Raw genomic sequence first — 57,671 nt, forward strand, 5'->3', positions numbered from 1 at the left:
CCCCTCGACCACAGGAATAGCGAACTGGACGCCCTTGATACCATCTATGCGCTGGATGAGGCTCGCATAATCATCAAGCGGCCGATCCATCGGCTGCATGATGAGGTGGCCATTGATACCCAGAATGCGGGTCAAAAGCTCGGCACGAAACCCGTTCATCACCGCCATAACGATGATGAGCGTGGCAACACCAAGCATGATGCCGGTGAAAGAAAAACCGGCAATGACCGAAATAAACGTCTCGCGGCGGCGCGCTCGCAAATAGCGCCATGCGATCATCCGCTCAAAGGCTGAGAACGGACCGGAAGAAGGCGCCTTGCTCGATGCCTTCTGCTTGCCATCAGATTTTGCTGCCGCCGCATTGCTCATATTTAAGCCGTCAACAGGTTGATTGCCGCTTCAACAGTGAGGTTCTGACGCTCACCCGTCTTGCGATCCTTAACTTCGACTTCACCCGCGGCAACGCTGCGTGGACCGACGATCACCTGATAAGGCAGACCAATCAGATCAAGGGTTGCGAATTTGGAGCCCGGACGGTTGTCCGTGTCGTCCAGCAGCGGATCGAGGCCAGCATTAGTGAAGGCTTCGTAGAGCTTTTCGCTCACGCCATCACAACCTTCGTCACCTGGCTTCATATTGACAATGCCAACGCCGAACGGTGCGATTGCCTTTGGCCAGATGATGCCTGCTTCATCATGCGAAGCTTCAATCGCGGCAGCAACCAGACGCGATGGGCCAATACCATAAGAACCCATTGATACAAGGTGGTCCTTGCCATCAGGCCCCTGCACTTTCGCACCCATTGGTTCGGAATACTTGGTGCCGAAATGGAAGATATGACCAACTTCGATACCCCGAGCCGAAACCTGATCGTCGGCTTTCACCGCAGACCATTCTGCTTCGTCGTGCATTTCATCAGTTGCCGCATAAGGCGTTGTCCAGCGTGTAACGATATCCGTTAGCTGCGCATCATTACGGAAATCCGTATCAGCACCTGGAACCGCCAGATCGAGATAAGCCTTGTCGCAATAAACCTGACTTTCGCCTGTTTCCGCGAGAATGATAAACTCATGAGAAAAATCGCCACCGATCGGGCCGGTATCGGCACGCATCGGGATCGCCTGCAGGCCTACGCGGGCGAAAGTGCGCAGATAGGAAACGAACATACGATAATAAGCCATTTTCGCGCCCTCATAATCGAGGTCGAACGAATAGGCGTCTTTCATCAGGAATTCGCGCGAGCGCATTACGCCGAAACGTGGACGTACTTCATCGCGGAACTTCCACTGAATATGATAGAGGTTGAGCGGTAGATCCTTATAGGAGTGCACATAGGAACGGAAAATATCCGTGACCATCTCCTCATTGGTCGGACCGAAGAGCATATCGCGCTCCTGACGGTCCTGAATGCGCAGCATTTCCTTGCCGTATGCATCGTAGCGACCACTTTCGCGCCAAAGATCGGCGGATTGGATCGTCGGCATGAGAATTTCGTTGGCCCCTGCACGGTTCTGCTCTTCACGAATGATGTTGCAGACCTTGTTGAGGACCTTAAGACCAAGCGGGAGCCATGAATAGATGCCTGCCGACTGCTGCCGGATCATACCGGCGCGCAGCATCAACCTGTGAGAGACAATTTCTGCCTCCTTTGGGTTTTCTTTCAGAATGGGCAAAAAATACTGCGACAGACGCATCGTGACCACCGATCAAGAGAGAGATTGCCTGAGTATCAACTGAGTGTGTGTAGAATCAGGCAAAAATTAAGCAAACTTGGCGGTTTCATATCGGGTTATGCCGCTGTTGAAAACCCGCCTCTCCGCGCTTTACTGAGGAGCCTTTTTGCCGTCCACAACCATCATCGGCGACTTGTTAAATACAGATAAGGAAAGACTGCTGAAGGATTCACTTTAATTTTCAATGTATTATGTATCTGAGATATTAAAACAGAAAAAAATACGAAGGAAATATGACGACTCGAAAGATTTTTGGTGACAAAAGGTGTGCAGTCCGCTATTTTTTTCATCAACAAGCCTAACAACGGAATAGAACCGTTGTATCACGCGGTCAAAGTCTTGGGAGGATGGATCCAGGCGCGAAATTCCGCCGCCGCCAGTAAAATGGAAACGGGTCGAACGCGTATTCGACTAGCAAGGCGTGAGCCTTGCTTTTTTTTTGGCTTTATCGCGACTGCAATCTGCGAAACCGCAACGCTCAGCACAAGCCTTTAATATTCTTTTTACTTTTCTTATTTTCATCATGCTGAACGGCTGGCGTTAAAGCATTTGCAGCAAAAGTGGAAACCAGTTTTGCGTTCGGAAATGCGTAAAAAGAAATAGTTACAGCGGTTCCAACGATTAAACATCAACTGGAGCCGCCGTAAGCTTAGTTTAGATGCGCATCCATCTCGAAAAACTTCATTAAAATAAAGCATGTCGCTTCGCTAATTGTCTATCTATTCAAACAGTTATGCAGAAACAATAAGTTTTAGATTCACGGCATATTCTCAATAAAATGCGCCCACTGCCCAACGCAAAACGACGCCTAAATTTTAGGCGCCGCTCCGTCAAATCAGAAAAATAAGCACTATAGAACGACCGCTTTTACTTCAGATCAGGGAAGAAGTGCGGGATATCGTCAAGGCCGAAACCTTTGATCTGCGTCATGTAATAGTAAAGGCAGAAGATAGCCGTAGCCACCAAGGTTGTTCGCAGAAATGCAAGCCCGATGCGCGGCTTGGCAGGAGCGCTTGCAACCGTACCCAGTGTGACATCGTTTTCTTCTGCTTGCGTCCGCAGGCCGACAGGCAAAAGCGCAAACAGCGTCGTCCACCAGATGACAAAATAAATCGCGATGCCTGAAACCCAGGACATTATTATACCTCCTCCAGTTCGATCAGTGTCCCATTGAAGTCCTTGGGATGCAAAAACAGAACGGGTTTGCCGTGTGCGCCGATCTTTGGCTCACCATCACCGAGAATGCGCGCGCCTTCGGTCTTGAGACGATCGCGGGCAGCAATAATATCGGCGACCTCATAGCAAAGGTGATGCATGCCGCCAGATGGATTCTTTTCGAGGAAGGAGGCAATGGGTGATCCCTCACCCAATGGCTCAAGCAATTCGATCTTGGTATTGCCAACATCGATGAAGACCACCGTAACACCATGTTCTGGCAAGGCTTGTGGCGCTGTTACTTTCGCGCCCAATTGGCTGCTGTAAAGCGCGGAAGCAGCCTTTATATCTGGCACCGCGATTGCGACATGGTTCAGGCGTTCAAGCATCAGTGTCCTCCTCCCGAAAACAGAGCTACTTTATCCGGTTGATAAACACCGTCACTACCGGCTTTTTGCCCCATGCCTCATTTGTCGCAGAGCGAACAGCTCGGCGGACCGATTCACGAACCACTTCGAGATCTTTACGGCGCGCGCGTGGAATGCTGTCGATGGCCTCGATTGCCGCATCGAGCAGAATGTCTTCCATCAGATCGCCCTGCCCGTCTTCTTCCGGCAATCCGAAAGCCACGAGATCGGGTTCATCCATAATCTTGAAATCACGATCGAGCAGTACTGAAACAGCGACATGACCGACAAAAGCGAGCTTACGACGCTCTACCATGCCTATCTCGTCTTCGTCACCGATCAGCTTGCCGTCCTTGTAGATGCGACCAACCGGTGCTTCATCGATGATTTCGGCTTTGCCGGGTGCAAGACGCAGCATATCGCCGTCACGAACCTGAGCAATTTCTTCGATGCCTTCCATTGCACCAAGCGACCCTTGGGCAACCAGATGTGCTGCCTCTCCGTGTACCGGAACAAGAATTTTCGGGCGCACCCAAGAATACATGCGCTTGAGTTCATTGCGACGCGGGTGGCCGGAAACATGCACGAGCGCATCATCATCGCTGATTAGCTTGATACCCTGATCGATGAGCTTGTTCTTGATATCCAGAATAGCCTTCTCATTACCGGGAATAGGACGCGATGAGAAAATCACCGTATCGCCCGCCGACAGGGCGATGCTGCGCATTTCGTCTCGAGCAAGTTTTGCAAGCGCTGCGCGTGGCTCGCCCTGACTACCCGTCAGAATAACAACGACATTTTCACGCGGAATATAGCCGTAATCGTCTTCACTGAGGAACTCCGGCAGGCCTTCCATATAGCCAAGCTCGGTTGCCACAGCGATCGTGCGCTTCATCGAGCGACCGACCACCAACACTTGACGTCCGGCATCGCGTGCTGCTTCGGTAATGGAGCGGATACGACCGACATTAGACGAGAAGGTTGTAACAGCCACGCGACCGCGTGCATTTTCGATCAGCTCACGCAGGCTATCGCCGACTTGACGCTCGGAAGGAGATTCACCTTCGCGCATCGCATTGGTGGAATCGCAGATGAGTGCCAGAACACCCTGATCGCCAAGCACGCGAAACCGTGCTTCATCAATGAGCGGCCCCATCGAAGGATCGGGGTCCATCTTCCAGTCGCCCGTATGAACAACCGTGCCAAGTGGCGTGGTAATAGCTAGCGAAACGGGTTCAGGGATCGAGTGCGTAACGGCAATTGCTTCGAGCTTGAATGGACCGACTTCGAAAGTTTCGCCAGCCTTGAAGATCGTGACCGGGATTTCCGGTGCACCAAATTCAGACTGACGTTTTGCTTCAAGCAAGCCTGCCGTGAATGGTGTCGCGTAGACCGGCGCTTTCAAGCGTGGCCAAAGATCGAGCAGCGCGCCGTAATGGTCTTCATGCGCATGCGTAATGATGATGCCGCGCAGATTGTTCTTCTCGGCTTCAAGGAAGCGAATATCCGGCAGGATCAGATCCGCGCCGGGATGTTCTGGACCGGCAAAGCTTACGCCCATGTCGACCACGATCCATTCACGATTGTCTTCTGGACCAAAGCCATACATAGCCAGGTTCATGCCGATTTCGCCGACACCGCCAAGGGGCAGGAAGACAAATTGGGTCGATGGTGAGCGGGGCATAATGCCTCCCTGTTCTAACTCATGGTTTAGAGCGACGACTTGCCGAGTTGATTCAGCTTTACGCTCTAACTTTTTGATTCAACGCATAACCTTTAGCAAAAGTGTCTAACACCTTTTGAGCTATGCGCCGTAAGTTTTCGTTCTTTCGCCTGTCATCATGGGAAAACCTGTTCCCATCATTCAACGACACGCCCTAATTATGACCCTGTTGAACCGGCTGCCGATAGTTTGCAAGCCCGGAACAACGCGCACAGCGATCAATTGTGCACAATATTCACTCAGGAAACGGGTTTAACAGAGGCCGCTGTTCCAAAGTAAACGTCCCCAGCTGTCACCGGAACACGTGTACCGTCATCCTCGCGAATGACAAGCCGGCAATCCGAATCGATAGTTTCAAAAACGCCTTCGACAATGCGACCATTCAATTGCATCACAACAGGCTGACCAAGTCCGTGTGCCCGCTTGAGCCACAGCTCACGGATCGTGTTGAGGCCACGGCCATCATCCCAAATGCGATAATAATGGCACCATGCATCAGACAACGCCAAAAACAAGATAGTAGCATCGGCGTTACCGCCCAATCCGTTGATGGACGTCGCAGCGTAAGGCAAGCCATCCGGAGCGGCCACGACATTCGTGCCCATACCCACAGCAAGACCAAACAGGCCTTCGGCAAGCAACGTCGATTCCAGGAGAATACCGGACAGTTTTGCACCGTCAACGAGAACGTCGTTCGGCCATTTAAGCGCAACGTTCACGCGGGCCGCAACAGTCGATGGCAGAACCGCATCGACAGCATCGGCCAAAGCCAAACCAGCCACGAAACCTAAAGTGGCGGCAATCTTGGGATCAAAACGATCAACCAGAAGCAATGTTGCTGCAAGATTGCCTTCAGGAGCAGTCCATGTACGGCCGCGTCGGCCGCGTCCGCTCTCCTGCTTGGGAGAAACGAACCAGAGGCGTCCTGCATCGCCGGCATTCGCCCGCTCCAGCGCCTCTGCATTGGTAGAACCAACGACTGGAAAAAACTCCAGTCTGTATCCGTCTGCTAAAGCCGCAGGTGCCAGCGTGAAACCCATGCCATCACCTGCGGCTTTATTTATTGTCATGCTCAGAAGAACGTCTTGGCTGCAGTTTCAGCCAAACCGCCAAGCCAGCCGCCAATCAATCCATAGAACAGAACGAATGCACCCGAAGCGAGCAGTACCAGACGAAGCTCGATTGCTGGTGTAACGAAGGTCGTTACCGGCTCATCGAACCACATGATCTTGATCATGCGCAGGTAGTAGAACGCGCCGACAACGGAAGCGACAATACCGATGATTGCGAGCGGATACAGACCCACTTCAACGGCTGCGACGAAGGTGTACCACTTACCGAAGAAGCCAGCGAGCGGCGGAATACCTGCAAGCGAGAACAGCATCATGGTCATGATTGTTGCCATAACCGGATTGGTCCGCGACAGGCCTGCCAGATCTTCAATCTGCTCGACATTGCCTTCCTTTGTCCGCATGGACAGGATGAAAGCAAAGCTACCAAGCGTCATGACGAGATAGATCAGCATGTAAAGCGCAACGCCGCGAACACCAACAACCGTACCAGCTGCCAGACCAACGAGCGCATAGCCCATGTGGCTGATCGATGAGTAAGCCATCAGGCGTTTAATGTTACGCTGGCCGATAGCAGCAAAGGCACCCAGCACCATCGAAGCGATTGCGACGAAAGTAATGACCTGCTGCCAGTCGTGGGTGACAGGAGCGAAAGCGCCTTCCACAACACGAACGATCAGAGCCATTGCAGCCATCTTAGGGGCAGCAGCAAAAAACGCGGTTACAGGTGTTGGCGAACCTTCATAAACGTCCGGCGTCCACATATGGAACGGAACGGCAGAAATCTTGAAGCAAAGGCCTGCCAGAATGAACACCAGACCGAAGACCAGACCGAGCTGACGCTCGCCACCGGAAATGGAACTGGCGATTTCCGCAAAGCCGATATGACCAGTGTAGCCGTAAACAAGGCTGATACCGTAAAGCAGCATGCCCGAAGAGAGAGCGCCCAGAACAAAGTATTTCAGTCCGGCTTCTGTCGAACGAACGCTGTCACGATTGAAAGCTGCGAGCACATAGAGTGCGAGCGACTGCAGCTCGAGGCCCATATAAAGCGTCAGCATGTTGGATGCTGATACCATGATGAGCATGCCAAGCGTCGCAAGAACGATCAGCACTGGGAACTCGAACTTGTCGAACTTCTCTTCACGCGCAAAACCAACGGACATGACGAGCGTCACTATAGAGCCGATCAATGTCAGCACTTTCATGAAGCGTGCGAAACCATCGTTCACAAAGCTGCCGCCAAAGGCGATACCGTTGTGCGGGAAGATAACGACAAGAGCCAGTGCAGCAATCAAAACGGCGACAGCGAGCCCATTGACGAGTGTGGAGGCGCGCTCTCCGGAGAACACGCCGATCATAAGCAATGCCAGCCCGCTCAGCGCGAGGAGAACCTCGGGTGCTGCGAGAGACAGGGAAGCAATCAGGTCGGTTTGCATCGGGCCTTTGCCTTTACTACTGCGCCAGCGTAGCGCTAGCGGCATTCGCCAGCGCTGCGTCGTAATTATTAACCAGTGCATGCACAGCGCTTGCGGTCGCATCGAAGACCGGCACTGGATACACACCGAAGAAAATGGTGAGGATCACAAGCGGATACAGGATCAGCTTTTCACGCGGGCTGAGATCGAGAAGGCCTTTGAGGCTTTCCTTGGTCAGCGCACCGAAAACCACGTTGCGATAAAGCCACAGCGCATAGGCTGCCGACAGAATCACACCAGAGGTTGCGAACAGAGCCACCCACGTATTGACGCGGAAGACACCGAACAGCGTGAGGAATTCACCGATAAAGCCTGACGTACCCGGAAGACCGACATTCGCCATCGTCAAGATGAGGAATGCAACGGCATATTTCGGCATGTTGTTGACGAGACCGCCAAAGGCCGAAATCTCACGGGTATGCATACGATCATAGATCACGCCGACACAAAGGAAGAGTGCGCCTGAAACGATACCGTGCGAGAGCATCTGGAAGATTGCACCCTGCACACCCTGCTCATTGGCTGCGAAAATACCCATGGTGACGTAACCCATGTGCGCAACCGAGGAGTAAGCAATCAGCTTCTTGATATCTTCCTGCACCAAAGCAACGAGCGAGGTGTAGACGATAGCAATTGCGGAAAGTGCAAAGACGAATGGAGCGAAATCGGCAGATGCCAGCGGGAACATCGGCAGCGAGAAGCGCAGGAAGCCATAGCCACCCAGCTTCAGAAGGATACCGGCCAGAATAACCGAGCCTGCCGTTGGTGCTTCAACGTGCGCGTCCGGCAACCAGGTGTGAACCGGCCACATCGGCATCTTTACAGCGAACGATGCGAAGAATGCCAGCCATAGCCACGTTTGCATGCCTGCAGGGAAATCGTACTTGAGCAGCTCCACGATATTCAATGTACCGGCCTGCCAGTACATTGCCATGATCGCGATCAGCATCAGTACCGAGCCGAGCAGCGTGTAGAGGAAGAACTTGAAGCTTGCATAAACGCGGCGCTTGCCACCCCAGACACCGATGATGATGAACATCGGGATAAGGCTTGCTTCAAAGAAGACGTAGAACAGGAACAGATCCAGCGCGCAGAACACGCCGATCATGAGCGTTTCCAGAATAAGGAACGCGATCATGTATTCCTTGACGCGCTTGTCGATAGCGATCCAGCTTGCCAGCACGCAGAAAGGCATGAGGAAAGCAGAAAGCACGACGAAGAGCATCGAAATGCCGTCAACGCCCATGTGGTAGGAAATCCCACCACCGAGCCAGTCGACCTGTTCGACCATCTGGAAGCCTGGATTTGAATTATCAAACCCAGCCCAGATAACCAAAGACAGAATGAACACGAAAACCGTAGTCAGCAGCGCAACATTCTTAATGTTACGACGCGAGGCTTCGCTGTCATCCTTGATGAGAAGGATCAACAAGGCGCCGACGAGCGGCAGAAATGTGACCGTAGAAAGAATTGGCCAATCGGTCATCAGAGAGAGCTCCCGAGCATCATCCAGGTGACGAGCGCGGCGACGCCGATAAGCATCGCGAATGCGTAGTGATAAAGGTAACCAGACTGCATCTTCACAACGCGACCTGTAACATCAAGAACGCGTGCAGCGACACCGTTTGGACCGTATCCGTCGATAATCTTGCCGTCGCCGACCTTCCAGAAGAAGCGGCCGAGCCAACGTGCAGGACGAACGAAGATGCGGTCATACAGTTCGTCGAAGTACCACTTGTTGAGAAGGAACTGGTACAGACCGCGATGACGTTCTGCGAGTGCCTTCGGAATGTGTGGTGCTCGGATATAGAACACCCAGGCCGTAACCAGACCGATCACCATCGCGATGAAAGGTGACAGCTTAACCCACAATGGAACGTGGTGATAATGATCCAGGATTTCATTGCCTGGAGCGGTGTAGAGCGCGCCCTTCCAGAACTCTGCATATTCGTGTCCGAAGAAGTATTCCTTGAAGACGAAACCAGCAAACAGAGCACCAACAGCAAGCAGCAACAACGGAACGAGCATCACTGGCGGCGATTCATGCACATGATGCATGACTTCAGCGGAAGCGCGTGGCTTGCCATAGAAAGTCATGAAAATCAGACGCCATGAATAGAAGCTCGTGAACATCGCTGCGATAACCAGAAGCGTGAAGGCGTAACCTGACGCAAGGCTGTGCGATGCGAAGACCGACTCGATAATAGCATCCTTCGAGAAGAAGCCAGCCGTACCGATGATCGTTCCTGGAACGCCCAGACCCGTAATCGCAACAGTACCGATCATCATCATCCAGTAGGTGATTGGGATCAGCTTGCGCAGACCACCCATGCGACGCATGTCCTGCTCGTCCGAAACGGCATGGATAACCGAACCGGCGCAAAGGAACAGAAGTGCCTTGAAGAATGCATGCGTGAAGAGGTGAAATACAGCCGCGCCATAAGCGCCGACACCCAGAGCCGCAAACATATAACCAAGCTGCGAACAGGTCGAGTAAGCGATAACGCGCTTGATGTCGTTCTGCACAAGCGCAACTGTTGCAGCAAAGAATGCTGTCGTTGCGCCGATAATCGTCACGATCAACAATGCGGTGTGCGAATGTTCAAAGATCGGCGACAAACGTGCAACCATGAACACACCCGCGGTCACCATCGTTGCCGCGTGAATAAGTGCGGAAACAGGTGTCGGGCCTTCCATCGCGTCAGGAAGCCATGTGTGCAGCAGGAACTGCGCGGACTTACCCATCGCACCCATGAAAAGCAGCAGGCAAACAACAGTAAGGGCTGTTTCCTTGTGCAGTTCATAGCCGAGGAAGTTGAGAACAACCGCACCGGTATCGGCAGCACCTTCAGCAGGCAAATAATTCGCAGCAGCAGCAAAGATCGTGTTGTAATCGACCGACTGGAACAGTGCGAACAGGCCGAAGATACCGAGCAGGAAGCCGAAGTCACCAACGCGGTTGACAACGAAGGCTTTCATTGCGGCGGCATTTGCCGATGGCTTCTGGAACCAGAAACCGATCAGAAGATAGGATGCCAGACCCACACCTTCCCAGCCGAAGAACATCTGAATCAGATTGTCCGACGTTACCAACATAAGCATGGCAAAGGTAAAGAGCGACAGATAGGCGAAGAAGCGCGGACGATGCGGATCGTGGTGCATATATCCAATCGAATAGATATGCACGAGTGCCGACACCGAGTTGATCACGACAAGCATGACGCCGGTCAACGTATCGACGCGCAGCGCCCAATCAAAGGACAGCGAACCGGACGTAACCCAATGAAGCACGGGGATACGAACCGTTTCGGCATCGTGGCCGAGCGGGATTTGAAAGAACACGACCCATGACAGGATCGCAACGATCACCATCAGGCCGGAAGTAAGATATTCACTCGCTTTGGCACCAATCTTGTTGCCGAAAAGACCGGCAACAAGAAAGCCAATAAGCGGAAGGAAGACGATCGCGTTATAGAGCATTTGCCCGTCAACCTTTCATAACATTGACGTCTTCCACCGCGATAGAACCGCGATTACGGAAGAAAACAACGAGGATTGCCAGACCGATAGCCGCTTCTGCAGCTGCAACAGTCAGAACGAAGAGCGCGAAAACCTGCCCGACCATATCGCCAAGCACAGAAGAAAACGCCACGAAGTTGAGATTGACCGAGAGGAGGATCAATTCGACAGACATCAGGATGACGATGACGTTCTTGCGGTTTAAGAAAATACCGAAAACGCCAAGTGTGAACAGGATGGCTGAAACGGTCAGATAATGAGAAATACCGATTTCCATATTCTTATCCTCAGATGCCTTTGCCCGTTTCGACCTTCTTGATCTCGATCGCCGTTTCAGGCGTACGAGCAACCTGATCCGGGATCGACTGGCGCTTTACATTTGGCTTGTGCCGCAGCGTCAGAACGATCGCACCGATCATGGCAACGAGAAGAACCAATCCGGCAATCTGGAAGTTGAAAACGTAGTCGGTGTAAAGAATGTCACCGAGGGCTGCAGTGTTGGTGCGTTCTGCGAGATCAGGGATAGGAACCGAGCCCTGCCCCAGCTTAGGAGTGAACATCGAACCTGCGAACACAACGATCAGCTCGCCAAGCAGGATCAGACCAACAAGAGCACCAACCGGCGCATATTGCAGCGCACCACGCTTGAGCTCAGAGAAATCGACATCCAACATCATGACGACGAAGAGGAAGAGAACCGCCACAGCGCCGACATAAACGACAAGCAGGATCATGGCGAGGAACTCGGCCCCCGTTAGCAAGAACAGTGCCGCCGCATTGAAGAAAGCGAGGATCAGAAACAGCACCGAATGCACGGGGTTGCGCGCCGCAATCACCATGAACGCGCTGGCGATCATGATAAAGGCGAACAGATAAAAGAACGCTGCCGCAATACCTGTCAGCATGGGGATCCCCCAACACCTTTCCGTGGACAAAGCCCTATTGCTTTGCCCGCTTTAGTCTTTGTTTGTCGCGAAAAATCGCGAAACTTAAATTCAGACAACAAGCGAGGCTGCCCCCTCTTATTGCCGCTTTTCAAACCAGATGCCGAAACAGAGGTTTCAGCAAAACCAATCAGCGATATGGCGCATCTATAGCGATGTTGCGCGCAATTTCGCGTTCCCAGCGATCGCCATTGGCAAGGAGCTTGTCCTTGTCATAGTAGAGCTCTTCGCGGGTTTCGGTCGCAAACTCGAAGTTCGGACCTTCAACGATCGCATCTACAGGGCAAGCTTCCTGACAGAAGCCGCAATAGATGCACTTCACCATATCGATGTCGTAACGCACCGTGCGGCGCGTGCCATCATTGCGGCGGGGACCCGCTTCAATGGTGATAGCCTGCGCCGGGCAGATCGCTTCGCAAAGCTTGCAGGCAATGCAGCGTTCTTCGCCGTTGGGATAACGACGCAGCGCGTGTTCGCCACGAAAACGTGGAGAAATCGGACCCTTTTCATGCGGGTAGTTCAACGTCGCTTTTGGCGCGAAAAACTGGCGCATGGAGAGGAAGAAAGCGCCGACGAATTCCTTGAGAAGGAGTGATTTCGCGGCCTGTGCGAAAGAAGCCATTTTTCTTTCTCCTTACACCAGATCGAAGACTTTGATGACGGTCGCGGTAAGAACAACCATGAAGAGCGAGATCGGCAGGAACACTTTCCAGCCCAGACGCATCAACTGGTCGTAGCGGTAACGCGGTACGAAAGCCTTCACCATAGCGAACATGAAGAAGCAGAAGCAAAGCTTGAGCATGAACCAGATGATGCCCGGAACCCAATTGAGGAACCATACGTCAACCGGAGGCAACCAGCCGCCAAGGAAGAGCGTCGTCATCAGGGCGCACATCAGCGTGATCGCCACATACTCGCCGAGGAAGAACAGAAGGAACGGTGTGGACGAATACTCGATCATATGACCGGCCACGAGTTCCGATTCAGCTTCGACAAGGTCGAATGGCGGGCGGTTCGTTTCAGCAAGTGCCGAAATGAAGAAGATCACAAACATCGGGAACAGAACCAGCCAGTTCCAGTCGAGGAACGAAGCCGGCAGTCCGAGTGATGTACCGATACCCGTATTCTGCGACAACACGATATCTGTCAGGTTAAGCGAGCCAACCGTCAGAAGAACCGTAACGATCACAAAACCGATCGAAACTTCATAGGAGACCATCTGCGCTGCCGAACGAAGTGCACCCAGAAACGGATACTTCGAGTTCGAGGCCCAGCCGCCCATGATAACGCCATAAACTTCAAGCGAAGAAATAGCGAAGATGTAAAGCAAACCGACATTGATGTTGGCGATTGCCCAACCTTCATTGACGGGAATGACCGCCCAGGTTGCCATTGCCAGCACAGCGGAAATGAAAGGTGCAAGAAGAAACACACCCTTATTCGCGCCGGATGGAATGATCGGCTCTTTGAAGACGAACTTCAAAAGATCGGCAAAAGCCTGAAACAGACCCCATGGGCCAACGACGTTCGGTCCACGGCGAAGCTGCACGGCTGCCCAGATCTTACGATCCGCATAAAGCAGGTAAGCCACGACGATCAGCAATACGACAAGCAGAACGACCGACTTCAGCGCTATAATCAGCGCGGGCAAGACGTAAGCTGCAAAAATTCCGTCCATTATTCCGTCTCTCTCTCGCTTACTCAGCTGCCTGTTGGAAGCTGCCGGCCGCAAGCGCCGAGCACTCGGCCATGACAGCGGAAGCACGCGCGATTGGGTTCGTCAGGTAGAAATCCTTGACCGGGGAAACGAACGCAGCGCCGCCGCCCAGGTTGGTTGCCTTACCAGCCAGCGCGACCAGATCGTCGGCAGCGGCAGGTGCAACAGTGTCAATGGCCATCATATGCGGGTAATCTGCATAGAGCTTGGCGCGAAGCTGTGCGAGGCTGTCAAATGGCAGACGCTTGCCGAGCGTGTCGGAAAGAGCGCGCAGAATTGCCCAATCTTCCTTTGCTTCGCCCGGTGCGAAACCAGCACGGTTGCCGAGCTGCACGCGACCTTCAGTGTTGAGCCATGTACCCGATTTTTCGGTGTAAGCCGCACCTGGCAGGATAACGTCAGCCGCATGTGCACCGGCATCGCCATGCGTACCGATATAGACAACGAAGCTCGAACCCTTGCTTGTCATGTCGAGTTCGTCTGCACCGAGCAGAAACACAACATCAAGATTGCCGAGCATTTCGCCTGCAACCTTGCCGCCCTCACCCGGCACAACGCCGAGATCAAGAGCACCGACGCGCGAAGCCGCAGTGTGAAGGACCGAGAAGCCGTTCCATTCGCCATTGATCGCGCCGACATCTTGCGCGAGCTTTGCAGCTTGAGCCAGAACAGCAGCGCCGTTTTCGCCAGTCAATGCGCCCTGACCAACAATGATCAGCGGACGTTCGGCTTTCGCCAGCACGTCGCGGAATGCATTTTTGCCGGAAGCGACAGCTGCAAGTGTGTCTGCACCTGCGCCAAGATATTCGTAGTTGTAACGCAGTTCAGCCTGTTCACCGATCAGAGCGATTGGGAAATGGCCCATGCGCTGACGCTTGCGAATACGAGCGTTCAGAATAGCCGCTTCAACACGTGGGTTGGAGCCGATGATCAGAAGAGCGTCAGCATTTTCAATGCCTTCGATCGTCGTATTAAAGAGATAGCTTGCACGACCCAAAGCTGGATCAAGTGCTGCGCCATCCTGACGGCTATCAATATTGGCAGAACCAAGCGACGCGATCAGGCTCTTCAGAGCATAAAGTTCTTCAACCGAAGCCAGATCGCCAGCAACAGCCCCAATCTTGTCAGCAGATGTTGCAGAAACCTTGGCAGCGATTGCTGCAAAAGCTTCAGGCCACGTTGCTGCTACCAGACGGCCATCCTTACGAACATAGGGGCGATCAAGGCGCTGGGTGCGCAGACCATCCCAGATGAAACGGGTCTTGTCGGAAATCCACTCTTCGTTCACCGCTTCATTAACGCGCGGCATGATGCGCATCACTTCACGGCCACGGGTATCAACGCGGATGTTCGAACCAACTGCATCCATCACGTCGATGGTTTCAGTCTTGTTCAATTCCCACGGACGCGCCTGGAATTCATATGGACGTGAGGTCAGAGCACCAACCGGGCAAAGGTCGATGACATTGCCCTGCAGCTCCGAAGTCATAGCGCGCTCGAGATATGTGGTAATTTCAGCATCTTCACCACGACCAATGAGGCCGAGTTCAGAAATACCAGCCACTTCGGTCGTGAAGCGGACGCAGCGCGTGCAGTGAATGCAGCGTGTCATCACAGTCTTGACGAGCGGGCCGATATACTTGTTCTCAACCGCACGCTTGTTTTCGCGATAGCGTGAACCGTCGGTACCAAACGCCATTGCCTGATCTTGCAGATCGCACTCACCTGCCTGATCGCAAATCGGGCAATCGAGCGGATGGTTGATGAGCAGGAATTCCATCACGCCTTCGCGGGCCTTTTTGACCATCGGCGTGTTGGTGAAAATTTCAGGTGCTTCGCCATTCGGGCCGGGACGCAGATCGCGTACGCCCATAGCGCAGGATGCAGCCGGCTTTGGCGGTCCACCCTTCACTTCAACAAGGCACATGCGGCAGTTTCCGGCGATGGAAAGCCGTTCGTGGAAACAAAAACGCGGGACTTCCGCCCCCGCGGCTTCGGCAGCCTGAAGGAGCGTATAGTGATCGGGTACTTCGATCTCTGTGCCGTCAACCTTAATATTTGCCATCGCTTATCCAAACCTGCGGCTCTTGCCGCATCTTCCAGATGTCAAACTCTATTACGGCCCGTGGGAGACGGACCGCACCACACAATGTGTCAGCCTTATTCCGCTGCTTCCAGACGGATGTTGCGGCTCTGAACAGCGTTGCGCGTATAATCGTCAATGCGCTTTTCAATTTCCGGACGGAAATTGCGGATCAGGCCCTGAATAGGCCATGCAGCAGCATCACCAAGCGCGCAGATCGTGTGACCTTCAATTTGCTTGGTCACATCAAACAGCATGTCGATTTCGCGCTTCTGCGCGTTACCCTTGACCATGCGTTCCATGACGCGCCACATCCAACCCGTACCTTCACGGCAAGGCGTGCACTGGCCGCAGCTTTCATGCTTGAAGAAAGCTGCAAGACGAGCAATTGCCTTGATGACGTCAGTGGACTTGTCCATGACGATCAGACCGCCGGTTCCAAACGACGATTTTTTGTCGCGCATACCGTCGAAATCCATGATGGCGTCCATCATGTCTTCGGCCTTAATAATCGGGCATGATGCGCCGCCAGGAATGACTGCAAGCAGATTGTCCCAACCGCCGCGAATACCGCCGCCATGCTTTTCGATCAGCTCGCGGAAGGTGATGCCGAGGCCCTCTTCCACGGTGCATGGCGTATTCACATGACCGGAAATCTGGAACAGCTTCGTGCCGACATTGTTCGGACGACCGATCGACGAGAACCATGCGCCGCCGCGACGAAGGATCGTCGGAGCAACAGCAATCGATTCAACGTTGTTCACTGTCGTCGGGCAGCCATAGAGGCCCATATTTGCGGGGAAAGGAGGCTTCAGACGTGGCTGGCCCTTCTTTCCTTCAAGGCTTTCCAACAGAGCGGTTTCTTCGCCGCAGATATAAGCGCCAGCGCCGTGATGGAGAAGAATCTCCATATCCCAGCCGCACTTATTGTTCTTGCCCAGAAGACCTGCATCGTAACATTCGTCAATCGCTGCCTGAAGCGCTTCACGCTCACGCATGAATTCGCCGCGCAGATAGATATAAGCAACGTGAGCGCCCATGGCGCAACCGGCGATAACGCAGCCTTCGATCAGCGTATGCGGATCGTGGCGCAGAATTTCGCGGTCCTTACAGGTGCCCGGTTCGGATTCGTCGGCATTGACGACGAGGTAATGCGGCCGGTCCGTAACTTCCTTCGGCATAAAGGACCATTTCAGGCCGGTCGGGAAGCCAGCACCACCACGACCACGAAGGCCAGATGCCTTCATCTCGTCGATGATCCAGTCACGACCCTTGTCGATGAAGCCTTTAGTGTTATCCCAATGGCCACGCGACATAGCGCCCTTCAGGGACATGTCCTTGAAGCCATAGATATTGGTGAATATGCGATCCTTATCAGCCAGCATGTCTCACCTGTTTCCGTTTCTGTTTGCCAATGTCGAAGTCATCATACGGGCTTCTTTCCGAATACCTTGATGTATTCTTCGACGCCGCCCTTGGCCAAAGCCTTGGCCTGCTTAACCCAGTCTTCACGATCAATGCGACCGTGGAAGCTTAGATAGCCGTCAACCCATTCGCGCTCGGCTTTCTTCCAGGAAGCAACCTGCTTGAAGGTGAAAACACCCAGCTCATGCAGGGTTTCCTCAATCTTCGGGCCGACGCCGGAAATAAGCTTCAGATCGTCAACAGCTTCTGGACGCTCAATTGCTTCCGGACGGTTCTTATCGTCAAGCTTGTAATCTTGCTTGCTGTCAACCGAAGCAGCCTTCTCAGCAGCGTTTGATGCCTTAACATCAGACGGCGTCTTGAGGCTTGGATCGGTTTCCGTAGCATTGGTCACTGGTTTGGCTGCATTCGATGGTGCAACGTTCTTGGCTTCTTCCGTAGCTTTCGCTGCAGCTTCTGCCTTAGCCTTTGCTTCAGCTTCCGCCTTGGCTTTGGCAACTGCAGCATCGGATGCCTTACGGGTTTCCAGACCGATCTTCTTGTAGTCCAAATCTTCAGTCAGCGCTGTTAGACCGCCCATAGGTTCAGACGTAATACGCCCATCCTGCGGACCCGTCTTAACAGTGTCGCCCTTACCTGCTTCGAACGCATCGATAATTTCAGCAAGGCGTTCCGGTGTCAGGTCTTCATAAGCGTCCTTGAAGATCATGACCATCGGTGCATTGACACAAGCGCCCTGGCATTCAACTTCTTCCCACGACAGCGTGCCTTCGGCGTTAAGCTCAAAAGGATCGTGGTGGATTTTATGACGGCAAACATCCATCAGTGCTTCCGAGCCACGCAACATGCATGGCGTGGTGCCGCAAACCTGAATGTGCGCGCGCGTGCCAACTGGCTTCAGCTGGAACTGCGTATAGAAAGTAGCGACTTCGAGAACGCGGATCAGCGGCATATCGAGCATGTTTGCGACATGTTCGATAGCAGCCTTCGTGACCCAGCCATCCTGCTCCTGCGCACGCATGAGCAAAGGGATAACAGCCGACTGTTGGCGGCCTTCAGGGTATTTTGCGATCGTCTTGTGCGCCCAGTTCTGGTTTTCCGCGTTAAAAGCGAAACCAGCCGGCTGGACGGCATCATCTGCGAGACGGCGAACGGACATCAGCGGTCAACCTCACCAAACACGATATCGAGCGAGCCAAGAATTGCCGACACGTCAGCCAACATGTGACCGCGGCACAGGAAATCCATGGCCTGAAGATGGGCAAAGCCCGGGGCGCGCAGCTTGCAGCGATAAGGCTTGTTGGTGCCATCCGATACGAGGAAGACGCCAAATTCACCCTTTGGTGCTTCGACAGCTGCATAAACTTCACCGGCAGGCACGTGATAGCCTTCCGTATAAAGTTTGAAGTGATGGATGAGCGCTTCCATCGAACGCTTCATCTCGCCGCGCTTCGGCGGCACGATCTTGTTATCGGTATTGGAGACAGGACCTACGCGTTCCTTGCCGAGCAGAAGATCAACGCACTGGCGCATGATGCGGGCCGATTGGCGCATTTCTTCCATACGGATCAAGTAACGGTCATAGCAGTCACCGTTCTTACCGATCGGAATATCGAATTCCATTTCGTTGTAGCATTCATAAGGCTGCGACTTGCGCAGATCCCATGCTGCACCCGAACCACGAACCATGACGCCCGAGAAGCCCCATGCCCAAGCATCATCAAGCGAAACAACACCGATATCGACGTTACGCTGTTTAAAAATGCGGTTTGGCGTAATCAGATCGTCGAGATTGGCAAGCGTGGTATTGAGGAACGGATCGATCCACTTGCCGATATCTTCCACAAGCTGATCAGGCAGATCCTGATGAACACCACCTGGACGGAAATAAGCTGCGTGCATACGTGCACCACAAGCGCGTTCATAGAACACCATCAGCTTTTCACGTTCTTCAAAGCCCCAGAGCGGCGGCGTCAGCGCACCAACGTCCATAGCCTGCGTGGTCACGTTAAGAATGTGATTCAGAATACGGCCGATTTCCGAGTAAAGGACGCGGATCAACTGGCCACGCTTAGGCACGTCAACGCCGAGCAGGCGTTCGACAGCGATCGCATAGGCGTGTTCCTGATTCATCGGCGCCACATAATCGAGACGGTCGAGATAAGGCAAAGCCTGAAGATAGGTCTTCGTTTCCATCAGCTTCTCGGTGCCGCGATGCAGCAGACCGATATGCGGATCGACACGTTCAACGACTTCGCCGTCGAGTTCAAGAACTAGACGCAAAACGCCGTGCGCAGCCGGATGCTGCGGACCGAAGTTAATATTAAAGTTGCGGACCTGAGTCTCAGCCATGTTCAGCTTCCTGTTTGGCTGCTATCGCCGCCAAGAATTCCTCGCCGGTCATCCGGTGGGTCTTGTTGGCAAAATCGTAATTTGCAGGCTTGTTATCGATGAAGATTTCTTCGGCAAAATGAAACAGCTCCGGCTCGGCAAAAGCCTGCATGGACACCATCGTCATTCCATCGTGCACACCGCGCCAAAACAGCGAGGCACCACACTTCGAACAAAAACGACGCTCACCCCACTCTGAAGAGCTATAGGTCGCAAGCGCAGCTTCATTTTCAATCTCGACCGAAGTACCACAGTTCACAGCCATAAACGCGCCACCGGACCAGCGACGGCATATGCTGCAATGGCAAACGTCCATTTCCATCTTCGCAGGAGAGGCTGTGAATTTCACCTCTCCACAAAGACATTGGCCGTTCAATCTTTCGACAGAGCCCATCATCTCACCTTAATTCGTCTTTGCCTTCTCGTCGCCGGGCAGGACGTAGTCAGTCCCTTCCCACGGCGAGAGGAAGTCGAAATTGCGGAATTCCTGTCGCAGAACGACAGGCTCGTAAATGACGCGCTTTGCTTCATCGCTATAGCGAACTTCAACGAAACCAGTCGTTGGAAAGTCCTTGCGCAGCGGATGACCTTCAAAACCATAATCGGTCAGAATACGACGCAGATCAGGATGGCCGGAGAACAGGATGCCATACATGTCGTAAGCTTCACGTTCGAACCACTCGGCACCGACATAGACAGACACTGCAGACGGCACCAGCGTATCTTCATCAGCGCGAACCTTAATGCGGATACGAAGGTTCTGACGTGGAGACATGAGCTGATAGACAACGTCGAAGCGCTGTACGCGCTGCGGATAGTCTACGCCGGAAATATCCGTCAGGTTCACGAACTGGCACTGCACGTCATCGCGCAGGAACGTGAGAACGCTGATCAAGCTTGCAACTGGAACGCTAAGCGTCAGCTCACCATAAGCCAGATTCGCCTCTTCGATCGCATCGCCGAGACGTTCCTTGATATAGCCGGAAAGTTCACCAAGAGCTTCTTCGCTCATATCTCTAACTTCCTTCTTTAGAACCCGACCCATCCTTGGGAAAACAGATCGACTTCTAACAAACCCTCTTGCACAATTCAGACAGCAACGGCCCGATTAGCGCTCGATAGTACCAGTACGGCGGATCTTCTTCTGAAGCATAAGAATGCCATAAAGCAGCGCTTCCGCGGTTGGCGGGCAGCCTGGAACATAAATATCGACTGGAACCACACGATCGCAGCCACGCACTACAGAATAAGAGTAGTGATAATAGCCGCCACCATTGGCGCAGGAACCCATCGAAATAACATAGCGAGGCTCAGGCATCTGGTCATAGACCTTACGCAAAGCCGGAGCCATCTTGTTGGTCAGTGTACCTGCAACGATCATGACGTCGGACTGGCGCGGAGATGCGCGTGGCGCAATACCGAAACGCTCGGCATCATAGCGCGGCATGGAAATATGCATCATTTCCACAGCGCAGCATGCGAGACCGAAAGTCATCCACATCAACGAGCCCGTACGTGCCCAGGTGATCAGAGCGTCAGCAGAGGTGACGATGAAGCCCTTGTCGGACAGTTCGCCGTTGAGATCATTGAAGAATGCGTCATCGGAGCCGACAGGCTTGCCCGTGCGAGGGTCAAGAATACCCTTTGGCTGCGGGGCAATGAGCGTCGAACCCGACGCCTGATTTGTACCGGTCAATCCCATTCCAGCGCTCCCTTCTTCCATTCGTAGATGAAGCCGATGGTCAAAACACCAAGGAAAAGCATCATCGACAGAAAGCCGAACCAGCCGATTGCGCCGAAGGACACAGCCCACGGGAACAGGAAGGCGACTTCGAGATCGAAGATAATGAAGAGAATCGACACCAGATAGAAACGGATGTCGAATTTCATGCGAGCGTCATCAAAGGCATTGAACCCACACTCGTAAGCTGAAAGCTTTTCCGGGTCGGGCTGTCTGTACGCGACAAGAAACGGCGCAACCAGAAGGGCTACACCAATTACCATCGCGATGCCGAGAAAGATGACAATCGGCAAATAGGAACTTAAAAGCTCGTTCATGATCCTTATCCGGCTTGAATACGAGGCTGCGCCGCCTGTCATAAGCTTTTTAGAGCCTACCACCATGCGACACATTGCATCTCTTGCGACCTCGTCGCCTCAAGCAGCTTCAAAAGGCATGCCGTGCGAACTTAAGTATTTGGCGGGACGGTTAGCGCAGCATGCGCGCGAGCGCAAGCCCTCCAACACGAACAGGCGGGTATAGTCCGGCCAAGATGCTTAATAAGAGGCAACATCAAGCCCATATATGCCACCCAAACCCCATATAGCACGAAAACATCATAATTTCGTGAGGAAAAGGCAAACAGCGATCTTTCGCCATTATCCACCCGATAGAATCAATCGATTTAAATCATTCGGCTCATTCTTGTGACCGATTCAGATGGATCTCAACGCGCGTCAAAGAAAGTAAAGCGTGCAGAAATGTGTAGCGATAATGCAATCCTCAGCGGACAAACTTTATACGCCGGATTTCATATGAGGCATAAGCCTCAACAGCATTTCGGACTCTCTTTATATATAGGGGTCAAAATCGAGCCCCATATCTGAAAGGCATAACAGCGCCCTGCCCCGCTGAATGAAACATTCTCCGCTTTCGGAAAATTATCACCGCGATCGTTACGGTTTTTGGAAAGATTTGGCGCATGTGAGCCAACGCGCAAGATTGCTTGCCTTCAATTAACTGGGCGCACCTCTAAAATCCCATGGATCGCACATAGCGACATCGGCTCAGCACGCAGAATCGATGACTTTCAAAATGTATGTACCCGAAAGGACTGACTTTCAGCCTTGGGTGCCGGACAGGATTCGCAAGGAGACAGCGTTGGGCACATATCTGCTCGCCAGCGGCGACGTTCTGGTCATTCTGGCCGGAATCCTCTCCGTCATTTATCTCTCGTTGAAGAAGAAGGCAAAATAGCCTCAGCTTTCAGCACGGAATCACATCGCTCTTTGGCCCGTGAACCCCATTTTTTGAGGCAAACTCACAAACGCAAAAAACGCTGAATCAAAACAATGACTGCAGCGATCAAACTCAAATATTTAGTAGATAAGGAAAAGAACGCGAGGTGCGCCATTTTCATCAAGATTTCTGTTTGATTTCCTGAATGAAAATGGCGCGAGTGACGGGGCTCGAACCCGCGACCTCCGGCGTGACAGGCCGGCACTCTAACCAACTGAGCTACACCCGCGCATTTCATTTTCAGCCGCTTGGCTGGGTAGTCACCGGCGTTTCCGTTCGGTGTGAGCGGTCGTTTAAGGGGTTCTCTCACCAGTGTCAAGCGAGTGGTTTGAAGAAAAAAGAAGAATTTTGTTTTTATTCGAAAAGCCGCGCATTTATGGGGTTCTGAGCTTGGCCTGCTTTATCCACACCGGCACGCCCCTCCCCGGAAGGTATTCAAAATTCACATGAATTGGAATCGCGATTCAGATCGGCGATCATGAAGCGTACAATTCCAGGTGCTCTAATAGGGGTGTCTCTGCCAGTTATAATTGATGAAGCCTGTGGATTGTAGCCGGAGAAATAAAAAGAATGCATTTTTGTAATTTTGCGCTTGCACTCTTCGAACGAATTGCCTAAACGGCTCTCACAGCGGCTGACAAGTCAGTCGGGCGATTAGCTCAGTTGGTAGAGCGCTTCGTTTACACCGAAGATGTCGGGAGTTCGAGTCTCTCATCGCCCACCATATTTTCCAATCACTTAGATCGAAAATATAAAGTTTCCCATAGGTTCAATGAACCTCTCCGGCTTAAGAGCCCACATACGTCCCCCCCTAAAATATCCTTCGAACTGGCTCTGAAGAATAGACCATCTCGACACTGAGAATTTGCGCCCTATTTTGTCCTGTTCGGGAGAATCATATGTGCGGGCGGTCCACACATACTTAGCCATGGCGGAGATACAGGCGATGGATTCTCTGTAGAACGCTCGAATCACATTTCGATTTTATTTCCCACAGATCTCGTGATTGCCCGGAATCGCCCACCTCACAAAACTCGTATGAGAAAGACAACTCAAAACTAGCAACAGTTGCTAGGGCTGCGTTGGGTTGCGCCTTGCACGAATAGGCTTGCGTTCTTCAGCCCCTTCAGGCGCCCCCATTTTACAGCACCCAATGCCTGCTCCGATTCAAAACTTCACGCTAAAATTGGCATTAACGCCGTTTTGAATATAACCCGAGCCAAATTGTCCCTGATAAGCAACCCCAAGCTTGGTAGTTGGTGTCATCGCGAAATCGAGCCCGGCTTCGATGAAAGCTGTATCCCTGCCAATCGAATTGCCATCCGACGTGAAGGCGTTGGAGCCCACCGCAAAGCTCGCCGTTGACGTTGGGATTACATCGCCAAAGGCATGCCTCCAACCGAGATCCGTGCGGACGGTTGTGAGGGCGTTGCCAAGATTAAAGCTGGTCGCTGCACGAATGCCGAGCATCGACAGTGTTGTATCCATGCTACCAGATTGAACCGCGAGCGCGGCACCATTCTGATCGCTTTCTGTAAAGCCATCAGTTCTGACATGCACATAAGCAAGATTGGCGTAAGGCTCTAGAGTAGAACGCTGGCTGAGATTGTACTTATACCCAAGTTCGCCAAAGGCTTGGAAAGTACCGGCATTATAGTCAGCCGACAGGTTGTCGGAGAATCCATTGAAGCTGACCGAACGGCTCAATTCAATATTATGCCAGGAATAGCTCAGACCGGTGCGCAGACCGATGGAGCCCTGTGCCGCGGCCCATTCAGTTCCTGTATAGGCACCCAATGTATAATTATCGCTGGAGCCGGAAGAATGGAGGCTCGCAGTTTTAAAGGTAGAACGGCTGTAACCCGCCATAACGCCGAGCCGCCAGTTATCATAGACACTGCCGTCAATACCGGAAATGAAACCACCCAGTGTGGATTTGGTGCGAGCAGCATTGTCATCACCCGACTGGCTTGCCCAACTACCAAACACAGTTCCCCAAGCTGCATAGCGGTTAAGATCTTCCGAACTGTTTGTCTCAGACGCGACTTTATCAATAGCGCCTGCAGCTTGAGTTGATTTTTGTTGCGGAGCGAAGGCAAGTACTGAAACCGGATTGACTGGCGTACCGCCAAATGCCTGCGACAGACGGTTAGTGACCGACAAACGTGTCGCCCCGCTGGCGTTGATCAATACCCCGTTCGCGGATGCATAGGCCTCGCCGCTCAATTGCGGCAATGCCGAACGAATGGTTGAACCGTCAGTGGCTGAGAAATCCAGAGCTGCGATAAGCGGTTCGAGCTGTGGCGAGGGATTAACAACAAGCCTGTCCAGAACATTCCCCACATTGTGGGCGTTTTCGCTACCGGCGTATTGTTCATAGGCATGAACATCACGGCTCAGAGAGACGGTATAGGATGCATTGCCATTATCGGTCGCGGTTGCATTCAGTGTTGGCGAGGCAAGCGTGGTGGTGACTTCGGTAAAAGCACCATTCACCGTATTGGCCTGCAGCCACAGATCCGAAGTAATGCTGAAACCATTGCCATAGAATCCGCGCTCGGGCGCAAAGCTTAAGGTGCCGTCGAGATCGGCACCTCCAGTCACGATCAGGTTGCTGATATGCTTCTGGTTATTAAAGGCCAGTTGCAGTCTGCCACTATCGGACTGCTCATAATTGCCATCAATGAAGATGGCACTGCCCGGCAGAGATGAGAACAAGGTCCCTCGATTAACGAAGTAACGATCGTCATTGATCCGGTACTGACCACGACCTGCAAGTGTCGCTTCTTGACCCACAATAACTTCGTAAAGATCGTGATTGCCAGTAAGGGTTGATGAACCACCCCAAAACTGCAGCGACAGGTTATCGCCAGTAATGTTGTCAGCATAACTGATATTGAAATTTGCGTCCGTGTTATCGGTGGCTTTCCCCTGATCATCAGCTTCCAGTCCGAAGCGAAGCTGGGTCAAACGCAGATCGTTATTCTCATCCATTTCCCGATAATTGGAAACAATGTCACCAGTAATGCTTGCTCCCTGCATCACATTGATTTCACCGACATAGGCATTGTCCGACATATAGATCGCGGCCCTGCTTCCTGCCACTCGCCCCGTCAGGTCGAACGTTGAGACAAGCGGACCGCTGACTTCGGCGAGCGCTGCTGCATAATAGTCGGGAAAATAGTTTTCGAGATCAGCCACCTGCGAAGTGACAAAGTAAGAGCCACGATATTCAGTATCGTCACCCATAGAATTGTGACCAAAGTCAAAGCTGACCGCGATACCGTTTTCACCCAGCGCCTCGACATCGCCGCGCTGTGTCAGAGTGTGATCTCTTCCATAGGCAAACATAACGCCAAGGCCATTTAAACCGTCAGCATAGACGCGTGTGCCAGGTAAAATGATCAAATCATTGCCAATACCATCGACACGAATGCCTGCGCCGCCAGCACCTGCAGAGAGCAAATCGGCGCGTTGGATTACGGTGTTGTCACTGCCATAGACATGCAAGCCAAGGCCCATCGTTGCCGTGTTGAATGTATTGGCAATATAGCCAGTACCTTCACTATTACGGGCAAAGAAAGGATTGTCATTGAGAAGCGTGACGCCATCGTTATAGACCGAGTATCCAAATAAATTGCGACGATCAATCGTATAGCCAATATCCTGCAGCGCCGCGAATTCAGCCTCCATCAACGACATATAGTTGGAATATTGCTGATGGCTCATCATGCTGTTTCTCAGCTCGATATGCGAAAAAGGCTGATCCAGTCTTCCAGGCTGCAGACTTGAGTCAACGCGCAGTGGGATGCCCGGCATTGCGCCGTCGAGAACCTCATCCACGTGAGAGCCGGAAAAGTAAGCCCAACCAGCACTGACATCAAAAGTGTCTGCACCTTCCTCGGCGGCGTAACAATAATTGCAGATTATGGTCTGATTGGCTGCCGCTGCCTTGCCATTACCATCGATCAAATGGCTGCTCCAGGCATTGAGTACAGATTGGAATTCCGCTTCCACCGGAGCGCCAGGTTGTTGATCGTAATTGACCGAAGCCGATATACCCAGCGCATGCGCCATTTCATGAATGAGCGTACTGGTCATATCTACCTGAGAGGTCTGAATCAGTTGTGATGGAACAAATGGCTGCTCCCAATCCCAATCCATCTTGCCAATTGATATCATCCCATGCGCTCCGTCGAGGAGTTGTGCCGGATCGATCAAGCCATTGTTTAAAGCCGCATTGACCAGTGTGCCGGCGCCATTCACCTCTGTGGCAATAGGGCTGTATGCAAATGCGTTTTCTTCTTCTTCTGTACCGATATTGATGATGGCGGGGTTTATTCCCGGTCTAATCTTTATAATATCTGACCAGTATTGAGCTGCTGAATAGATACGGTCTAGCGTTGCGGGATCAAAAACCCAACTCGACGGCTTTTCCCCATCATAAGTTCCATCATTTGGATAGAACAGATGCAGGTCAAAAACTTTATTGCCATTGGCATCATGAATTTCATGGGGCGTGAATGCGTGAGCAGAGCCGGAAAAAATGCCGGACAAAAGTCCTGCTGAAAGACAGGTGCTCGATGCCAAAGCCAACATGGATACTAGTTTCATTCTGATTCCCCTGCCCCAAATACACTTACCGCTAATACAGGACAGTAAAGTGTCAGGAAAAACCATCACTGAAATTTGGTAACTGTTAAAAGGGTAAACACTACATCGGAAAGAAGGGGAGTTTCTATTGAAGGGGTATATTTCGAGTAAGGCGATAGCTTTTGGTTCTTCCATGCCGGCTGGAGAATCCACGCCGTCCTAAAGCATGTCGCGCTCAAATGGATTCATTTGAGCTCCCACGCACATGCGAAAGTTAAAAGAATCCAGAGCGAGCGCCATCGGTGCGATTAAGCGCGACACGCTCTAACGCTGCATTCCTTTAGAAAAATTTGTGGCCGAGGCCCCGCCCGAAATGCAACCAAGAACGCACTTTCACTCAAATCACGCTTTAAGTAAGTGGGTCCAAAGTCAAGGTGCGCGACGTGCCAACCATAACCTTTCAAAAGAGCCGTTAGAATACGAGCTTTGTTTCCTAAATCTCATCTTCTCAAAGTCTACCTACAAATATGGCCCCATCTCCGGGGCCATATCTTTTTAATAGCATAGTCTCTTATTAGCAGAATTCGTTCACCACTTGGCTTTGAACCCAACGGTCCCTTTGAGCGCATAACTGTCAGCGAAGTGATTGAGGGCCGTGTTGATGGAGCCCTCGCCATAAATGGCATATTTATTGTCAGCCCAGGCATAAGTGCCGCCAGCACCAATCCCGCCCCAGGTCTTGTCATTGTCGGTGTCAAAATCAACCCCTGCCACGTTGACTGTCGTACCGCCCAGGAACTGCTGATAGAGATTGGCAATGCCATAGACATTGGTGTTGACAGTCATGCCGTCATCGTTCTTCCAGTCATTGCGATAATTGGCGGCAAGGCCGATGCGACCAGTCAGACTGTCGCCATCATGCAAGCTGACCCGGCTGCCCCAAGTATCATGAAACGCATCCGCATCGATTGAAGACCACATCAGTTGTGCCTGCGGTGTCAGAGACCAGCTCTGATTGATGGCAAACCGCTGACCGGCTTCAAGGCTCATCGCATAGCCGGTTGCTTTGCTGCCATCAGCAAGACCTTTATTGGCCGTGGTGGAGTTGAGATCATTGTCGAACCACGTCACCTGTGCCTGACCGTCGACATAAAGACCGTCATTGCCATACCAGGTGGCCGTAGCACCAAGGCTCCAAGCATCGGTGCTGATATCGCCATCACCATGGAAAGAAGAGACGTCGCCCTTGGCATGTCCGTATTGGCCAGTGATGCCAGCGATCAGTTTGCCGTTCTCACCCTCATAGAATTGGCCATCAACGCCCGCCTGCATTGTAAGCGTGTTGATGTCCTGCTTCATGCGCGATGTAGAGGTGTCCGGTTCCAGACGGTTATGTGCTCCTTCGACGCGCGCCCAAATGCCGTAATTGTCCACAACGGCACCATTATCTGCACCATTGCCGTTCTCTCCGGTCCAGTAGCGGTTGCCCACGCGTTGCTGGAGGGTTGGCAACTTGTTGAGCGCCAGCATATTCTGCGCATAGCCTTCATAAACTGGCACACCCGCACTGTAACGAGGTTCTGGATCAGGGCCGGGATTTGGACCATCGACGTGGCTTGAGAGATACCAGTCACCGTCATCCGGTGTATTGGTGCCGCCGTGCTGCAGCGTATAGGCATAAGCGCCGCCCACCACCGCCTGTTGGCCATCTTTGGTCTGATAGCTGTTGGCGAGCGAAAAAGTCCCACCAGAGTTGCCGCCAATATCGACAACCTTAATGCCATTGACCGTCTGCGCACCTGTGCCGCTGACATTGTTGACATAGAGCTTCGTGGAACCGGACGTGTTGCCGCCGACTTTCAGCATATCGGTCTTGGAATCGTCACCGCCCAGAACCGTATTGATCGTCATCATGCCGCCGTTGCCAGCATAATTGCCTGTCACATTCAGTGCAGTGCCGCCATTGCCGCCAAAATTGACATGACCGTCATTGATGAGCGCAGCCATCGACGTCGAGAAGCCACCAAGGTCAATGCCTGAGCCATTTGCAACCGTGTAAACAGATGCACCAGACAAAGCGCCTTGTGCAGCCTGTATGAGTTTGCCTTCGTTAACATTCGTTGCGCCACTGTAGCTGCTGGTTCCCGAAAGAGTCAGGTCACCAAGACCATTCTTGGTCAGAGAACCCGAACCATCGATTACACCGGCAAATGTCGTATCGATCGCTTGATCAAGAGTGAGATCGCCGGACCTCATCGCCACATTGCCCGCGCCCGCCAGACCACCAACGGTGGTGTTGAAACCGGCAAGGTCAGCTTTTGCGCCATCATTGACCGTTAGAAGACCAGAACCGAAGGCATGATCAGCGGCACCCGCCTGTGCTGTGCCCTTCTCGACCGTCAGACCACCAGAGAAACTGTTGCCGCCGGAAAGGAGCAATGTACCATCGCCGCGCTTCCAGACACGACCATCATCGGAAAGTGTTTGCGTAACGGCAAAGCTATTGCTGGCATCGGCGATGTCAAACCCGCCGCCATGACTGCCAAGCGTCATGGTGCGATCTGTCGACGTATACTGTGTACCAGTAACCTGCAGCGTACCGCCATCGAGCGTCAGCCCACCATCTGCATTGCCAAGCTTGGCATCAGACGAGACCGAAAGTGTGCCGCCTGCAATCGTCGTACCGCCGGAATAAGTATTATCCTCGGTCAGCGTGGTCGTGCCGGCTCCCATTTGGGTGACTGAACCCGTACCGCTGATTACATTCGAGAATGTCACATCATCGGAACGATTAAAGGCCAACACGCCCTTATGCGTCGCATCCGTCCCCGCGCTAACATCAACCGCGAGATCACCGCTCGTGCCACCATCACCAAGCTGCAACATGCCGCCAGTTATGTTCATCGTGCCGGTATAAGCAGAATTATCACCCGTAAAGACAGTCGTTCCAGCAATCTGGTTGATCGTGCCCTTGCCGCTGATCGCTGCGCGAACCGTCGTCCCATCCGTCGTATTGAAGTTCAGAACGCCGTTGCTGCCGCCACCGTTCCGATTAAAGACAATTGTGTTAACATTCAGATTGCCGGAAGCTTTTGCAGCTTCACCAGCAGCACCACCAACATTCACTGTTCCACGGGTGCCGGTATCATAGGCTATTTGTAGGGAGTTGTCGTTGATGCGTCCACCATCAGAGAGATTAAGTGTGCCTGTACCGAATTGCCCGACCCAGACCCCATGCTGACCGTTCCAGGCTGAGCCGGCACCAGAGATGGTGGCTGTACCTACACCTTGTTGTGTATTTCCTAAATAAAGTTGGTAGCCTGTTACTTGACCTCCGTCAGCAATTGTGAGCTCTCCGGCGCCCAAAAAACCGAGGATAATCACGTTGTTGGAATTCAACGAGGAGCCTTGCCCGATAACATTTATGCTGCCCGTCGTCCCGCTTGCATCGCCAACCATAATCGAAGCGGCATCATCGGAATTGGCATCCACCCAGCCGCCGTTGCTGATCGTTAGCACTCCGGTGTCGCCAGAGCTACCGGAACCCAAATATATATGAGTAGTTTTAATAGTGGAGCCTTTGCCATCAACTGTAATGGATGCAGAGCCCCAAAAAGAATTGTTGTATCCTATAAAAATTGTATCGCCGGACGCGGTTGCTCCGCCTCGAATATCCAGTGTACCTGAGCCGGAATCCCCGACTATCAGACTCTCGTCCGACAGATCCCAGTTGGTCACTCCTGCTGGCGGGGGTGGTGAAACGCTACCGGTATAGGTAATCGAAGGATCGGCGAAAGCAGCCGAGGACAACAGCATGGCGCAACCCAGTACGAGGGCCGCGAGAGAAGCACCTGACCTTAGTGCAATTTGGCTGTGATTTAATATTTTGATGCTTGGCATTAATATTCCTGCTCCACAGACCATAAGTCGAAAATTCAAAGCTGCGTTAAATTAGTATTCAAAATAAATCTTAAATAAATATATTTTATATTACTAAACTAATTAAATATTAATTTTGATTTCAATATACTTATTATTTGAATGGATATCATAAAAATAACGTTAATCAATCCGGGATATTATTCTTAATATTAAACATTAATAATATTAATTGTTACGTTTACTTCACTGCAGAACACGCTTAATCTAATTCTCTGAGAGACATTCTGCCGATGCGGCCCCAGATCAGCTGGTTGCTGCGATGGAACAATATCTCTTATAGCGACACGAACAGCCGAACACATTCGAGCGCCGAGATATGCAATTGTCATTGAGCATTGCGCTCCCGTGTTTCGATGATGGCGATCAGTCCAGCCACGCCAAAACCGGCGGACGCACATGGCATAGGCTGTGGACCGATCAGATTGAAGATGAAGCCGCCGAACAGCGTGTCGACACCTGAACCGGGCGACATAAGCTTCAGACCATTCGCCTTTTGGGGGCAATGTATATCATTGGAATTTTCAGAGAATTCACCGCAATCCTAGAGCGAGTGCCGTGGGTGCGATCAAGCGCGACACGCTCTACAGCATAATTCTTTAAACTTGAATCAGTTTAAGGTAAAATTATGCTGTAGATATAAAGTGTTAGAGCGACCTTTGTGCGCCCAAGAGGGCGCACGGCGCTCTAATGCGTAGGCCCAAGCAAATCAGCGCAACAAAAAAGGCCGGGGCAAAAATGCACCGACCTTCCTGATCATCAATGTCTACCAGTGCCAGTACATCCGTGGTCAAAAGCGTCAATTGATGAAGGCTATTGCGAGCGACAGACGCGTTCCAGCGCTCATCAGCAATGCCTATGCCGAGATGTATAGAATGATATTGTGTTCAAAGAAAGTTTGATAACAAAAAACTCAGGTTCGACGAGAAAACTTCAATCTTCCGCACAACTCAAGACATGCAATGATCAGCACGGCACCGATGCCATAGGCCAGCACATCAAGCCAGTCCGGTGTAGCTCCGAGGATGATCCTCAGTGCTCGATTGCCAATTTCGATACCGGTAATCTTTGCGAGATATTGACCCAGCTCGATGGCGACACCAATCAAGAAGGCTGCAACGGCCAACAAGATCCTGTTCCCATCAATCATGATGCGCAAAGCGGAATAGACAAAGATCACTGCGATCACATCGCCCAGAAAGCTTCTTATCCAGCCCAAGCCAGCCCCCGCTGTGGCTAAAGCCGCTAACGCGAGGAAGAGAGCAATGGCGGTGATGAGTGCCGTCAGAGAAAACTTGAACTGCAACAAGATCTCCTGAAAATCAGCCCCCGAAGGCTTTGAGCGCAAATTGTTTAGCCTGAAACAATTGAATTAAAATCCGCCACCCCTGCAAAGCGCGCAGCGCGGACCTTGCCGAATTTACTTTCATCAACGACCAGATGCTTTTGTAAAGCTCGCTGCATCGCCATCTGCTTGACCGGCACTTCATGAAAGTGAGAGCAGGTTACACCGTGCTGATCATCCACTCCGCCTGCTGACATGAAAGCCTTGTTGATATTCACGCGCTTGAGAACTTCAATGCCCTCGTCACTCGAAAATGAAGCCGCTTCGGGGTGATAAACACCGCCAAGCACGATCAACCGGACATCATCCCGACGAGATAGAATCTCAGCAACATTCAGGGAATAACAAACCACAGTGATGTGCTGATTATGCGGAATCAACTGCGCCAGATGCGGTGTTGTCGTGCCACAATCGATGAACACGGTATCATGCGGCTCGATGAGCGCGGCGGCAGCGGCACATGCCAGAATCTTCGCGTTGGCATGACAGTCTTTTTCAAAATCAAAGACATAATCGCTGCCGTTTCCATTATCCTGAACAGGAATAATGTAACCACCCAAACAATTGAGCGGTCCGGTATCATTGCCTATATCCCGGCGGATTGTCATTTCTGACACGCCGAGCCTCAAGGCCGCATCGCGAATACGCACGACTCCTGTTTCGTCCACTAGGGCTGCGAGTTCGGCAATCCGTTCGTCTTTACGGCTGATTCTGCTCACTGATTCCCCATTTCGGTTGCTGCTCACCTTCGTTTAGCTTGCTGCATCAATTGGTGCAATTGCGACGACACATACTTGACAGGTCGAACAGAAATATGAAACGATCCAAACATAATGATCGAATTGTAACATTATAATTCGCATTATCGGGAGGTTCTGACAACAAGAATTTATGGCAAGCGGCAGCGCAACACGCAGCCAGCGCCAAAGAGAGGAATTTGCGGCGCTCAGTGCTGCAAAGGAGGAGACACTGGTGTCAGCATCAAGCAGCGAAGCACCAGCGTAAAAATCAGTAGTCACCAATCTCGTCTGACGATGATGCGTTTAGGCGGGGGCTATTCATTTCCAGGGAGGAAATACCGGTGAAGAAGTTTATCGCGTCAATGGCTATTGCCATGTCTGTTGCCGTGCCACATGCTTTTGCTGAAGGCGTCGTCGATACATCCAAGATCAACAAAGATCTGATCACAACCGCAAACGATAAGAAATACACGATTGCGACGGTTGTTAAGGTCGACGGAATTGCCTGGTTCGACCGTATGCGTGATGGTGTTGAACAGTTCAAGTCAGATACCGGCAACGACGTGTGGATGGTCGGCCCAAGCCAGGCAGATGCTGCAGCTCAGGTGCAGATCGTCGAAAACTTGATCGCACAGGGCGTTGACGCTATTGCCATCGTGCCATTTTCGGTTGAAGCCGTGGAGCCAGTCTTGAAGAAGGCTCGTGAACGCGGCATCGTCGTCGTCAGCCATGAAGCTTCCAACATTCAGAATGTCGACTATGACATCGAAGCCTTCGACAACAAGGCTTACGGCGCGAACCTGATGAAGGAACTCGGCAAGTCGATGGGCGGCAAAGGTAAGTATGTTGCTACTGTCGGCAGCCTGACCTCGAAGTCACAGATGGAATGGGTTGATGGTGCCGTTGAGTACCAGAAGGCCAATTTCCCGGAAATGTCGCAGGCAACCGAACGTCTCGAAACCTATGACGATGCAAACACCGACTATAACAAGCTCAAAGAAGCGATGACCGCTTATCCGGACATCACCGGCATTCTCGGGGCTCCGATGCCAACTTCTGCTGGCGCTGGCCGTCTGATTGCCGAAGGTGGCCTGAAGGGCAAAGTCTCTTTCGCAGGCACAGGTCTTGTGTCGGTGGCCGGTGAATACATCAAGAATGACGACGTTCAGTACATTCAGTTCTGGGACCCGGCCGTCGCAGGCTATGCCATGAACATGCTGGCAGTTGCAGCGCTTGAAAAGAAGAATGAGCAAATCAAGGCTGGTCTAAATCTCGGCCTGCCTGGCTATGAAAGCCTGATCGCTCCCGATGCTTCCAAGCCAAACCTGCTCTATGGCGCAGGCTGGGTCGGCGTAACCAAGGAAAACATGGATCAGTACGATTTTTAATCGTTGCTGAACAGGAGAAAGAGGCCCTCGCCTCTTTCTCCCCATTCCATCTGCATTTGCAGCCTTGCACGAGGCCTTTATGACTGAGAATCTCATCGAATTGCGCCATATCGGCAAGCGCTTCGGCGGCGTTAAAGCGCTGGACGACGTATCTCTTGCCATCAAGCCGGGCGAAATTCATTGCCTTGCGGGCGAAAATGGCTCTGGCAAGTCCACTGTAATCAAAATCATGTCTGGTGTTTACACGCCTGAAGACGGTGAAATCCTTATCGACGGCAAGACAGTCGGCAAGCTTGATCCCGTCAAATCCGTGCACCACGGCATTCAGGTGATTTATCAGGATTTCTCCCTGTTCGGTAACCTGACGGTCGCGGAGAATCTCGCGATCAATACATTTCTGATGGAAGGTCGTAAGGCTGTCGATTGGAAGCGCGTGCGCGAACTTGCGCAGCAGGCGCTCGATCGTCTCGGTGTTCAGATGGATCTGGATGCCGATGTGGATAGCCTGCCAACATCCGGCAAGCAGATCGTTGCAATAGCGCGCGCCGTTATGGCCGATGCGCGGCTTTTGATCATGGATGAACCAACCACTGCGCTTACCCGACATGAAGTCGACGCGCTGTTCAAGATCGTGCGGGATATTCAGGCACAGGGCATCGCTGTGCTGTTCGTCAGCCACAAGATGCGTGAAATGCTGGAAATCAGCGAGCGGCTGACTGTTTTCCGCAACGGCAAGAAAGTCGCGGAAGGCCCGATTAACGAGTTTGACGAACCAGCGATCACCCGCGCCATGACGGGCCAGGAACTGACAGCACACAGCTACCAATGGGTTGCCCGTGACGGCGCGACCAGTGTCCCGAGCCTTGAGGTCGACAATCTCTCGGTTCCAGGTTCAGTGGAAAAAGCCAGCCTCACGCTTCATGCAGGCGAGATTGTTGGCATTTCCGGCCTGATCGGTTCCGGCCGTACCGAACTTGCCTTGGCTCTCTTTGGAATGAAGCCTGACTTTACCGGCAACGTGCGGATCGACGGCAAGCCCGTTCATCCTAAAACCGTGCAGGAAGGTATTGCCTGCGGCGTTGCTTATGTGCCGGAAGATCGTCTTACGGAAGGGCTGTTCCTCACCCAGTCGATTGAGCGCAATATCATTGTGACTTCGATTGAAAAATTCGTGCGCAGCTTGTTCATCAACCGCAAAAAGGCCGATGCGACGACGCGCGATATGTTCTCGGCAATGAATATTGTTGCGCCCGGCCCGCATACACCCGTCAACCATCTCTCCGGCGGCAACGCGCAACGCGTTGTGTTGGCGCGTTGGCTTTTGACTGGCGCTAAAATCCTGATCCTCAACGGACCAACAGTTGGCGTGGATGTGGGTTCAAAGGCTCAGATCCACAACATCATCCGCAAACTCGCTCAGGATGAAGGTCTGGCCGTTCTGATGATTTCCGATGATGTGCCGGAACTGGTTCAGAACTGCAATCGTGTGCTGGTGATGCATCGTGGACGTTTCGTTGATGAACTCTCCGGTGAAAACATGACAGAAGACGCCGTCAATGACCGGCTCAAGACGTTGAATTGAGGAACCGGCACATGAAATTCTTTCGCAGTACCGAATTCATCATTGCCTGTGTGCTTCTCGCCGCAATGATCATCATTGGTCTTATCAACCCGGCCTTCTGGTCACTGGATAATATTTTCGGGCTTCTTCGTTCCAATGTCGTGATCGGCATCATGGCGCTTGGCGTTCTGCTGGTGATGATTTCCGGCGGCATCGACGTATCGTTTACGGCTTTTGCCATTGCCGCAATGTATCTGACCGTCCGCGCCATGGTTTACCTTGGCTATGACGGCGTGTTTATTCCTTTTGTAGCAGCAACGCTTATCGGCCTACTGCTTGGCGCATTCAATGGCTTCATCATTCATCGCTTCAAGATGATCCCGCTGATCGTGACGCTCGGCACCGGCTCCATTGTGCGCGGCCTTGTGCTGGGTCTCGTTGGCACCAGCATCGTCAACATCAACAAGATGCCCAAAGAGCTAATCGAGTTTGGCAAGACAGATGTGATCTCGCTTACCTCGGCTACCGGCACGACCTTCGGTCTCACAGCGATGTTCCTCGTCTATCTGGTGCTCGCCCTGCTGATCCACCTGATCCTCACTCACACCATGATCGGGCGCAGTGTTTATGCCTATGGCGGCTCGCCCGAAGCCGCAAAGCGCGTCGGCTTTAACACGCGCCGCACGATCTTCTTCGTTTATTGCGTGGCGGGTGCCTTGGCAGGTTTTGCGGGGTTGCTGCATTCATCCATGATCTGGCTTGCCAATCCACGCGATTTTGTAGGCCTTGAGCTTGATGTGATCGCAGCCGTGGTTCTCGGTGGCGCGTCGATTTTCGGCGGTCGCGGAACGGTACTCGGCACACTCATGGGCGTCTTCATGCTCGTGATGGTCAAAAACTCGCTCATCATCATGAAGGTCGACACCACATGGCAGCGCGTTGTGGTTGGCCTCATCATCATTGCGGCCACTGCCATCACAGCATGGCGTGATCGCAAAAGCATCGCCTAAAGGGAGAAAGCGACATGAAACAGTCTTTCGACATGCGCCGCATCCTTGGCGGAGACAACAATATCATCCAGCTCGTTGTTATCACCGTGCTTGTTTTTGCACTGATGACATGGATGAACCCGGACAAGTTCCTGCGTTACTACAACTTTGAATCCATCAGCTACATCATGCCGGAGCTGGGCATCCTGGCTATCGCAATGATGATCGCGATGTTGACCGGCGGGATTGATCTTTCGGTCGTCGGCATTGCCAATCTGGCAGGCATTGTCGCTGGCGTCTATTTCCACTCAAGCATGGTACAGGCGGCGCAGACGTCGGGCTCTGGAATGTTGTTCTACACCATCATCGGCATACTGCTTGCCATGCTGATCGGCCTTTTATCCGGACTGGTGAATGGTTTGCTGATTGCCAAACTGCGGATCACGCCAATCCTTGCAACACTAGGCACCGGACAAGTCTTGATGGGACTGGCACTGGTACTCACGGGTGGACCGGCCATCGTCGGCTTTCCTGATGCGTGGAACTGGGTAGGCAATGGCAAGATCATGGGCATCGCTACACCTTTCCTGCTGTTCATTGTCGTCTGCATTCTCGTCGGAATTTTGCTGACGCGCACCACGCTTGGTATCAATCTGATGTTGATTGGCACCAACCCGCGCGCAGCCGTGTTTGCTGGCATCCGCAAAGAGCGCATGATCCTTTATTCCTACATGCTGACGGGCGTTCTGGCCTCGCTTGCGGGGATCATTTTGTCGGGACGTACCAATGCGGCTAAATCCGATTATGGCGCGTCCTATCTGTTGCAGGCAGTTCTGATCGCCGTGCTGGGTGGCACCAATCCGGCTGGTGGCAAAGGGCGTGTTTTGGGCATCGCCATAGCGCTGATCGCTCTCATGCTTCTTTCCTCCGGCTTCCAGATGATGCGGTTTTCCAACCACCTGATCGACTTCATCTGGGGCGCGTTCCTCATCCTCGTCATCGCGATCAATGCTTCGCGCAATCAAGGCAGGTGATCCCAAATGCAGGATATTGAATTTCATCTTCGTCGTCAGGACTTTGTTGAACAACCGCATGTCATTGCCAGTGCAGACGGGCTGAGTGTGACGGCATTTCGTTATCCAAGCGGCATCGAAGCTCTGCTGATCGAAAACGAACGCGGCAATATCATCGTGCTTCCATTCATGGGGCAGATGGTATGGGCCGCAGAGTTCGACGGCATTGATCTCAACATGGGCAACAGCTTCTCCATGCCGCGTCCGGCAACGACCATCGTCGAGACTTATGGATGCTTTGCTTTTCACAGCGGAATCTTGCGCAATGGCTGCCCTTCGCCGCAGGATAATCACCTTCTGCATGGTGAAATGGCCTGCGCAAAGATGGACAAAGCAGGCCTTTTGTTCGGCGCAGATGAACATGGCAGCTTTGTAGAAGTCACTGGCGAATATGAATATGTCATGGGCTTTGGCGCGCATTATCTCGCTCGGCCAAGCGTTCGGCTTCATGCGAAGGAAACGCTTTTCGACATCACCATGGATGTTGAGAACCTGTCATCGGCTCCGATGGAGCTGATGTATATGTGCCACGTCAATTTCGCCTATGACGAAGACGCACGCATTGTCCAGCCGGTCGCTTTTATACCGGATCAGGTGCAGGTTCGTACAGCCGTTCCGGGCCATGTGACGCCCAATGACGAATACCTCTCCTTGATTGATGAACTGGCCGCAGATCCTTCCGTGATGGAAGTGCTCGATGAGCCGGAACGCTACGATCCGGAGCAGGTTTTCTACATTCGTGGCTTGCCAACCGATGCTGAGGGCAAGACCCATCAGATGATGCAGTTAGCCGATGGCGACGGCTTTGCGATCTCCTATCCGGTTGAGGCTTTCCCAAAAACTGTGCGGTGGATTCTCGTCAACGGTGATGCGCAGGTTGCAGCCTTTGCCCTGCCTTCCACCTGCGAGCCGGAAGGCTATCTCGCCGAAAAAGCCAAGAACAATGTGCGGATACTGGCGTCGGGTGAACGCGCCATCTTCCCCGTACGCGTTGGCTATCTCGATCAGCCTGCCGCTGAACAGTTTGAAGCCAAGATCAGGGCACTCTGAAATTTCAAAGGAACTTCTCATGACCAGAAAGATCGGAGTGGTCGGCTCCAACATGGTGGATCTCATCACCTACGTGAACCGTATGCCCGGCCCCGGCGAAACACTTGAAGCACCGACTTTCGAGATTGGTTGCGGCGGCAAGGGGGCAAATCAGGCTGTTGCAGCTGCACGTCTCGGTGCCGACGTGATGATGGTAACGCGCGTTGGTGACGACGTCTTTGCCGATAACACGATCCGCAATCTCAACAGCTTTGGCGTCGATACGCGACACGTTCTCAAAGTATCGGGCAAGTCGAGCGGTGTAGCCCCCATCTTCGTCGAACCTTCAGGCGAAAACTCGATCCTGATCGTCAAAGGTGCAAATGCAGACCTCTTGCCCGCCGAAGTCGACAAGGCTGCCGATGATCTGAAGGAATGCGGCCTGATCCTCATGCAGATGGAAGTGCCGGTCGAGACCGTCTACCACACAATCGCTTTTGCGGCTGAAAATGGCATCGAAACCATATTGAACCCCGCGCCTGCGGCGGCTGATCTTGATCCGGAGCGCATCCGGCAAGTGACCTTCCTTGTGCCTAACGAGAGCGAGCTTGCTCTTTTGTCTGGCCTTCCGACCAGCACGGATGATGAGATTGTCGTTGCCGCTCGCTCGCTGATTGCGCATGGCATCCGCACGGTCATCGTGACGCTGGGCGGACGTGGCGCACGCATGATTACCGCAACTGAAATCGTCAATATCCCGCCGGTCAAAGTCACACCGAAAGACACGACAGGCGCAGGCGATGCATTTATCGGCTCGTTTGCCCACTTTTATGCAGAGAGGGGCGATGTGGAAGCAGCGCTTCGCAAAGCCTCCCTTTATGCCGCTCATTCCATCACCCGACCCGGCACGCAAAAGGCTTATGCCAGTGCCGATGAATTTGAAACGTTCTGCCGTGAACACGCGCCTTTGATCGAACGCGCCTAAGTGCTCTTGAACGTCAACAAACCTCACAGACGGACAATACAATGACCGAAGCCCTTCCCCGCAATAATGGCACACCGCTCAAGCCTGAATGGTTTGAAGATGTTGTCGTGAACCGCAGCGCCTCGGAACGTCGCGCTGCAACGCTGCCTGCACGTCGTTCGATCAAGAAAGAATATCAGGCAGCATGGCTCATCCGTGCAATCCAGTGCATCGACCTGACGACGCTCGCCGGTGACGACACTGCCGGGCGTGTGCGCAGACTTTGCGCCAAAGCGCGCCGTCCTGTGCGTGATGATATTCTGGAAGCCCTCGGCCTTCTCGATGCAGGCATAACCACCGGCGCAGTCTGTGTTTATCCGACCATGGTATCCCATGCAGTCAAAGCACTGGAAGGCTCCGGCATTCCCGTAGCCTCTGTGGCAACAGGTTTTCCGGCAGGCCTGACACCTTTGCCATTGCGCCTTGCAGAAATCACCTATGCGGTTGAGCAGGGTGCCCACGAAATCGACATCGTCATTACCCGCGAGCATGTGCTGACACAAAACTGGTCCGCGCTTTATGACGAAATTGCCGCCATGCGCGAAGCCTGTGGCGAGGCGCATATGAAGGCCATTCTCGCAACCGGTGATCTCAACACGCTCACCAATGTTTATCGCGCGTCGATGGTTGCGATGCAGGCCGGTTCTGATTTCATCAAGACCTCGACCGGCAAGGAAGATGTCAACGCGACGCTGCCCGTCAGCCTGACAATGGTACGGGCGCTGCGCGATTATGGCGAATTGTCCGGTCAGATCGTCGGCTTCAAGCCAGCTGGTGGCCTCAAGACCGCCAAGGACGCTCTCGCGTGGCTCACGCTCATGAAAGAAGAACTCGGTAATCGTTGGCTCGAACCAGATCTCTTCCGCTTAGGCGCCTCATCCATGCTTGGCGATATCGAACGGCAATTAGAGCACTTCGTGACCGGACGCTATTCGAGCGCCAATCGTCACGCTGCTGCGTAAGGAAAATTTGAAATGCGACCCATCAAGGACATTCTGAAGACCATGGTATATGGACCTTCCCCCGAAGCAAACGGTGATGTGAAGCAGTGGCTGGAGCAGCATGGCCAATCTTTCGGCCATTATATCAACGGCACTTTCATCAAACCGGAAGGCCGTAAAACCATTGCCGTGGCTAACCCTGCTAATGGTGACAAGCTTGCCGAGATCACGCTTGGAACGCAGGAAGACGTTGATCAGGCGGTGAAAGCCGCGCGTGGTGCATTTGGCAAATGGTCGAAACTATCGGGCCATGAACGTGCTAAATACCTTTATGCAATTGCCCGCCATATCCAGAAGCGTGAACGCTTCCTCTCGGTTCTGGAAACCATGGATAATGGCAAACCGCTGCGTGAAACCCGCGACATCGATATTCCGCTGGCAGTTCGTCATTTCTACCATCATGCCGGTTGGGCGGAGATGGTTGAAGATGAGTTCAAGGGCTTCTCGCCGGTTGGCGTTTGTGGTCAGGTGATCCCTTGGAACTTCCCATTGTTGATGCTGGCGTGGAAGATCGCACCGGCCTTGGCTGCGGGAAATACAGTTGTCTTGAAGCCTGCTGATCTCACACCACTGACCGCTATTGCCTTTGCAGAAATCTGCCACGAAGTTGGCCTGCCTGCCGGTGTAGTCAATATCGTACAGGGCGATGGCACAACGGGTGCGAGCGTCTGCGGTCATGACGGCGTCGACAAGGTTGCTTTTACCGGATCAACACAAGTGGGTCGCATCATCCGCGAGCAAATTGCAGGTTCTGGCAAGAAGCTCTCTCTTGAGCTTGGTGGCAAGTCGCCTTTCATCGTATTTGAAGATGCTGATCTCGATGCCGCTGTTGAAGGTGTCGTCGACGCCATCTGGTTTAACCAGGGCGAAGTCTGCTGCGCGGGTTCACGTCTTCTGGTGCAGGAAGGCATTGCAGATCGGTTCTATGCCAAGCTGAAAAAGCGGCTTGAAAGCCTGCGCGTCGGCGATCCGCTCGACAAATCCACCGACGTTGGTGCCATTGTCTCGCCTACTCAGGTGAAACGCATATCCGATCTGATCCAGAAAGGTATCGATGAAGGTGGCCAACTCTGGCAGACACCCAATCCGCTGCCTGCCAAGGGTAATTACATTGCGCCCGGTTTTTTCACTGAGGTCGATCAGGCGGCAACGGTCTGCCAGGTGGAAATCTTCGGACCAATCGCCGCCGCCACAACATTCCGTACGCCGGATGAGGCTGTGGCACTCGCCAACAATACGCGTTACGGTCTTGCCGCATCCATTTGGTCAGAGAACATCAATGTTGCGCTTGACCTCGCAGCCCGCGTGAAAGCCGGTGTTGTCTGGATCAATTGCACCAACATGCTTGATGCGGGTGCAGGCTTTGGCGGTTATCGCGAAAGCGGCTACGGCCGTGAGGGTGCACGCGAAGGCTTGTATGAATATCTTTCAGCCGATTGGGAAAAAACCCTCGACGCTCCCAAGGCTATCGAAAACTTCGTACCTTCCGCCTCACCATCCGGCGACGACAAGATCATCATCGACGGCATCGATCGCACGATGAAAAACTATATTGGCGGTAAGCAGGCACGTCCGGACGGTGGTTACAGCTATTCGGTCACTGGCAAAGGCGGAGCGGTCATCGGTCAGGCTGGCATCAGCAACCGCAAGGACATCCGTAATGCGGTTGAAGCTGCGGCTAAAGCATCAAGCTGGGGCAGCGCCACCGCCCATAACCGGGCGCAGGTGCTTTATTATCTGGGCGAAAATCTCGATGCACGCCGCGACGAATTTGTGGCTCGCCTCGTTGAGAGCACTGGCGTCAGCGAAAAGAAAGCTACCGAAGAAGTCGAAGCATCACTGCGCCGCATTTTTTATTACGCTGCACAGGCTGACAAGTTCGACGGCGCGGTGCATTCGACAAAGTCGCGTCATGTGACACTCGCCATGAATGAACCTTGGGGCGTGATGGGCATTGTCTGCCCGGATGAAGCACCGCTGCTCTCGCTTGTATCGCTGGTTCTGCCTGCCATTGCCGTGGGCAACCGCGCTGTGGTCGTGCCTTCAAGCAGACACCCATTGATCGCCGGTGATTTCTATCAGGTGCTTGATACGTCTGATGTGCCTGGCGGCGTTATCAACATCGTCACGGGCGAACGAGATGTCTTGGCCAAGACACTGGCTGAGCATGATGAAGTGGCAGCCCTTTGGTACTTCGGTTCTAAGGAAGGCAGCGCCATGGTCGAGAAGGCTTCTGCCGGAAATCTCAAGGCCACATGGGTCAGCAATGGCCGTGTGCCGAACTGGATCAACACCAGCGAAGCACAAGGGCGCGATTACTTGCGCAGGGCTGTCCAGGTCAAAAATATCTGGGTGCCATACGGCGCATAAGAAAAAGGCCCGGTCATAGCGACCGGGCCTTTTAGCTTCCAACAATAGCGACGCCGGCTTTAAAGCCGGATCACATATTCCTTGCGCGTGGTTTCGATCACTTCCCAGGTGCCCTTGAAGCCGGGGCGAATGACAAAGCTATCGCCCGCTTTAAGCGCGCGCGCTTCACCACCCTCTTCCGTCAAGACCGAATGACCAGCGAGAATGTGACAAAACTCCCATTCATCATATTCAACACGCCATTTTCCCGGCGAGCTTTCCCATATGCCTGCGAAGAGCTTGCCATCGGCAGTCTCTTCGAGGTTCCATGTGCGGGAGCGCGGATCACCCGACAGGACACGCTCTGGTAAAGGTGCGCCCTCCTCCGGCTCAACGTCAGTCAGTTCGAAATCAACAAGCAGGCTCATAACATCAGACCTTAGCAAGCGCCTGTTCGATATCAGCTACAATATCATCAGCATTTTCGATGCCGATGGACAGACGAACGACATCCGGGCCTGCACCCGCCGCAACCTTCTGCTCATCGGTCAGCTGACGATGCGTCGTCGATGCCGGGTGAATAACCAGCGAACGGGTATCGCCAATATTGGCCAACAGCGAGAACAGTTCGAGGCTATCGACAAACTTGACGCCCGCTTCATAGCCGCTTTTCAGGCCAAAGGTGAAAACAGAGCCTGCGCCCTTCGGCGAGTATTTCTGCTGAAGCGCATGATACTTGTCATGAGGAAGCCCGGCATAATTCACCCAGGATACTTTCTCATGTCCATGCAGCCATGACGCGACCTTCAATGCGTTGTCCACATGGCGCTGCATACGCAGTGGCAGCGTTTCAACGCCTGTCAGAATCTGGAACGCATTGAATGGCGAAATGGCTGGGCCGAAATCGCGCAGGCCAAGCACGCGCGCAGCAATGGCAAAAGAAATGTTGCCGAATGTCTTGTGCAGTTCGAGACCGGCATAGTCTGGACGCGGTTCGGTCAGAAGCGGATAGTTTCCGGACTTGGCCCAATCGAATGTTCCAGCATCTATCAGAATACCACCCATTGAATTGCCATGCCCGCCGATGAATTTGGTCAGCGAATGCACAACAATATCCGCACCGTGCTCAATCGGACGTACGAGATAAGGCGATGCCAGCGTATTATCGACGATCAGCGGCAGACCGTATTTGTGAGCGATTTCGGCAATCGCCTCTATATCAACAACGATACCGCCCGGATTGGCAAAACTCTCAATGAAGATTGCGCGTGTGCGATCATCAATCTGCTTAGCGAAATCCGCAGGATTGGTTGCATCCGCCCAACGAACCTGCCAACCGAAGGATTTGAAAGACTGGCCAAACTGGTTGATCGAACCGCCATAAAGCTGGCGTGCAGCAACAAAATTATCGCCCGGCTGCAGCAGCGCATGGAATACCAACAGCTGAGCGGCATGTCCCGAAGCCGTGGCAACTGCAGCCGTGCCTCCTTCGAGAGCAGCAATGCGCTCCTCTAAAACAGCGGTAGTCGGGTTGGTGATGCGCGTATAAATGTTGCCAAAAGCCTGCAAGCCAAACAGCGAGGCAGCGTGATCGGCATCATCGAACACGAAAGACGTTGTCTGATAGATCGGCGTCGCACGTGCACCCGTCGTCGGATCGGGTTTTGCGCCCGCATGGACTGCTAGTGTTTCGATGCCGGGTGAGCGTTTAGACATAAGTTCCTCCTGACAGTCTATGCCAATTAATTCGAGTGGACGTTAGGCTGTGCCACAAAGAAAGCAAAGGAGGAATTTGCGCTAAACGATACAATTAAAGAAAATAATTCCGTGGCTTACGATCGGCCAATCAGCCGCGGGTATTCGATAGCTGGGCAGCGATCCATTATCACTTTCAAACCAGCATCTGCAGCCTTCTTTGTTGCTTCTTCATGCACCACATCGAGCTGTGTCCAAAGAACCGCTGGCCGCTGCTTCATAGCGAGAATTTCATCTACAATGCCCGGAAGCGAATAAGATGCTCGGAAAACATCCACCATATCGATCAGCTCATCAATATCGGCGAGATTGGCCACTACTTGCTGTCCGTGGATACTTTTTCCCACCTGCCCCGGATTAACGGGAATGACATGGTATCCCCGATCAAGCAGAAACTTCATGACGCCGTTGCTTGGGCGCTCAGGCTTGGGCGACGCACCAAGCAACGCAATCGTTTTGACAGACTGAAGAATTTCGCGAATTTGATTGTCTGAAGGTGTCTGCATTTGGTTCCTCCTCCGCAAATTTCGACTTTATTGGTGGCATATCGCAACACATGCTTGCAAGATCGGCCTTACTCCCGTTAGTTCTTAAAGATAGGGAGAGGAAATGAATATCAACACTGCACACCATACGGCCTTGAGCCCAGTCATGAATATTGACGATTTACGCCTCTTCATGAAGCGCGAGTTTCCGCAACTTGACGACAGTTTTGAGATTGTCTCTATCGAGGACGGCGTCGCGACAATGCATCTTCGCGCCGATGCTCAGCACTTGCGACCCGGCGGCACTGTTTCGGGTCCTTCCCTTTTCGCACTTGCAGACGTGGCAGCTTATGCAGTAATTCTTGGTCATATAGGACCAGTCGCGCTTGCTGTGACTACAAATCTCAATATCAATTTCCTGCGCAAAGCCACGCCGGGGACGGTGAAGGCGTTGGCAAGGATTCTCAAGCTCGGAAAGCGTTTGGCCGTACTGGATATAAGTCTGACCAGTGATGAGCGAAACGAGCTGATCGCCCACGCAACAGCGACTTATTCCATTCCACCGCATTAAAAAATACGGTATTATAATACCTCATTCATAAGTGGTTGTTTTTATTGTATTTTTAAATAACAGTCGTAAAAACAGCGCTTGACGACCTTCTTGAGTTTGTGTATCGACCCGCCTAGTGCGTTAGGAAGCTCGCTTTCAAACGTCCTTAAGGTTGGCCGTCGTTACAATTGGCGTGACTAACACAAGCAACAAGAAAAGCCTGGATCGTAAGATCTGGGATTAAGTCAAGGAAGACTTCAATGGCAACTTTTTCTCAGAAGCCAGCCGAAGTGGTGAAGAAGTGGATTCTGATCGACGCAGAAGGTCTCGTCGTCGGTCGTCTCGCATCCCTCGTCGCCAATCGCCTGCGCGGTAAGCACAAAGCAACCTTCACCCCACACGTTGACGATGGCGACAATGTCATCATCATCAATGCCGATAAGGTTGTTCTGACCGGTAAGAAGTACACCGACAAGGTTTACTACTGGCACACTGGCCATCCAGGTGGCATCAAGGAGCGTACTGCTCGCCAGATTCTCGAAGGCCGTTTCCCAGAACGCGTTCTTGAAAAGGCTATCGAGCGTATGATCCCACGTGGCCCGCTTGGCCGTCGTCAGATGAAGAACCTGCGCGTTTATGCAGGTGCAGAACATCAGCATGAAGCTCAGCAGCCAGAAACTCTGGACGTTGGCGCGCTGAACCGCAAGAACAAAGGGAATGCATAATCATGGCTGAGCAGCTCAACTCGCTCGAAGAACTCGGCAGCGTAGCCGCTGAACAGGCCGCTCCGGTTCACGTTCAGAAGATCGACGCTCAGGGCCGCGCTTATGCGACCGGCAAGCGTAAAGACGCGATTGCTCGCGTTTGGGTCAAGCCAGGTTCCGGCAAGATCACCGTCAACGGCAAAGAATTCGCTGCGTATTTCGCACGTCCGGTTCTGCAGATGATCCTGCAGCAGCCAATCGTTGCGTCGAACCGCGCTGGTCAGTTCGATGTTGTTGCGACTGTTGTTGGCGGCGGTCTTTCCGGTCAGGCCGGTGCAGTTCGCCACGGCATCTCCAAGGCACTCACCTACTACGAACCAGGCCTTCGCACGGTTCTCAAGAAGGGTGGCTTCCTTACTCGCGATAGCCGCGTTGTTGAACGTAAGAAGTACGGTAAGGCAAAGGCTCGCCGTTCTTTCCAGTTCTCCAAGCGCTAATATTTATCGCTTTGGAATTACAGAAAGCGGACCTTCGGGTCCGCTTTTTTGTTTTCGCAATGTCTGGACTGTTTCAACCTGCCCAGGCACGAATGGCTTCCCGGCTGATCTGCAACTGTTTCTCGACAGACTGTTTGTAATATTCCGGCGCCATGCCGGAAATCCAATCGCCATAGCTTGGATTTGGAAGCATGAAAAACTTAGTTCCAAAGGCCGCTTGATTGGCTGCAACGAAAGCGCGTCGCTGCTGGTTGTTCTTGTGATACGTGACACCTCCGAAATCATTGAGATTATCACCAACATAGACCACCGCATCAAAGCCGGCCGCTTTAATGGTATCAAAACGCGCCTGCTTGTTTGATTGGCCACTGTTCAGAAGCAGTGTCTTCGTTGATACACCGGGAAAGCCGAGCTTCCTGATGTTGGCCGCTGTATGTTCAAATGATTTGGCATCGCGGTTCGTGACATAGAACATGGTGCCTCCATGCGAATTCACATGACGTGCGAAATCGACAGCACCCGGAATAGATCGGGCCTGTTCGGCAGCCATCCAGCGCGCCCAAGTTTTCTCTGTGTAAGGCACATTATGCTGGATACGCCATCCGGCATAAGCCGAATTATCGATCATCGTTTCATCAAGATCGACGATCACCGCTTTACGGTATCCTTTGCGAACCTTCGCCGTGTCGAACGCTTTGCGCGCACTGTTAAAGGCCTGATAGGCAAGCGCCTCGTATTCGCCAGATTGTTGCATCCAGTTGAGCGCGCCCACATTCTGCTGCTCCAATTGATAGCGGGCCGCACGCTGGTCAGTCACACAGCCAGACAGCGCGGCAGAACAAACAAGCGCGATTGAAATTGGAAATATTACTTTTCTCATAAAACCCTCTTTGAAAGAGAGGTATTTGCCAACACGCTCCGTGTTCTCACAATCGCGGTTTATCGCCCGCGCAATTTTGCACCCTGAGATGTTGAGCAGCGCTCTAGGCTATTGAAGCCACCCATCGAGCTTTCCAAAAATAGATTCCGATTTTTGGGCTGATGCTGTAGTCGCAGTTGCAAGCCCCGTCGACAGCATTCATGAAGAGTGAAGTCCACGATTCTTCGAAGGTGGAGCACGCCTATGTCTACGACTGAATGTTTTGCCAACACACCACAACCGCCCTACTTCGTAGTCACATTTTCATCGCAACGGTTTGGCGCTGATGATGGCTATTGCGAAATGGCACAAAGCATGGCGGAACTGGCCTCAAAACAACCCGGTTATATTGGGGTTGAAAGTGCACGCGATACGGAAGGCTTCGGCATCACCAATTCGTTCTGGGCAGACGAAGAGAGCATCCGGGCATGGAAGCGCGACGTTGATCATCTCGTGGCGCAAAAACTCGGTCGCCAGCAATGGTATGAAACTTATCGCGTTCGCATCGCCCGGGTAGAACGCGCTTATGGTTTTGACGCAAAAACCACATAAAGCAATCTCCCAATTTGCTTCGTGAAGCGCTATGAGAGTTGTGAAACTATTCGGGAGCCAGCCATGCCCTCAAAAACCATCGACCATGCTGTCACCGCCCGCAGCCTGACCAGCGCTGCCACCGACCCCACCCACGCGGGTGTGCTGTCGTTCATGCGGCGTGTTTATACGAAGTCGCTGAAGGGTGCTGAAGCAGTCGTTTGGGGCATTCCGTTTGATGCGGCGGTTTCCAACCGGCCCGGCGCGCGCTTCGGTCCGCAGGCGATCCGTCGCGCATCGGCGATTTTCGACAACGATCCACAATATCCGTTTGAGCGCGATCTATTCGAAAACCTCGCCGTGATCGACTACGGCGACTGTCTTCTTGATTACGGCAATCATTATAAGACGCCCGCAACGATAGAGCGGGAAGCCGGAAAAATCCTCAAATCCGATGCGTTTTTGCTAACGCTTGGCGGGGACCATTTTGTGACATGGCCACTACTCAAAGCCCATGCCGCAAAATACGGCCCGCTTGCACTGGTTCAATTCGACGCGCATCAGGATACCTGGTTTGATGATGGCAAGCGCATTGACCACGGTTCTTTCGTAGCTCGAGCCGTGCGTGACGGAATTATCGATCCTGAACATTCTATCCAGATCGGCATTCGGACGCATGCGCCAGAAGATTGCGGAATCAAGATCATCTATGGTCACGAGGTTGAGGACATGTCGGCGCAGGCAATTGCCGACGTGATTCTGAAACGCACTGTTGGCAAGAAGACCTATCTGACTTTTGACATTGATTGTCTTGATCCGGCATTTGCACCAGGAACCGGCACGCCAGTTGCTGGTGGCCCGTCTTCAGCGAAGGTGCTGTCTGTGCTTCGCAAGCTCACACAACTTGATTTTGTGGGTGCAGATGTTGTTGAGGTTGCACCCGCTTACGATCATGCCGATATAACGGCAATAGCCGGAGCGACCATTGCGATGTATTATCTCGGACTTCTGGCCGAGCAAAAAGCGCGACGATGAAAACTAAGCCTTGCTGCAGCTCAGAAATTGATTCAAGCAGCTCGAAAATTGTTTCCGAATAATGGCGTAACTTTCTGAAATCTAAAGGCAAAGCGCATGAAACCGAAAATCTTCATCGACGGCGAACACGGCACAACTGGTCTGCAAATTCGCAGTCGCCTTGCCGAGCGCGACGATCTTGAAGTGATTTCCATTCCAGAAGCCGAGCGTCGCAACAAGGATTTGCGTGCCGACTATCTGCGTTCTGCCGATATTGCGATCTTGTGCCTGCCGGATGACGCTTCCAAGGAGGCTGTTTCGCTGCTCGAAGGTCACAACTCGACCCGGATAATCGATACGTCGACTGCTCATCGAGTGCACTCAGAGTGGGCCTACGGCTTTGCGGAGCTCGCCAAAGGCCAGCGTGAGCGGATTGCTGAAGCACGCCTTGTTGCTAATCCCGGCTGCTATCCGACCGGCGCTATCGCCCTCGTTCGCCCCTTGCGCGATGCCGGGTTGTTGGCGGCTGATTATCCAATCAGCGTCAACGCGGTTTCCGGCTATACAGGCGGCGGCAAACAGATGATCGCGCAGATGGAAGATAAGAACCATCCGGAGCATCTAGCGGCCAACAACTTCCTCTATGGCCTGCCGCTGCGTCACAAGCATGTGGCTGAACTGCAATTGCATGGTCGTCTGGATCGCCGCCCACTCTTCAGCCCAAGCGTCGGCCGTTTCCCTCAAGGCATGATCGTTCAGGTTCCTCTCTTTGTGACCGAACTTGAAGGCTCGCCGTCGCTTAATGATATCCATAAGGTTTTGACCGAACATTATGCTGGGCAGAATATCGTTGAGGTTGTTTCGCTGGAGGAAAGCAGTCAACTGCCGCGCGTCGATGCTGAAGAGCTTGCTGGCAAGGATGGCATGAAGCTTTTCGTGTTTGGAACGGAAGGCGACAATCAGGTCAATCTCGTAGCGCTGCTCGACAATCTCGGCAAGGGCGCATCGGGTGCCGCTGTTCAGAATATGAATCTGATGCTCGGCAAAGCCTGATGACGGAAAGGCCGATATTCCCCGCCGAATGGAATGTCGGTTCTTATGTGCCGCTCGCGGACACACATTCAAGTCTGGTCTGGAAAGTCGAACGCAATGACTTTCCAGACGAAGTTTTTGTTGTCAAGCAGCTCAAGCCCGCTGGGATGGAGGAACTGCGAGGCACACATTATCTTTCATGGCGTGACGGTCATGGGGCTGCAAAGCTCTATGATCTCAAGGAAACATCGATGTTGCTCGAATATGCGGGCGGCTACCACCTCGATGAGCAACTCAAAAGTGGCAAAGACGAAGAATGTCTCGCTATTTTCGGGCAAGTGCTGACTGCATTGCATCAGCCTTCCGCCTCACCTGTTCCAGATGATTTGCAACCACTTAACAAGCATTTTTCCGGCCTCTTTGCAGTCGCAAGCCACAAACCAATTTATGCGGAGGCTACGGAACTTGCAAAGCGCCTTTTGGAAATGCCGCGTGAAGCAATTCCGCTGCACGGCGATATTCATCATGAGAATGTCATGCGAGGACCTCGCGGCTGGCTTGTGATCGATCCCCACGGGCTGATGGGGGATGCGGCATTTGATGCCGCCAACATCTTCTACAATCCGCTGGATCGCGATGATCTGTGCCTCAATCTCGAACGCGCTCAGCGCATGGCAGAGCATTTCGCGCCGATCCTCAGATGCGATCCTGCCTATGTCCTCGATTTCGCATTTTCCTATGGCTGTCTCTCAGCCGCTTGGCATCGCGAAGACCGCAATGATGCCGATGAAGCGCGGGAGCTGAAGATAGCTTCCGCGCTAAGGCATCTGCGTCAGACTGCTTATTCTTTGTAAGCGCCTTTTGTTGCGCGCCAGTGTGCAACGGCGAAAGCCAGCACCATCAACGCCACGAACTGGTGCGTCAGGCCGAGATCAAGAGGAACACTCATCAAAAGTGTGGCAATGCCTATCGCTGCCTGTACGAGTATCAGGCCGAGCAACACGATTGTACGGCGGGCATGGGTGGTTGCTGCCGCATTTTTCCAAACCTGCACGGCGTGAATGACCGCTAGAACCAGAACTGTGTAGGCGAACATGCGGTGTACGAACTGCACGGTCTTTGGATTTTCAAACAAATTGCGCCACCAAGGCGACTGGATGAACAAATCTGACGGGATGATCGCGCCATCCATCAGCGGCCAGGTATTGTACGTAAGACCTGCATGGAGCCCGGCGACAAGACCGCCAAGATAGATCTGCACCAGCACAGCAAAGACCAACCAGCCTGCGAAACGCTGGATAGACCGTTCCGCCGGGCGCTCGGTATAAGTGACGAGCCCTCGCGCGATATAGAACACGGCCGTTATGATGACGCAGGCCGTCGTCAAATGGATGGCAAGACGATACTGGCTGACGCTGGTAAGCTCGCTCAGTCCCGATGCAACCATCCACCAGCCAATAGCGCCCTGAAAGCCGCCGAGTGCCAGAAGGCCAAGCATCCGGTATTTAAGGCCGCTGTTCAGACGTCCGGTCAGCCAGAAGAAGGCGAGTGGAATTGCAACCAGAAAGCCGACAAATCGCGCAAGCATGCGATGCGCCCACTCCCACCAGAAGATGGACTGGAACGCTTCGAGTGACATGCCCTTATTGATCTGCTGATATTGCGGAATCTGGCGATACTTATCGAATTCTTCCAGCCATTCGGCATGATTGAGCGGCGGAATGACGCCGTGGATCGGTTTCCATTCAGTAATCGACAAACCAGAGCCAGTCATGCGCGTTGCACCACCGACCATGACGATTGCGATCAGAACGACAAAAACTGCATAGAGCCAATAGCGGATCAGCCGACGATTTTTATCCTCGCCGGATCTCACTGCGCTCTGCCCTTCATGTCGAACGGATACTGCCGCCATGCCATTTTATCCCTGACTGTTCATCTGCCCGATACATGCCGCATAGGAGAAGCGGTTACAAGCCAAGTTCACGCGACATGCCGACGCGTTTTCACTTCCTTTGCGTGTTCTCACAAGCTAGTGAAGAGCAGGATAGAGGAGAAAGACATGCCCGTTCGGCTGAAAAAACTCATAGGCACATTTCTGCTGGTTGCTCTTGTGATCGTCTATGCAGTTTTTGCGACAATTATAGCTGTGGCCCAGCTTGGTAATTCACCTGCATGGGTGCATCTCCTTTATTTCTTCTTCACCGGTATTCTCTGGGTGTTGCCTGCTATGGGTATCATCTGGTGGATGGCTCAGCCTCCTCGCCCAAAACGTCGTTGAGTGATTTGCGGGGGCAACCGAAACGTGACTGATGAAGCCCAAGCCAATCTAACGCCACGCCTCATTGTTGATTACGCGCAACTGCGTGCTTTTTGGTCAAAGCCGGGCGCATTGCACGGCAACGCACAAACTTTCGACTGGATCGACTGCTGGCGCAGGCATGTCAATTCGGACACTCTGGTTGCTGGTCTGTTTGCTGACAATACGCCGGTTATGTTGCTGCCACTTGAGACTGTCAGCGTAAACGGCACACGCGTGTTGCGTTATCCAGGCGGAAGCCATGCAAACTGTAACTTCCCCTGGCTTGGCGGTTCGGTCGAACACGCATCCGTCGGCCAGCTCGTGTCAACCATTCGGATCGCTAGGCCAGATATCGATGTGCTTTCGCTAACGCGGCAACTGCCCATTCTATCCGGCCAAGATAACCCTTTGTTGCAGCTGAAAAGTATTGAGAACCCCAATCCTGTGCTTGCCGCGTCTCTGATCAGCGGATTTGATGCAGTCCTTGAGCGAAGCAACGCCAAGCGAAAACTCAAAAAACATCGTCAGCATGGCCGTCGATATGAAGAGGCTGGCGGGTGGCGAATTTATGCCCCCCAGTCCCGTGAAGAAACGAACGAGATACTCAATGCTTTCTTTGCTCTCAAAGCACATAGATTCCGGCAAATGGGGATCGACGATCCTTTTGCCGATGCCCATATTCAAACGTTCTTCAAAGAGCTTTACGGAAACGCGACTGGGAGCCTGCACGCAGCATACGAACTGCAAGTCCTTGAAGTCGGCGGCAAAATCCGCTCGCTGATCGGCAAAACCCGTTCGAAACTCGGTCCGACTGTCGAATTCAGCGCGATAGCCGATGACGAGTTAATGACTGCCAGCCCTGGGGAGTTTCTGTTCTATGAAGACATCAAGAGAAGCTGTGACGCTGGCCTGACCATCTATAGCTTTGGGATCGGCGACGAGCCCTATAAGCGAGAATGGTGCGATATTGAATCGAGCATCTTCGACACCATTATCCCTCTAACGGCCAAAGGCAAAGCCTTCACCGCACTGCAATCAGTCCGTAACAAAGTCGTCGCGACAGTTAAAGGCAATCCCCACTTGTGGCAGTTCGCAAAAGCGCTACGCAGCAAACTGGCGAAACGCTAAGATTTCACGATAAGCGCTTCTCAATTTGATTCAGACGAGAGCGCTATCTCGTTGATCGTGAATCGAAATCAGGCGGTAGGTTGTGACGCATCAGGGTTAGCACCTGTCGCCTGCTGATTGTCCATCAGAATGATGACGTCTTCATAGCCGCCCTGATCCATATCAAGCGCTGCCATGACGACACTATTGTCGTCGGGATCGACAATATTCATGATCACGACAGCCGGACCGTCGGCAATACGGCGTATCTGCCGCGATGTGGAAGGGCCGCATTCGACCACCACGAAATCATAAACCGTTTCCAGCGCATCCAGGATATACGGCAGGCGATCAGCCGAACGCATCGCGTTCTCAGGCGCTACCTTGCCTAGCGGCATCACATGCGCCTGAGAATAGTGGTCCGTATGAATGACATCGTTGAAGCGCCGCTCACCGGCCAGAAGCTCTGTAATACCGGCTCGGTTACTGCCATCGAGCATAACTAGCCCCAGCGTACCGTAGGCTGTCATATCGATCAGAATAGCGCGTTTGCCCCGATCCGCCAGCTCCCGCAGAAGACGCACAGTCGCAGCGGATGCACTATCGCCTTCCGGAGATATCGCGATGACCCGCTTTAAACTGCCTTCAATCAGGCCGTTAGCCACCGTCTTCACACCATTTGGATTTTCTGGTGCATCTTCCGCAGAGGCAATTTTTGAACCTGACATGAAAGGCGACGCCCAGCGCCGCACAGGGCGGCTATCGGCAGTTTTGAACTCGCTTGCGGAAGGCGGCGTGAAAGCCATGTCTGGTGCCGCTTCAATCACTGGCATTTCAATTTCTTCCACCGCTGCAATACGGCGCCCATCCACTGTGACAAAGGCCCGTCCACTGAACAATTCACGCAGCAAGACGAAAATTGATAGGAGCAACAGTCCAGCAACAAAGGTCGCGCTGACAACCGGCAAGGTCTTTGGATAATATGGCAATCCCGGCGCATCGGCGCGAGAGAAAATCCGCGCATCGGCGGGGACATAATTGCGATCCGTGCGCGAGGTAGCTTCGCGATAACGCGTCAGATAGGTCTCAAGAAGCTGACGCTGCGCAGCCGCTTCACGCTCGAGCGCCCGCAGTTCGACTTCCTGCTCACCAGCCTGGGCGGCCTGTGCCTTGACACGATTTAACTCACGATTGAGTTCATCCTCGCGCAGTCTCGCAGCACTGACCTCATTGTTGAGGCTCGTCAAAAGCTTGCGCCCTTCCCCATTGATCTGTCGGTCGAGATCGGCGAGTTGCGAGCGCAACGATTTGATGCGCGGATGGCCTTCAAGCAACGTTACTGAAAGATCAGCGATTTGCGAATTGAGCTGAATGCGACGTTCGGAAAGGCGCTGCATCATACCGGATGCTACAACATCAGGCAGAGTATCAACCGGGACACCGGCTGCAAGCGCTCTGCGAATGCTTTCCGCTTTTGCTTCCGAGGTCGCGCGGCTTGAACGCAGTCGCGTCAATTCCGTCGAGACTTCGGATAGCTGCTGGGTGGCAATGGTGCTGTTTGTCTGTCCCGTCAGAAGGCCATTTGCTCCGCGATAGTCCGCAACTTTCTTTTCTGAATCCCGCACTTTGCCGCGCAGATCCTCGATTTCTGGTGCAAGCCAGCCGGTTGCATCATCGTTAGACTGGAGTTTTGCAGCGCCTTGCAGCGCGATATAGGCGTCAGCCACTGCGTTTGCGATATCCGCTGCTTCCTGCGGATTTGAAGACGTATATTGGACGACGATCACACGCGAACCGCTGACGTTGAAAACCTGCAAGTTCTGGCGCAACCTTTGCAGTACACGCTCTTCAGGTGCCAGACTGGTCGGATTGTTGCGCATACCAAGAAGAATCAAGATACGCGTCCAAGGCCTTACATTTGTTGAGGTAAATGCCTCGTTGTCGGTGAGCTTGAGCTTATCTGAGACTTGTTTCAGAAGATCGCCCGAAGTCAGCACTTCGACCTGGCTTTTCACCCCTTCCGGGTCCATCAATGGCCGTTCAGTTGTGGCTTCACCATTTGGACGTGTGAAAACGGATTCACGGGATTCGATCAGAATGCGGGTCTCAGCGCGATAATCGGGCGTCAGAAGGAGACATATGATCCAGGCAAGCACTGCCATAATGAGTGCGCCGCTGACAATCAAAAGCCAATTGCGGCGCAAGCTCGAAAAGAGCGCACCAATATCAATATCTGCGTCTTTCGACAGCCTATCGACTTCAGACATTCTCATACTCCGCCCGATTTTCCGCCCAATACTCTGGATGTGCGGTTCCCGAGCCATCACCTCGCCCACTCAAAACGTGTCGAAGGCCAATTTTGCAAGAAAATGTAAACGAACAAGGTAACCAGAGGGTTAAACTGTCTATTTGTTCGGTTTCACTGGAAAGAGAGAAAGTTTTTCCGGAAGCGTATCACTTCTTTACCAGCCATTAACCTTAATCAATCGATAACGTCATGTATCAGCATTTGGATATCTCCTATCCGAATCTGCAAATGCGGCAATGCTTTTCGGAAGAGACCGAGGCGACAATGACGATGCAGAAAACTCATAAAAAGCGCACGAGCCGGTTGGTTCTTGTTGCGCTTGGCCTTGCGGCGATGACGCTTTCCGCATGCTCCAGCTATCGCCCTGCCCCACAGGCGTTTCATGCCGCGTTAAACGAACCCTATTTGCTCAATGCAGGTGACCGTGTGCGCGTTACCGTGTTTGAGCAGGCAAGCCTCACCAATAATTATAGCGTCGATCAGTCGGGCTATATCGCATTCCCGCTTATTGGCAGCGTTCCGGCAAGTGGAAAGACGGTAAAGCAGCTAGAAGGCACAATTGCCTCAAAACTGCGTGGCGGCTACCTGCGCGATCCTGACGTCAGCGTTGAGGTCGACCGTTATCGTCCGATCTTCATCATGGGTGAAGTGGGCGGTGCGGGCCAATATTCTTACGTGCCAGGTATGACTGTGCAAAAGGCAATCGCCGCAGCTGGAGGGTTTACTCCACGCGCCAATCAGGAAAGTGTCGATATTACACGCACGATCAATG

50 protein-coding genes and 2 tRNA genes (2 of these 52 cut by a window edge) are annotated in these 57,671 nt (G+C 52.8%); 19 read left to right on the top strand and 33 right to left on the bottom strand.

Annotated features, from left to right (window positions below; translation table 11 throughout):
• From QBD00_RS13080 to QBD00_RS13185, 22 genes are all read right to left on the bottom strand, one after another.
• Nucleotides 1–369, bottom strand: the beginning of a protein-coding gene (locus tag QBD00_RS13080; RefSeq protein ID WP_095446452.1) for a lipoprotein-releasing ABC transporter permease subunit. The gene continues 948 nt to the left of window position 1, outside the view; 369 of the gene's 1,317 nt are visible here — the first part of the coding sequence; the start codon lies at nt 367–369; its stop codon lies off the left edge, out of view.
• Nucleotides 370–371: 2 nt separating this feature from the next.
• Nucleotides 372–1,694: a proline--tRNA ligase gene (gene proS, locus QBD00_RS13085; RefSeq protein WP_318579720.1), complete on the bottom strand. Its 1,323-nt coding sequence runs from the start codon at nt 1,692–1,694 to the stop codon at nt 372–374.
• A 906-nt stretch (nt 1,695–2,600) separates the two neighbouring features.
• Entirely contained in the window at nt 2,601–2,870 is a 270-nt protein-coding gene (locus tag QBD00_RS13090; RefSeq protein WP_095446450.1) for a DUF1467 family protein, read from the bottom strand.
• A gap of 2 nt (nt 2,871–2,872) precedes the next feature.
• A complete protein-coding gene (mce, locus tag QBD00_RS13095) occupies nt 2,873–3,277 on the bottom strand; it encodes a methylmalonyl-CoA epimerase (RefSeq protein WP_095446449.1) in 405 nt (134 codons plus the stop codon).
• A gap of 25 nt (nt 3,278–3,302) precedes the next feature.
• The gene (locus QBD00_RS13100) at nt 3,303–4,979 is read right to left on the bottom strand and encodes a ribonuclease J (protein ID WP_318579721.1); all 1,677 of its coding nucleotides are present in this window, start codon (nt 4,977–4,979) and stop codon (nt 3,303–3,305) included.
• A gap of 278 nt (nt 4,980–5,257) precedes the next feature.
• The gene (locus tag QBD00_RS13105) at nt 5,258–6,058 is read right to left on the bottom strand and encodes a biotin--[acetyl-CoA-carboxylase] ligase (protein WP_318579804.1); all 801 of its coding nucleotides are present in this window, start codon (nt 6,056–6,058) and stop codon (nt 5,258–5,260) included.
• A gap of 32 nt (nt 6,059–6,090) precedes the next feature.
• Nucleotides 6,091–7,527, bottom strand: coding sequence for an NADH-quinone oxidoreductase subunit NuoN (gene nuoN / locus QBD00_RS13110; RefSeq protein ID WP_095446447.1), 1,437 nt, complete (start codon nt 7,525–7,527; stop codon nt 6,091–6,093).
• A gap of 16 nt (nt 7,528–7,543) precedes the next feature.
• Nucleotides 7,544–9,052, bottom strand: coding sequence for an NADH-quinone oxidoreductase subunit M (locus QBD00_RS13115; RefSeq protein ID WP_095446446.1), 1,509 nt, complete (start codon nt 9,050–9,052; stop codon nt 7,544–7,546).
• A complete protein-coding gene (gene nuoL, locus QBD00_RS13120; RefSeq protein WP_095446445.1) occupies nt 9,052–11,046 on the bottom strand; it encodes an NADH-quinone oxidoreductase subunit L in 1,995 nt (664 codons plus the stop codon). Before nuoL ends, QBD00_RS13115 begins: the two co-directional genes overlap by 1 nt.
• Before the next feature lie 7 nt (nt 11,047–11,053).
• Complete coding sequence (gene nuoK, locus QBD00_RS13125) at nt 11,054–11,362, bottom strand: NADH-quinone oxidoreductase subunit NuoK (RefSeq protein ID WP_007874552.1); 309 nt, start codon at nt 11,360–11,362, stop codon at nt 11,054–11,056.
• Between the two features lie 10 nt (nt 11,363–11,372).
• Nucleotides 11,373–11,990: an NADH-quinone oxidoreductase subunit J gene (locus QBD00_RS13130; protein ID WP_024897483.1), complete on the bottom strand. Its 618-nt coding sequence runs from the start codon at nt 11,988–11,990 to the stop codon at nt 11,373–11,375.
• 169 nt (nt 11,991–12,159) lie between these two features.
• Nucleotides 12,160–12,651, bottom strand: coding sequence for an NADH-quinone oxidoreductase subunit NuoI (gene nuoI / locus QBD00_RS13135; protein ID WP_094576849.1), 492 nt, complete (start codon nt 12,649–12,651; stop codon nt 12,160–12,162).
• 12 nt (nt 12,652–12,663) lie between these two features.
• On the bottom strand, nt 12,664–13,707 hold the full coding sequence (gene nuoH / locus QBD00_RS13140) for an NADH-quinone oxidoreductase subunit NuoH (protein WP_095446443.1): 1,044 nt from the start codon (nt 13,705–13,707) through the stop codon (nt 12,664–12,666).
• 19 nt (nt 13,708–13,726) lie between these two features.
• Nucleotides 13,727–15,811, bottom strand: a complete 2,085-nt coding sequence (nuoG, locus tag QBD00_RS13145) for an NADH-quinone oxidoreductase subunit NuoG (RefSeq protein WP_318579722.1) — start codon at nt 15,809–15,811, stop codon at nt 13,727–13,729.
• Nucleotides 15,812–15,906: 95 nt separating this feature from the next.
• Nucleotides 15,907–17,214, bottom strand: a complete 1,308-nt coding sequence (gene nuoF / locus QBD00_RS13150; RefSeq protein WP_095446441.1) for an NADH-quinone oxidoreductase subunit NuoF — start codon at nt 17,212–17,214, stop codon at nt 15,907–15,909.
• A gap of 41 nt (nt 17,215–17,255) precedes the next feature.
• Entirely contained in the window at nt 17,256–18,413 is a 1,158-nt protein-coding gene (locus QBD00_RS13155) for an NADH-quinone oxidoreductase subunit E (protein WP_318579723.1), read from the bottom strand.
• Complete coding sequence (locus QBD00_RS13160) at nt 18,413–19,606, bottom strand: NADH-quinone oxidoreductase subunit D (RefSeq protein WP_095446439.1); 1,194 nt, start codon at nt 19,604–19,606, stop codon at nt 18,413–18,415. The genes QBD00_RS13155 and QBD00_RS13160 overlap by 1 nt, the downstream gene beginning before the upstream one ends.
• Nucleotides 19,599–20,039: a GFA family protein gene (locus QBD00_RS13165; protein WP_404900999.1), complete on the bottom strand. Its 441-nt coding sequence runs from the start codon at nt 20,037–20,039 to the stop codon at nt 19,599–19,601. The genes QBD00_RS13160 and QBD00_RS13165 overlap by 8 nt, the downstream gene beginning before the upstream one ends.
• A gap of 9 nt (nt 20,040–20,048) precedes the next feature.
• Entirely contained in the window at nt 20,049–20,657 is a 609-nt protein-coding gene (locus tag QBD00_RS13170; protein WP_095446437.1) for an NADH-quinone oxidoreductase subunit C, read from the bottom strand.
• Between the two features lie 96 nt (nt 20,658–20,753).
• On the bottom strand, nt 20,754–21,347 hold the full coding sequence (locus QBD00_RS13175; protein ID WP_318579725.1) for an NADH-quinone oxidoreductase subunit B: 594 nt from the start codon (nt 21,345–21,347) through the stop codon (nt 20,754–20,756).
• On the bottom strand, nt 21,338–21,703 hold the full coding sequence (locus tag QBD00_RS13180; protein WP_007874537.1) for an NADH-quinone oxidoreductase subunit A: 366 nt from the start codon (nt 21,701–21,703) through the stop codon (nt 21,338–21,340). The genes QBD00_RS13175 and QBD00_RS13180 overlap by 10 nt, the downstream gene beginning before the upstream one ends.
• Nucleotides 21,704–22,816: 1,113 nt before the next feature.
• A tRNA-Asp gene (locus tag QBD00_RS13185) sits at nt 22,817–22,893 on the bottom strand.
• Between the two features lie 419 nt (nt 22,894–23,312).
• Between QBD00_RS13185 and QBD00_RS13190 the strand changes: the two genes are divergently transcribed.
• Nucleotides 23,313–23,388 (top strand) — tRNA-Val (locus tag QBD00_RS13190).
• A gap of 443 nt (nt 23,389–23,831) precedes the next feature.
• Here QBD00_RS13190 and QBD00_RS13195 read toward each other — a convergent pair.
• The 5 genes from QBD00_RS13195 to QBD00_RS13215 form a co-directional block, all read right to left on the bottom strand.
• Nucleotides 23,832–27,278: an autotransporter domain-containing protein gene (locus QBD00_RS13195; protein WP_318579726.1), complete on the bottom strand. Its 3,447-nt coding sequence runs from the start codon at nt 27,276–27,278 to the stop codon at nt 23,832–23,834.
• A 567-nt stretch (nt 27,279–27,845) separates the two neighbouring features.
• Entirely contained in the window at nt 27,846–31,073 is a 3,228-nt protein-coding gene (locus QBD00_RS13200; protein WP_318579727.1) for an autotransporter outer membrane beta-barrel domain-containing protein, read from the bottom strand.
• 451 nt (nt 31,074–31,524) lie between these two features.
• Entirely contained in the window at nt 31,525–31,671 is a 147-nt protein-coding gene (locus tag QBD00_RS13205; protein ID WP_318579728.1) for a hypothetical protein, read from the bottom strand.
• Nucleotides 31,672–32,109: 438 nt separating this feature from the next.
• Nucleotides 32,110–32,502: a DUF2809 domain-containing protein gene (locus tag QBD00_RS13210; RefSeq protein WP_318579729.1), complete on the bottom strand. Its 393-nt coding sequence runs from the start codon at nt 32,500–32,502 to the stop codon at nt 32,110–32,112.
• A 47-nt stretch (nt 32,503–32,549) separates the two neighbouring features.
• Nucleotides 32,550–33,260, bottom strand: a complete 711-nt coding sequence (locus QBD00_RS13215) for a DeoR/GlpR family DNA-binding transcription regulator (RefSeq protein WP_151095488.1) — start codon at nt 33,258–33,260, stop codon at nt 32,550–32,552.
• Between the two features lie 362 nt (nt 33,261–33,622).
• Here QBD00_RS13215 and QBD00_RS13220 point away from each other — a divergent pair, with 362 nt between their 5' ends.
• The 8 genes from QBD00_RS13220 (at nt 33,623) to QBD00_RS13255 (ending at nt 43,716) form a co-directional block, all read left to right on the top strand.
• The gene (locus QBD00_RS13220; protein ID WP_167388294.1) at nt 33,623–34,669 is read left to right on the top strand and encodes an autoinducer 2 ABC transporter substrate-binding protein; all 1,047 of its coding nucleotides are present in this window, start codon (nt 33,623–33,625) and stop codon (nt 34,667–34,669) included.
• A gap of 79 nt (nt 34,670–34,748) precedes the next feature.
• Nucleotides 34,749–36,251, top strand: coding sequence for a sugar ABC transporter ATP-binding protein (locus tag QBD00_RS13225; RefSeq protein WP_318579730.1), 1,503 nt, complete (start codon nt 34,749–34,751; stop codon nt 36,249–36,251).
• Between the two features lie 11 nt (nt 36,252–36,262).
• On the top strand, nt 36,263–37,240 hold the full coding sequence (locus QBD00_RS13230) for an ABC transporter permease (protein ID WP_095446427.1): 978 nt from the start codon (nt 36,263–36,265) through the stop codon (nt 37,238–37,240).
• Between the two features lie 14 nt (nt 37,241–37,254).
• Entirely contained in the window at nt 37,255–38,253 is a 999-nt protein-coding gene (locus QBD00_RS13235) for an ABC transporter permease (protein WP_151095497.1), read from the top strand.
• Between the two features lie 6 nt (nt 38,254–38,259).
• On the top strand, nt 38,260–39,342 hold the full coding sequence (locus QBD00_RS13240; protein WP_318579731.1) for an aldose 1-epimerase family protein: 1,083 nt from the start codon (nt 38,260–38,262) through the stop codon (nt 39,340–39,342).
• Between the two features lie 19 nt (nt 39,343–39,361).
• Complete coding sequence (gene rbsK, locus QBD00_RS13245; protein ID WP_095446424.1) at nt 39,362–40,306, top strand: ribokinase; 945 nt, start codon at nt 39,362–39,364, stop codon at nt 40,304–40,306.
• 41 nt (nt 40,307–40,347) lie between these two features.
• Entirely contained in the window at nt 40,348–41,307 is a 960-nt protein-coding gene (gene deoC, locus QBD00_RS13250) for a deoxyribose-phosphate aldolase (protein ID WP_095446423.1), read from the top strand.
• Nucleotides 41,308–41,319: 12 nt separating this feature from the next.
• Nucleotides 41,320–43,716 (top strand): aldehyde dehydrogenase family protein, encoded by a 2,397-nt coding sequence (locus tag QBD00_RS13255; RefSeq protein ID WP_318579732.1) that lies wholly within the window; start codon nt 41,320–41,322, stop codon nt 43,714–43,716.
• Nucleotides 43,717–43,775: 59 nt separating this feature from the next.
• Here QBD00_RS13255 and QBD00_RS13260 read toward each other — a convergent pair whose 3' ends face one another.
• The 3 genes from QBD00_RS13260 to QBD00_RS13270 all read right to left on the bottom strand — a co-directional run bounded on the left by QBD00_RS13260 (nt 43,776) and on the right by QBD00_RS13270 (nt 45,956).
• On the bottom strand, nt 43,776–44,123 hold the full coding sequence (locus QBD00_RS13260) for a cupin domain-containing protein (protein ID WP_264232474.1): 348 nt from the start codon (nt 44,121–44,123) through the stop codon (nt 43,776–43,778).
• Nucleotides 44,124–44,127: 4 nt separating this feature from the next.
• Nucleotides 44,128–45,411, bottom strand: a complete 1,284-nt coding sequence (locus QBD00_RS13265) for an O-acetylhomoserine aminocarboxypropyltransferase (RefSeq protein ID WP_318579733.1) — start codon at nt 45,409–45,411, stop codon at nt 44,128–44,130.
• 116 nt (nt 45,412–45,527) lie between these two features.
• Complete coding sequence (locus tag QBD00_RS13270; protein WP_318579734.1) at nt 45,528–45,956, bottom strand: CoA-binding protein; 429 nt, start codon at nt 45,954–45,956, stop codon at nt 45,528–45,530.
• Nucleotides 45,957–46,059: 103 nt separating this feature from the next.
• On the opposite strand from QBD00_RS13270, the gene QBD00_RS13275 reads away from it, so the two are divergent.
• The 3 genes from QBD00_RS13275 (at nt 46,060) to rpsI (ending at nt 47,686) form a co-directional block, all read left to right on the top strand.
• Nucleotides 46,060–46,506: a PaaI family thioesterase gene (locus tag QBD00_RS13275; protein ID WP_318579735.1), complete on the top strand. Its 447-nt coding sequence runs from the start codon at nt 46,060–46,062 to the stop codon at nt 46,504–46,506.
• Between the two features lie 239 nt (nt 46,507–46,745).
• On the top strand, nt 46,746–47,210 hold the full coding sequence (gene rplM, locus QBD00_RS13280) for a 50S ribosomal protein L13 (RefSeq protein WP_095446418.1): 465 nt from the start codon (nt 46,746–46,748) through the stop codon (nt 47,208–47,210).
• Between the two features lie 2 nt (nt 47,211–47,212).
• The gene (rpsI, locus tag QBD00_RS13285) at nt 47,213–47,686 is read left to right on the top strand and encodes a 30S ribosomal protein S9 (protein ID WP_064320455.1); all 474 of its coding nucleotides are present in this window, start codon (nt 47,213–47,215) and stop codon (nt 47,684–47,686) included.
• Nucleotides 47,687–47,759: 73 nt separating this feature from the next.
• On the opposite strand, the gene QBD00_RS13290 is transcribed toward rpsI, so the two are convergent.
• Nucleotides 47,760–48,566 carry a 5'-nucleotidase, lipoprotein e(P4) family gene (locus QBD00_RS13290; RefSeq protein ID WP_318579736.1) on the bottom strand — a complete coding sequence of 269 codons (807 nt, stop codon included), beginning with the start codon at nt 48,564–48,566 and terminating at the stop codon, nt 47,760–47,762.
• A gap of 243 nt (nt 48,567–48,809) precedes the next feature.
• On the opposite strand from QBD00_RS13290, the gene QBD00_RS13295 reads away from it, so the two are divergent.
• The 4 genes from QBD00_RS13295 (at nt 48,810) to QBD00_RS13310 (ending at nt 52,036) form a co-directional block, all read left to right on the top strand.
• Entirely contained in the window at nt 48,810–49,157 is a 348-nt protein-coding gene (locus QBD00_RS13295) for an antibiotic biosynthesis monooxygenase family protein (protein ID WP_191793816.1), read from the top strand.
• 63 nt (nt 49,158–49,220) lie between these two features.
• On the top strand, nt 49,221–50,171 hold the full coding sequence (gene speB, locus QBD00_RS13300; protein ID WP_318579737.1) for an agmatinase: 951 nt from the start codon (nt 49,221–49,223) through the stop codon (nt 50,169–50,171).
• A 96-nt stretch (nt 50,172–50,267) separates the two neighbouring features.
• Nucleotides 50,268–51,203, top strand: coding sequence for an N-acetyl-gamma-glutamyl-phosphate reductase (argC, locus tag QBD00_RS13305; RefSeq protein ID WP_318579738.1), 936 nt, complete (start codon nt 50,268–50,270; stop codon nt 51,201–51,203).
• Nucleotides 51,203–52,036, top strand: a complete 834-nt coding sequence (locus QBD00_RS13310) for an aminoglycoside phosphotransferase family protein (protein ID WP_318579739.1) — start codon at nt 51,203–51,205, stop codon at nt 52,034–52,036. The genes argC and QBD00_RS13310 overlap by 1 nt, the downstream gene beginning before the upstream one ends.
• On the opposite strand, the gene QBD00_RS13315 is transcribed toward QBD00_RS13310, so the two are convergent.
• Complete coding sequence (locus tag QBD00_RS13315) at nt 52,024–53,097, bottom strand: COX15/CtaA family protein (RefSeq protein WP_318579740.1); 1,074 nt, start codon at nt 53,095–53,097, stop codon at nt 52,024–52,026. The two genes, QBD00_RS13310 and QBD00_RS13315, sit on opposite strands and share 13 nt — an antisense overlap.
• A 147-nt stretch (nt 53,098–53,244) precedes the next feature.
• Here QBD00_RS13315 and QBD00_RS13320 point away from each other — a divergent pair, with 147 nt between their 5' ends.
• Nucleotides 53,245–53,463, top strand: coding sequence for a DUF2842 domain-containing protein (locus QBD00_RS13320; RefSeq protein ID WP_024897446.1), 219 nt, complete (start codon nt 53,245–53,247; stop codon nt 53,461–53,463).
• Nucleotides 53,464–53,676: 213 nt separating this feature from the next.
• A complete protein-coding gene (locus QBD00_RS13325) occupies nt 53,677–54,612 on the top strand; it encodes a GNAT family N-acetyltransferase (RefSeq protein ID WP_318579741.1) in 936 nt (311 codons plus the stop codon).
• 68 nt (nt 54,613–54,680) lie between these two features.
• Here the strand turns inward: QBD00_RS13325 and QBD00_RS13330 are convergent, their stop codons facing one another.
• Nucleotides 54,681–56,858, bottom strand: coding sequence for an exopolysaccharide transport family protein (locus QBD00_RS13330; RefSeq protein WP_318579742.1), 2,178 nt, complete (start codon nt 56,856–56,858; stop codon nt 54,681–54,683).
• Between the two features lie 311 nt (nt 56,859–57,169).
• On the opposite strand from QBD00_RS13330, the gene QBD00_RS13335 reads away from it, so the two are divergent.
• Nucleotides 57,170–57,671, top strand: the 5' portion of a protein-coding gene (locus tag QBD00_RS13335) for a polysaccharide biosynthesis/export family protein (RefSeq protein ID WP_208636310.1). Its footprint extends 83 nt past the window's final position; only the first 502 of its 585 coding nucleotides appear in the window; its start codon is at nt 57,170–57,172; the stop codon falls past the right edge of the window.

This window comes from Ochrobactrum sp. AN78 (assembly GCF_029909885.1).
Taxonomy (GTDB): Bacteria; Pseudomonadota; Alphaproteobacteria; order Rhizobiales; family Rhizobiaceae; genus Brucella; species Brucella quorumnocens.

What these genes read in the sequence shown, in the direction of transcription:
- QBD00_RS13200 (WP_318579727.1), bottom strand. Translation starts at nt 31,073, where the DNA reads ATGCTGTTGTCCTCGGCTGCTTTCGCCGATCCTTCGATTACCTATACC.
- nuoN (WP_095446447.1), bottom strand. Translation starts at nt 7,527, where the DNA reads ATGCAAACCGACCTGATTGCTTCCCTGTCTCTCGCAGCACCCGAGGTT.
- QBD00_RS13275 (WP_318579735.1), top strand. Translation starts at nt 46,060, where the DNA reads ATGAATATCAACACTGCACACCATACGGCCTTGAGCCCAGTCATGAAT.
- QBD00_RS13205 (WP_318579728.1), bottom strand. Translation starts at nt 31,671, where the DNA reads ATGTCGCCCGGTTCAGGTGTCGACACGCTGTTCGGCGGCTTCATCTTC.
- rplM (WP_095446418.1), top strand. Translation starts at nt 46,746, where the DNA reads ATGGCAACTTTTTCTCAGAAGCCAGCCGAAGTGGTGAAGAAGTGGATT.
- QBD00_RS13310 (WP_318579739.1), top strand. Translation starts at nt 51,203, where the DNA reads ATGACGGAAAGGCCGATATTCCCCGCCGAATGGAATGTCGGTTCTTAT.
- rpsI (WP_064320455.1), top strand. Translation starts at nt 47,213, where the DNA reads ATGGCTGAGCAGCTCAACTCGCTCGAAGAACTCGGCAGCGTAGCCGCT.
- QBD00_RS13130 (WP_024897483.1), bottom strand. Translation starts at nt 11,990, where the DNA reads ATGCTGACAGGTATTGCGGCAGCGTTCTTTTATCTGTTCGCCTTTATC.
- QBD00_RS13100 (WP_318579721.1), bottom strand. Translation starts at nt 4,979, where the DNA reads ATGCCCCGCTCACCATCGACCCAATTTGTCTTCCTGCCCCTTGGCGGT.
- QBD00_RS13320 (WP_024897446.1), top strand. Translation starts at nt 53,245, where the DNA reads ATGCCCGTTCGGCTGAAAAAACTCATAGGCACATTTCTGCTGGTTGCT.
- QBD00_RS13170 (WP_095446437.1), bottom strand. Translation starts at nt 20,657, where the DNA reads ATGAGCGAAGAAGCTCTTGGTGAACTTTCCGGCTATATCAAGGAACGT.
- argC (WP_318579738.1), top strand. Translation starts at nt 50,268, where the DNA reads ATGAAACCGAAAATCTTCATCGACGGCGAACACGGCACAACTGGTCTG.
- rbsK (WP_095446424.1), top strand. Translation starts at nt 39,362, where the DNA reads ATGACCAGAAAGATCGGAGTGGTCGGCTCCAACATGGTGGATCTCATC.
- nuoK (WP_007874552.1), bottom strand. Translation starts at nt 11,362, where the DNA reads ATGGAAATCGGTATTTCTCATTATCTGACCGTTTCAGCCATCCTGTTC.
- QBD00_RS13105 (WP_318579804.1), bottom strand. Translation starts at nt 6,058, where the DNA reads ATGGGTTTCACGCTGGCACCTGCGGCTTTAGCAGACGGATACAGACTG.
- deoC (WP_095446423.1), top strand. Translation starts at nt 40,348, where the DNA reads ATGACCGAAGCCCTTCCCCGCAATAATGGCACACCGCTCAAGCCTGAA.
- QBD00_RS13270 (WP_318579734.1), bottom strand. Translation starts at nt 45,956, where the DNA reads ATGCAGACACCTTCAGACAATCAAATTCGCGAAATTCTTCAGTCTGTC.
- QBD00_RS13255 (WP_318579732.1), top strand. Translation starts at nt 41,320, where the DNA reads ATGCGACCCATCAAGGACATTCTGAAGACCATGGTATATGGACCTTCC.
- QBD00_RS13315 (WP_318579740.1), bottom strand. Translation starts at nt 53,097, where the DNA reads ATGGCGGCAGTATCCGTTCGACATGAAGGGCAGAGCGCAGTGAGATCC.
- mce (WP_095446449.1), bottom strand. Translation starts at nt 3,277, where the DNA reads ATGCTTGAACGCCTGAACCATGTCGCAATCGCGGTGCCAGATATAAAG.
- nuoL (WP_095446445.1), bottom strand. Translation starts at nt 11,046, where the DNA reads ATGCTCTATAACGCGATCGTCTTCCTTCCGCTTATTGGCTTTCTTGTT.
- QBD00_RS13115 (WP_095446446.1), bottom strand. Translation starts at nt 9,052, where the DNA reads ATGACCGATTGGCCAATTCTTTCTACGGTCACATTTCTGCCGCTCGTC.
- QBD00_RS13175 (WP_318579725.1), bottom strand. Translation starts at nt 21,347, where the DNA reads ATGGGATTGACCGGTACAAATCAGGCGTCGGGTTCGACGCTCATTGCC.
- QBD00_RS13325 (WP_318579741.1), top strand. Translation starts at nt 53,677, where the DNA reads ATGTTGCTGCCACTTGAGACTGTCAGCGTAAACGGCACACGCGTGTTG.
- QBD00_RS13265 (WP_318579733.1), bottom strand. Translation starts at nt 45,411, where the DNA reads ATGTCTAAACGCTCACCCGGCATCGAAACACTAGCAGTCCATGCGGGC.
- QBD00_RS13295 (WP_191793816.1), top strand. Translation starts at nt 48,810, where the DNA reads ATGTCTACGACTGAATGTTTTGCCAACACACCACAACCGCCCTACTTC.
- QBD00_RS13260 (WP_264232474.1), bottom strand. Translation starts at nt 44,123, where the DNA reads ATGAGCCTGCTTGTTGATTTCGAACTGACTGACGTTGAGCCGGAGGAG.
- nuoG (WP_318579722.1), bottom strand. Translation starts at nt 15,811, where the DNA reads ATGGCAAATATTAAGGTTGACGGCACAGAGATCGAAGTACCCGATCAC.
- QBD00_RS13330 (WP_318579742.1), bottom strand. Translation starts at nt 56,858, where the DNA reads ATGTCTGAAGTCGATAGGCTGTCGAAAGACGCAGATATTGATATTGGT.
- QBD00_RS13235 (WP_151095497.1), top strand. Translation starts at nt 37,255, where the DNA reads ATGAAACAGTCTTTCGACATGCGCCGCATCCTTGGCGGAGACAACAAT.
- nuoH (WP_095446443.1), bottom strand. Translation starts at nt 13,707, where the DNA reads ATGGACGGAATTTTTGCAGCTTACGTCTTGCCCGCGCTGATTATAGCG.
- QBD00_RS13090 (WP_095446450.1), bottom strand. Translation starts at nt 2,870, where the DNA reads ATGTCCTGGGTTTCAGGCATCGCGATTTATTTTGTCATCTGGTGGACG.
- nuoF (WP_095446441.1), bottom strand. Translation starts at nt 17,214, where the DNA reads ATGCTGGCTGATAAGGATCGCATATTCACCAATATCTATGGCTTCAAG.
- QBD00_RS13160 (WP_095446439.1), bottom strand. Translation starts at nt 19,606, where the DNA reads ATGGCTGAGACTCAGGTCCGCAACTTTAATATTAACTTCGGTCCGCAG.
- QBD00_RS13230 (WP_095446427.1), top strand. Translation starts at nt 36,263, where the DNA reads ATGAAATTCTTTCGCAGTACCGAATTCATCATTGCCTGTGTGCTTCTC.
- QBD00_RS13290 (WP_318579736.1), bottom strand. Translation starts at nt 48,566, where the DNA reads ATGAGAAAAGTAATATTTCCAATTTCAATCGCGCTTGTTTGTTCTGCC.
- QBD00_RS13180 (WP_007874537.1), bottom strand. Translation starts at nt 21,703, where the DNA reads ATGAACGAGCTTTTAAGTTCCTATTTGCCGATTGTCATCTTTCTCGGC.
- speB (WP_318579737.1), top strand. Translation starts at nt 49,221, where the DNA reads ATGCCCTCAAAAACCATCGACCATGCTGTCACCGCCCGCAGCCTGACC.
- QBD00_RS13165 (WP_404900999.1), bottom strand. Translation starts at nt 20,039, where the DNA reads ATGGGCTCTGTCGAAAGATTGAACGGCCAATGTCTTTGTGGAGAGGTG.
- QBD00_RS13225 (WP_318579730.1), top strand. Translation starts at nt 34,749, where the DNA reads ATGACTGAGAATCTCATCGAATTGCGCCATATCGGCAAGCGCTTCGGC.
- proS (WP_318579720.1), bottom strand. Translation starts at nt 1,694, where the DNA reads ATGCGTCTGTCGCAGTATTTTTTGCCCATTCTGAAAGAAAACCCAAAG.
- nuoI (WP_094576849.1), bottom strand. Translation starts at nt 12,651, where the DNA reads ATGGCTTCTTTCGCACAGGCCGCGAAATCACTCCTTCTCAAGGAATTC.
- QBD00_RS13240 (WP_318579731.1), top strand. Translation starts at nt 38,260, where the DNA reads ATGCAGGATATTGAATTTCATCTTCGTCGTCAGGACTTTGTTGAACAA.
- QBD00_RS13155 (WP_318579723.1), bottom strand. Translation starts at nt 18,413, where the DNA reads ATGTCCGTTCGCCGTCTCGCAGATGATGCCGTCCAGCCGGCTGGTTTC.
- QBD00_RS13195 (WP_318579726.1), bottom strand. Translation starts at nt 27,278, where the DNA reads ATGAAACTAGTATCCATGTTGGCTTTGGCATCGAGCACCTGTCTTTCA.